The sequence below is a fragment of the Mesorhizobium sp. M0037 genome, assembly GCF_040323635.1.
Lineage (GTDB): Bacteria > Pseudomonadota > Alphaproteobacteria > Rhizobiales > Rhizobiaceae > Mesorhizobium.
On sequence record NZ_JAMYVB010000010.1, the window covers coordinates 111198 to 168044 of the forward strand.

General features: G+C 61.8%; 49 protein-coding genes and 2 tRNA genes (1 of these 51 cut by a window edge). 21 read left to right on the top strand and 30 right to left on the bottom strand.

The genetic code is table 11. The features are described 5' to 3' along the window. The 7 genes from NKJ78_RS16900 to NKJ78_RS16930 form a co-directional block, all read right to left on the bottom strand. Positions 1-18: the 5' portion of an MBL fold metallo-hydrolase gene (locus tag NKJ78_RS16900; RefSeq protein ID WP_023738864.1), read on the bottom strand. The gene continues 792 nt to the left of window position 1, outside the view; 18 of the gene's 810 nt are visible here — the first part of the coding sequence; it begins with the start codon at positions 16-18; its stop codon lies beyond the left edge, outside the window. A 3-nt stretch (positions 19-21) separates the two neighbouring features. Then, positions 22-810: a TatD family hydrolase gene (locus NKJ78_RS16905; protein WP_023728031.1), complete on the bottom strand. Its 789-nt coding sequence runs from the start codon at positions 808-810 to the stop codon at positions 22-24. Then, positions 810-2360, bottom strand: a complete 1551-nt coding sequence (gene metG / locus NKJ78_RS16910; RefSeq protein ID WP_023738863.1) for a methionine--tRNA ligase — start codon at positions 2358-2360, stop codon at positions 810-812. The genes NKJ78_RS16905 and metG overlap by 1 nt, the downstream gene beginning before the upstream one ends. 90 nt (positions 2361-2450) lie before the next feature. Further along, positions 2451-3506 (bottom strand): DNA polymerase III subunit delta', encoded by a 1056-nt coding sequence (locus tag NKJ78_RS16915; protein ID WP_023730621.1) that lies wholly within the window; start codon positions 3504-3506, stop codon positions 2451-2453. Continuing rightward, positions 3503-4177 carry a dTMP kinase gene (gene tmk / locus NKJ78_RS16920; RefSeq protein ID WP_023668949.1) on the bottom strand — a complete coding sequence of 225 codons (675 nt, stop codon included), beginning with the start codon at positions 4175-4177 and terminating at the stop codon, positions 3503-3505. Before tmk ends, NKJ78_RS16915 begins: the two co-directional genes overlap by 4 nt. Positions 4178-4249: 72 nt before the next feature. Further along, positions 4250-5416, bottom strand: coding sequence for a D-alanyl-D-alanine carboxypeptidase family protein (locus tag NKJ78_RS16925; RefSeq protein ID WP_023738862.1), 1167 nt, complete (start codon positions 5414-5416; stop codon positions 4250-4252). A 102-nt stretch (positions 5417-5518) separates the two neighbouring features. After that, entirely contained in the window at positions 5519-6727 is a 1209-nt protein-coding gene (locus NKJ78_RS16930; RefSeq protein WP_352459010.1) for a septal ring lytic transglycosylase RlpA family protein, read from the bottom strand. 228 nt (positions 6728-6955) lie between these two features. Here NKJ78_RS16930 and NKJ78_RS16935 point away from each other — a divergent pair, with 228 nt between their 5' ends. Further along, the gene (locus NKJ78_RS16935; protein WP_444849039.1) at positions 6956-7501 is read left to right on the top strand and encodes an MgtC/SapB family protein; all 546 of its coding nucleotides are present in this window, start codon (positions 6956-6958) and stop codon (positions 7499-7501) included. Between the two features lie 212 nt (positions 7502-7713). Continuing rightward, a tRNA-Ser gene (locus NKJ78_RS16940) sits at positions 7714-7803 on the top strand. Positions 7804-7949: 146 nt separating this feature from the next. On the opposite strand, the gene NKJ78_RS16945 is transcribed toward NKJ78_RS16940, so the two are convergent. After that, positions 7950-8111: a hypothetical protein gene (locus NKJ78_RS16945; RefSeq protein WP_023738859.1), complete on the bottom strand. Its 162-nt coding sequence runs from the start codon at positions 8109-8111 to the stop codon at positions 7950-7952. A gap of 185 nt (positions 8112-8296) precedes the next feature. On the opposite strand from NKJ78_RS16945, the gene NKJ78_RS16950 reads away from it, so the two are divergent. After that, positions 8297-8488 carry a DUF3606 domain-containing protein gene (locus NKJ78_RS16950; protein WP_023738858.1) on the top strand — a complete coding sequence of 64 codons (192 nt, stop codon included), beginning with the start codon at positions 8297-8299 and terminating at the stop codon, positions 8486-8488. Between the two features lie 345 nt (positions 8489-8833). On the opposite strand, the gene NKJ78_RS16955 is transcribed toward NKJ78_RS16950, so the two are convergent. Further along, entirely contained in the window at positions 8834-9550 is a 717-nt protein-coding gene (locus NKJ78_RS16955; RefSeq protein WP_023738857.1) for a hypothetical protein, read from the bottom strand. 431 nt (positions 9551-9981) lie between these two features. Here NKJ78_RS16955 and NKJ78_RS16960 point away from each other — a divergent pair, with 431 nt between their 5' ends. From NKJ78_RS16960 to rimO, 6 genes are all read left to right on the top strand, one after another. Further along, positions 9982-10371: a sugar 3,4-ketoisomerase gene (locus NKJ78_RS16960; RefSeq protein ID WP_023696117.1), complete on the top strand. Its 390-nt coding sequence runs from the start codon at positions 9982-9984 to the stop codon at positions 10369-10371. A gap of 43 nt (positions 10372-10414) precedes the next feature. Further along, positions 10415-11632 (top strand): FAD-dependent oxidoreductase, encoded by a 1218-nt coding sequence (locus NKJ78_RS16965; RefSeq protein ID WP_352562509.1) that lies wholly within the window; start codon positions 10415-10417, stop codon positions 11630-11632. Then, positions 11633-12559 carry a glycosyltransferase family 2 protein gene (locus NKJ78_RS16970; protein ID WP_023738855.1) on the top strand — a complete coding sequence of 309 codons (927 nt, stop codon included), beginning with the start codon at positions 11633-11635 and terminating at the stop codon, positions 12557-12559. Between the two features lie 119 nt (positions 12560-12678). Further along, on the top strand, positions 12679-13086 hold the full coding sequence (locus NKJ78_RS16975) for a DUF930 domain-containing protein (protein ID WP_032904882.1): 408 nt from the start codon (positions 12679-12681) through the stop codon (positions 13084-13086). A 262-nt stretch (positions 13087-13348) separates the two neighbouring features. Then, complete coding sequence (locus NKJ78_RS16980) at positions 13349-14008, top strand: TerC family protein (protein WP_023668959.1); 660 nt, start codon at positions 13349-13351, stop codon at positions 14006-14008. Positions 14009-14149: 141 nt separating this feature from the next. After that, positions 14150-15463: a 30S ribosomal protein S12 methylthiotransferase RimO gene (rimO, locus tag NKJ78_RS16985; RefSeq protein WP_023682528.1), complete on the top strand. Its 1314-nt coding sequence runs from the start codon at positions 14150-14152 to the stop codon at positions 15461-15463. 139 nt (positions 15464-15602) lie between these two features. On the opposite strand, the gene NKJ78_RS16990 is transcribed toward rimO, so the two are convergent. The 8 genes from NKJ78_RS16990 to NKJ78_RS17025 all read right to left on the bottom strand — a co-directional run bounded on the left by NKJ78_RS16990 (position 15603) and on the right by NKJ78_RS17025 (position 23889). Continuing rightward, complete coding sequence (locus NKJ78_RS16990) at positions 15603-16670, bottom strand: BMP family ABC transporter substrate-binding protein (RefSeq protein ID WP_023668961.1); 1068 nt, start codon at positions 16668-16670, stop codon at positions 15603-15605. Between the two features lie 50 nt (positions 16671-16720). Next, positions 16721-17641 carry an ABC transporter permease gene (locus tag NKJ78_RS16995; protein WP_023738854.1) on the bottom strand — a complete coding sequence of 307 codons (921 nt, stop codon included), beginning with the start codon at positions 17639-17641 and terminating at the stop codon, positions 16721-16723. Next, positions 17641-18765 carry an ABC transporter permease gene (locus tag NKJ78_RS17000; protein ID WP_031193354.1) on the bottom strand — a complete coding sequence of 375 codons (1125 nt, stop codon included), beginning with the start codon at positions 18763-18765 and terminating at the stop codon, positions 17641-17643. The genes NKJ78_RS16995 and NKJ78_RS17000 overlap by 1 nt, the downstream gene beginning before the upstream one ends. Beyond that, entirely contained in the window at positions 18762-20339 is a 1578-nt protein-coding gene (locus NKJ78_RS17005; protein ID WP_023682524.1) for an ABC transporter ATP-binding protein, read from the bottom strand. Before NKJ78_RS17005 ends, NKJ78_RS17000 begins: the two co-directional genes overlap by 4 nt. 210 nt (positions 20340-20549) lie before the next feature. Continuing rightward, positions 20550-21527, bottom strand: coding sequence for a quinone oxidoreductase family protein (locus tag NKJ78_RS17010; RefSeq protein WP_023738853.1), 978 nt, complete (start codon positions 21525-21527; stop codon positions 20550-20552). A gap of 18 nt (positions 21528-21545) precedes the next feature. Continuing rightward, entirely contained in the window at positions 21546-22376 is an 831-nt protein-coding gene (gene pcsA, locus NKJ78_RS17015) for a phosphatidylcholine synthase (RefSeq protein WP_023668966.1), read from the bottom strand. Then, on the bottom strand, positions 22373-22987 hold the full coding sequence (locus NKJ78_RS17020) for a DUF1326 domain-containing protein (protein WP_023706821.1): 615 nt from the start codon (positions 22985-22987) through the stop codon (positions 22373-22375). The genes pcsA and NKJ78_RS17020 overlap by 4 nt, the downstream gene beginning before the upstream one ends. Positions 22988-23001: 14 nt before the next feature. After that, positions 23002-23889 carry a DUF2182 domain-containing protein gene (locus tag NKJ78_RS17025; RefSeq protein ID WP_352459009.1) on the bottom strand — a complete coding sequence of 296 codons (888 nt, stop codon included), beginning with the start codon at positions 23887-23889 and terminating at the stop codon, positions 23002-23004. A gap of 95 nt (positions 23890-23984) precedes the next feature. Between NKJ78_RS17025 and NKJ78_RS17030 the strand changes: the two genes are divergently transcribed. Continuing rightward, a complete protein-coding gene (locus NKJ78_RS17030; protein ID WP_023750694.1) occupies positions 23985-25196 on the top strand; it encodes a UbiH/UbiF family hydroxylase in 1212 nt (403 codons plus the stop codon). Here NKJ78_RS17030 and NKJ78_RS17035 read toward each other — a convergent pair. Beyond that, positions 25173-26135 (bottom strand): AEC family transporter, encoded by a 963-nt coding sequence (locus NKJ78_RS17035; protein WP_023741221.1) that lies wholly within the window; start codon positions 26133-26135, stop codon positions 25173-25175. The two genes, NKJ78_RS17030 and NKJ78_RS17035, sit on opposite strands and share 24 nt — an antisense overlap. A 224-nt stretch (positions 26136-26359) precedes the next feature. On the opposite strand from NKJ78_RS17035, the gene hspQ reads away from it, so the two are divergent. Then, positions 26360-26683 carry a heat shock protein HspQ gene (gene hspQ, locus NKJ78_RS17040; protein WP_023668971.1) on the top strand — a complete coding sequence of 108 codons (324 nt, stop codon included), beginning with the start codon at positions 26360-26362 and terminating at the stop codon, positions 26681-26683. Positions 26684-26764: 81 nt separating this feature from the next. Here the strand turns inward: hspQ and NKJ78_RS17045 are convergent, their stop codons facing one another. Next, complete coding sequence (locus NKJ78_RS17045) at positions 26765-27388, bottom strand: invasion associated locus B family protein (protein WP_023668972.1); 624 nt, start codon at positions 27386-27388, stop codon at positions 26765-26767. Between the two features lie 260 nt (positions 27389-27648). Here NKJ78_RS17045 and NKJ78_RS17050 point away from each other — a divergent pair, with 260 nt between their 5' ends. Together NKJ78_RS17050 and NKJ78_RS17055 are read left to right on the top strand one after the other, a co-directional pair. Then, positions 27649-29469 (top strand): extracellular solute-binding protein, encoded by a 1821-nt coding sequence (locus NKJ78_RS17050; RefSeq protein ID WP_023750695.1) that lies wholly within the window; start codon positions 27649-27651, stop codon positions 29467-29469. Between the two features lie 49 nt (positions 29470-29518). Beyond that, positions 29519-30199: a DsbA family oxidoreductase gene (locus NKJ78_RS17055; RefSeq protein ID WP_023688489.1), complete on the top strand. Its 681-nt coding sequence runs from the start codon at positions 29519-29521 to the stop codon at positions 30197-30199. A gap of 6 nt (positions 30200-30205) precedes the next feature. Here the strand turns inward: NKJ78_RS17055 and NKJ78_RS17060 are convergent, their stop codons facing one another. Beyond that, positions 30206-30640 carry a hypothetical protein gene (locus tag NKJ78_RS17060; RefSeq protein WP_023682515.1) on the bottom strand — a complete coding sequence of 145 codons (435 nt, stop codon included), beginning with the start codon at positions 30638-30640 and terminating at the stop codon, positions 30206-30208. Positions 30641-31244: 604 nt separating this feature from the next. Here NKJ78_RS17060 and NKJ78_RS17065 point away from each other — a divergent pair. Together NKJ78_RS17065 and mgtE are read left to right on the top strand one after the other, a co-directional pair. After that, positions 31245-33131 (top strand): ABC transporter ATP-binding protein/permease, encoded by a 1887-nt coding sequence (locus NKJ78_RS17065; RefSeq protein WP_352459008.1) that lies wholly within the window; start codon positions 31245-31247, stop codon positions 33129-33131. Positions 33132-33420: 289 nt separating this feature from the next. Continuing rightward, complete coding sequence (gene mgtE, locus NKJ78_RS17070; protein WP_023818901.1) at positions 33421-34788, top strand: magnesium transporter; 1368 nt, start codon at positions 33421-33423, stop codon at positions 34786-34788. A 73-nt stretch (positions 34789-34861) separates the two neighbouring features. On the opposite strand, the gene gor is transcribed toward mgtE, so the two are convergent. From gor to rpiA, 3 genes are all read right to left on the bottom strand, one after another. Continuing rightward, positions 34862-36253 (bottom strand): glutathione-disulfide reductase, encoded by a 1392-nt coding sequence (gene gor, locus NKJ78_RS17075; protein ID WP_352459007.1) that lies wholly within the window; start codon positions 36251-36253, stop codon positions 34862-34864. 124 nt (positions 36254-36377) lie between these two features. Continuing rightward, on the bottom strand, positions 36378-36995 hold the full coding sequence (locus tag NKJ78_RS17080; protein ID WP_023668979.1) for a DUF2059 domain-containing protein: 618 nt from the start codon (positions 36993-36995) through the stop codon (positions 36378-36380). Then, positions 36982-37713: a ribose-5-phosphate isomerase RpiA gene (gene rpiA / locus NKJ78_RS17085; RefSeq protein ID WP_352459006.1), complete on the bottom strand. Its 732-nt coding sequence runs from the start codon at positions 37711-37713 to the stop codon at positions 36982-36984. Before rpiA ends, NKJ78_RS17080 begins: the two co-directional genes overlap by 14 nt. Before the next feature lie 155 nt (positions 37714-37868). Here rpiA and NKJ78_RS17090 point away from each other — a divergent pair, with 155 nt between their 5' ends. From NKJ78_RS17090 to NKJ78_RS17110, 5 genes are all read left to right on the top strand, one after another. Continuing rightward, on the top strand, positions 37869-38552 hold the full coding sequence (locus tag NKJ78_RS17090) for a phosphoglycolate phosphatase (RefSeq protein WP_352459005.1): 684 nt from the start codon (positions 37869-37871) through the stop codon (positions 38550-38552). 128 nt (positions 38553-38680) lie between these two features. After that, positions 38681-38755 (top strand) — tRNA-Val (locus NKJ78_RS17095). 449 nt (positions 38756-39204) lie between these two features. After that, a complete protein-coding gene (locus NKJ78_RS17100; protein WP_023738842.1) occupies positions 39205-40137 on the top strand; it encodes a ParB N-terminal domain-containing protein in 933 nt (310 codons plus the stop codon). Beyond that, on the top strand, positions 40134-40541 hold the full coding sequence (locus tag NKJ78_RS17105) for a hypothetical protein (RefSeq protein WP_023738841.1): 408 nt from the start codon (positions 40134-40136) through the stop codon (positions 40539-40541). Before NKJ78_RS17100 ends, NKJ78_RS17105 begins: the two co-directional genes overlap by 4 nt. Further along, positions 40538-41458 (top strand): DNA adenine methylase, encoded by a 921-nt coding sequence (locus tag NKJ78_RS17110; protein ID WP_023738840.1) that lies wholly within the window; start codon positions 40538-40540, stop codon positions 41456-41458. The genes NKJ78_RS17105 and NKJ78_RS17110 overlap by 4 nt, the downstream gene beginning before the upstream one ends. 86 nt (positions 41459-41544) lie before the next feature. On the opposite strand, the gene NKJ78_RS17115 is transcribed toward NKJ78_RS17110, so the two are convergent. The 5 genes from NKJ78_RS17115 to NKJ78_RS17135 all read right to left on the bottom strand — a co-directional run bounded on the left by NKJ78_RS17115 (position 41545) and on the right by NKJ78_RS17135 (position 49367). Next, complete coding sequence (locus tag NKJ78_RS17115) at positions 41545-41817, bottom strand: hypothetical protein (protein WP_023749317.1); 273 nt, start codon at positions 41815-41817, stop codon at positions 41545-41547. A gap of 193 nt (positions 41818-42010) precedes the next feature. Beyond that, complete coding sequence (locus NKJ78_RS17120) at positions 42011-44581, bottom strand: DNA/RNA non-specific endonuclease (protein ID WP_352459004.1); 2571 nt, start codon at positions 44579-44581, stop codon at positions 42011-42013. Positions 44582-44667: 86 nt separating this feature from the next. Next, positions 44668-45798, bottom strand: a complete 1131-nt coding sequence (locus NKJ78_RS17125; RefSeq protein ID WP_156929790.1) for a hypothetical protein — start codon at positions 45796-45798, stop codon at positions 44668-44670. 304 nt (positions 45799-46102) lie between these two features. Next, positions 46103-47086, bottom strand: a complete 984-nt coding sequence (locus tag NKJ78_RS17130; protein WP_023696135.1) for a trypsin-like peptidase domain-containing protein — start codon at positions 47084-47086, stop codon at positions 46103-46105. A 16-nt stretch (positions 47087-47102) separates the two neighbouring features. After that, positions 47103-49367 carry a DNA/RNA non-specific endonuclease gene (locus tag NKJ78_RS17135; protein ID WP_352562510.1) on the bottom strand — a complete coding sequence of 755 codons (2265 nt, stop codon included), beginning with the start codon at positions 49365-49367 and terminating at the stop codon, positions 47103-47105. Between the two features lie 508 nt (positions 49368-49875). On the opposite strand from NKJ78_RS17135, the gene NKJ78_RS17140 reads away from it, so the two are divergent. After that, on the top strand, positions 49876-50562 hold the full coding sequence (locus NKJ78_RS17140; RefSeq protein ID WP_023668987.1) for a Crp/Fnr family transcriptional regulator: 687 nt from the start codon (positions 49876-49878) through the stop codon (positions 50560-50562). A gap of 30 nt (positions 50563-50592) precedes the next feature. On the opposite strand, the gene NKJ78_RS17145 is transcribed toward NKJ78_RS17140, so the two are convergent. Then, a complete protein-coding gene (locus NKJ78_RS17145) occupies positions 50593-54915 on the bottom strand; it encodes a cytochrome P450 (protein WP_352562511.1) in 4323 nt (1440 codons plus the stop codon). Between the two features lie 129 nt (positions 54916-55044). Then, entirely contained in the window at positions 55045-56817 is a 1773-nt protein-coding gene (locus NKJ78_RS17150; RefSeq protein ID WP_023738832.1) for an adenylate/guanylate cyclase domain-containing protein, read from the bottom strand. Positions 56818-56847: the final 30 nt, after the last annotated feature.

Below are 56847 nucleotides of genomic sequence, written 5' to 3' on the forward strand. Positions count from 1 at the left end.
GCGCAGCCGGTCGCTCATGCGTCAGAGCCCGGCGGGCCGCGGCATCTTGCCGAACAGCCGGAAGAAGTTCGCCGTCGTCAGCGTCGCGATCTCGGCTTCGCCAACGCCGACCGTCTCCGCCAGCACCTTGGCTGTATGCGCGACATAGGCCGGCTCGTTGCGTTTGCCGCGGAACGGCACCGGCGCCAGATACGGCGCGTCGGTCTCGACCAGCAGCCGGTCATGCGGCACATCGGCTGCGATGGCGCGTAAATCGGCGGAGTTCTTGAAGGTCAGTATGCCCGAGAAGGACACATAGCCGCCAAGCGCCACGCCGACCTCTGCCAGCCGTCGCCCCGACGAAAAACAATGCAGGATGAAGGGGAAGGCGCCCTTCCCTGTTTCGTCTTCGAGGATGGCAGCCATATCGTCGTCGGCATCGCGCGAATGGATCACCAGCGGCAGCCCGGACTCGCGCGCGGCCGATATGTGAGTGCGAAAGCCCTGCGCCTGCGCGTGGCGTGGCGCCTTGTCGTAGAAATAATCCAGCCCGGCCTCACCGATCGCCACCACCTTCGGGTGCGCGGACAGGCGCACAAGGTCCTCAGCCGTCACATCCAGCTCTTCGCCGGCATTGTGAGGATGGGTGCCGACCGAGCAATAGATTTCGTCGAAACTCTCGGCAATCTCAAGCACTTGCGCAAACCGCTTCACGCGTGTCGAGATGGTCACCATGCGACCTATACCGGCAGCCTTTGCGCGGGCGACGATGGCCGCCCGCTCCTCGGCGAAATCCGGAAAGTCGAGATGACAATGGCTGTCGACGAGCATCAGGCGCTCGCCTCAGGGTTTTCGACATAACGCGGAAACACGCCCTCCGGCGCGGGCAGCGCCGTGCCGGGCACCAGCGCATAGTCGGCATGGACATGCGCGAAGTCACGCTTGTCCGCCGGCACCGCCAGCAGGTCCAGCAGCTTGCCGGCCGACCCCGGAATGTAGGGCTGGCACAGCAATGCCACGCGCCGCACCAGTTCGGCGGTCGTCCACAGCACCGTTTCCATACGCGCCGGATCGGTCTTCTTCAGCGCCCAGGGCGCCTGCGAGGCGAAGTAGCGATCCGCTTCCGCCACAACGCCGAAGATCGCCGCCAACGCGAGATGGATGCCCTGTTCCGCCATCGCCTGGCGCGCGGTACCCAGCGCTTCCACCGCCTGGTCGAGGATCGCGCTGTCGGCTTCGGTCAGCTCGCCGCGATGCGGCACCACGCCGCCGCAGTTCTTGGCGATCATCGACAGCGAGCGCTGCGCCAGATTGCCGAGACCGTTGGCGAGATCGGCATTTGTGCGGTTGACGATCGCGTCATGGCTGTAGCTGCCGTCCTGGCCGAATGGCACCTCACGCAAGAAGAAATAGCGCACCTGGTCGAGGCCGTAATGCTCGACCATGGTGAAGGGGTCTACGACATTGCCGACCGACTTCGACATTTTCTCGCCGCGGTTGAACAGGAAGCCATGCGCGAAGACGCGCTTCGGCAGTTCGATGCCGGCCGACATCAGGAAAGCCGGCCAGTAGACGGCATGGAAGCGGACGATGTCCTTGCCGATAATGTGCGTGGCCGGCCAGTAGCGCCATTGCTCGGCCTTGGTGTCGGGATAGCCGGCAGCGGTGATGTAGTTGGTCAAGGCATCGACCCAGACATACATCACATGCTTGTCGTCGCCGGGCACCGGCACGCCCCAATTGAAGGTCGTGCGCGAGACCGAGATATCCTTGAGGCCGGATCTGACGAAGCTCATCACCTCATTTCGGCGCTCGGCCGGACCGACGAAATCGGGCTGGCTTTCGTACAGCGCAAGCAATTTGTCCTGATAGGCGGAAAGCCTGAAGAAGTAGCTTTCCTCCTCATTCCATTCGACCGGCGAGCCAAGCGGCTCGCGGCGCACGCCGTCGTCGCCGAGCGTGGTTTCGCTCTCTTCGAAATAGCCTTCCTGGCGGACCGAATACCAGCCACTGTAGCGGTCGAGATAGATGTCGCCATTGGCCGCCATCGCCTTCCAGATCGCCTGGCACGACTCGTAGTGGCGTGGTTCCGTCGTGCGGATGTAATCATCATTCGAGCCGCCCAGGACCTCTGTCATCGAACGGAAGATCGCCGAGTTGCGGTCGGCAAGCGCGAGTGGCGTTATGCCTTCCTTCTCGGCCGTCTGCTGCATCTTGAGGCCGTGTTCGTCAGTGCCGGTGAGGAAGAGCACGTCCTTGCCGTCCAGGCGCTGGAAGCGGGCCAGCGCGTCGGTCGCGATGACCGTATAGGCGTGGCCGATATGCGGCTTGCCGTTCGGATAGAAAATTGGTGTCGTGATGTAGAATGTGTCGCGTGACATGAATTAACCGTCATGAATGGCCGAATGAATGTGAGCGGTGGATATCGCATCGAGACGGCGATTGCCATCCCGCCGCAATGCCGAAACCGGTCACATTCGCATTGCGGAATTCAGGCGGTCGATCATGGTCAAGGCGTGCTGCTTCTTGTCAAGATTGTAGGTATCGGTCTCAGATATGGCGTTCAGCGCCTCGTGCCAAGTGTCGGACAGCGTTTTCGCCCGCGCGAGATCCCCAGCCAGCGCGGCTTCACTGGCGCCGGTGGAGAGCAGATCGAGCGCGCGGCGGTTGAAGATGTCGAACTGGATCGCCTGGTCGCGGCCGGCGACGGCCTCGGCAAGGCGATAGGCGCCGGCGATGTCGCTCTTGCCCGACGTGACCAGGGCGTCGAGCGTGCCGGCAATCTCCAGCCCGCCATATTGGGTCAGAAGGATCGCATTGCGGGCGCTGCCCCCTGCCCGTTCCGCCAATGCCGCGCGCGCGGCAGGATCGGAAGGTGGCGGCGGCTCGACGGTTTCCAGAACGCTCATCAGGCTGCCGGCATCGAGCGGCGTCAGCCGCACCATCTGGCAGCGCGAGCGGATGGTCGGCAAAAGGCTGCCCGGCGCATGCACGATGAGGATGAACAGCGTGCGGCTCGGCGGCTCCTCAAGGTTCTTCAGCAAGGCATTGGCGGCGTTGGTGTTCATGTCGTCGGCCGGATCGACGATCACCACCCGGTAGCTGCCGTCATGCGAGGTCAGCGACAGGAAGCGGTTGACCTTGCGGATCTCGTCGACGGTGACGACCGTCTTGAAGCTCTTGGTCTTGTCGTTCAGCGGCCTGGTCAGATGCAGCACGCCGGGATGCGCCCCTGTGGCGATCTGGCGAAACAGCGGTGAGGCCGGATCGGGAACGGCAAACACATCCGGCGCCTGGTCGAAGGCCGGATGCTTCAACAGATGGTGCGCCAGGTGAAAGGCAAGCGTCGCCTTGCCGATGCCGACCGGCCCGGCAAAGATCAACGCATGCGGCAGTTTTCCCGAGCGATAGGCGGCAGCGAGCATCGCGGCCGCCTGCTCATGGCCGACCAGGCGCAGCGTCTCGGACGGCTCCGGTACACCGTCCAGTGTGTCGTGCTGCTCGGGAGCGATGCGTTCGAAGATCATGCGGGCGCCGCCTGTCGGTTGCGCGCGGGCGCCCTCGCCTCAAGTGCGGCGAACACCACCGCGGTGATGACATCCTCCACCGCAGCGGGAGGCGCCGACGCGTCGATCACGATGCAGCGGTCCGGCTCGGCGGCTGCGATCGCCAGGAAGGCGTCACGGCGGCGCTGGTGGATGTCCAGCGTCTCCTTTTCGAAGCGGTCCGGACCGTCCTCGGCGCCACGCCGCGCGGCGGCGCGCCGCAAGCCCTCGGCGGGGTCAATGTCAAGGATCAGCGTCATGTCCGGCATCATGCCGTTGATGGCGACCTCCTCCAGAGCTTCCATGAAAGCCGGATCGAGGCCGCCGGTGACGCCCTGATAGACGCGCGACGAATCCAGGAAACGGTCGCAAAGCACGATGGAGCCGCGCTCCACCGCCGGCCGGATGACCTGCTCGACATGGTCGGAGCGTGCGGCGGCAAACAGCAGCGCCTCCATCTTCGGCCCGAAAGGCTCGGCGGCGCCGGACAGGAGCACGTGCCTGACCGCCTCGGCGCCGGGTGACCCCCCGGGTTCGCGGGTGAGGAGGACATCGTATTTCTTGGCGCGCATCTTCTGGGCCAGCCGCTCGATCTGCGTCGACTTGCCGGCGCCCTCGCCGCCTTCGAAGGTGATGAAAAATCCGCTTGCCAATCGAAAGGCCTTTGTCCTGCTTTGCGCTGGTGTCTTAGTCCGCGCCCGAGAAAAGGTCCACGCCGCGGGAACTCAACGCAGCCAGCCTACGGCCAGTTCCCTGGCGGCATCAAACGCGCGTTGCGGCAGTGTGCCGACGCCGACCGATTCGGCGGCGAAAAGCGGCGTTTCCTGGCTCAGCGTATCGCCGATCCAGACGCGCAGCGCGCCGACGGGTTGCCCCTCCTCCACCGGCGCCGATACCGGCCCCTGATAGACGATCCTGGCGGTCAGCTTGTCGCGGTTGGCGATCGGCAGCAGGACGTCGATCGGCGCCTTTGCCTTCAGCGCTACGCTGGATTTGGCGCCGCCGAACACCTGGGCCTCGCCGACCACTTCGTTGCTGGCGAAAATCTCGGTCTTCTCGAAGGAGCGGACGCCCCATTCGAGCAGCTTGCGCGCTTCCTCGGCGCGCTCGCGATCGTTGGCCAATCCGCTCATCGCCGCGAACACCCTGGTCCCGTCATGGCTGACCGAGCCGACGATGCCGAAACCGCCCGCCTCACTCGACCCGACCGCCAGCCCATCGGCACCGATGCCCATGGCCAGCAACGGGTTGCGGTTCTTTTGCGAGATCTTGTTCCAGGTGAAATCGGCCCGGCCGTAATAGAGATAGAGATCCGGATATTCGCGCCATATATGCAGGCCAAGCTGCGCCAGTTCGCGCACCGTCGTCTGCTGGCCGTCGGCCGGCAGGCCAGTCGAATTGACGAATGTCGATTTCGCGAGCCCGATCTGGCGGGCGCGATCGTTCATCTGCGCCGCGAAATTCTCTTCCGAACCGGCCATGCCTTCGGCCAGCACCATGCAGCCGTCATTGGCGGCCTGTATGGTGACCCCCTGGATCAGATCCTCGACCCGGATCGCCGATTTGAGCTTGGCAAACATGGTCGACGTTCCCGAAGGCGCACCGCCCTTGCGCCAGGCATTTTCCGAAACCACGAAGGTGTCGTCGAGGCTCATGCGCTTCGACTTGATGGCGTTGAAGACCATCTCCATCGTCATCAGCTTGGCCATCGAGGCCGGCGGGATCGGTTGGTCGGCATCCTTGGAAAACAGCACCGTGCCGGTTTCGGCATCGATCATGAAAGCCTGCGTCGCCTTGGTTTCGAAAAGCTGCGCGTTGGCCGGAACCAGCGCGGCAAGCAAGAAGCCAAGGCCAAAAAGCCCGGCAAAAGGGTGGAAAAGGCGAAATCGCATGAAGAGGCTCGACTGTTAGCCGGCAGAAACTTGCCGCAACGCTATCAGGCTTCTTCCCGGCGGATCAACCGCGCAATGACAAAACCGGCGTGCCTTTGTTGGTCAGTTGCGCACAGCCAGCGCGTCCGGCGCGCCATGCGACCATGCCGCGCGCAAGAGGTCGTCGACATTGCCATGGCCATCCGGATAGAGATTGACCGCGTACCACTCATTGCCGTCGAGTTCGGTGCTCTGGATTTCGGTCCTGCCGAACGGTTCGAGAGCCGCAGCCACCCGCTTTGCCTCGGCAGCATCGTCGAAGGATCCGGCGGCGACATAGTCGGAAACGGCAGGCGATGCCTGCGGGTTGGATTTCTTCCACGATTGCAGGATGTCGGCTGGCGACATGCCCCGGTCGTCAAGCGCTGCAAAGACGTCGGCGCGCTGTGCGCGCTCATCCGCATAGGAGAGCGAAGCCACGGCAAAGGGCGATTCCGGGCGCTGAGGCACGATCGGCCCGAATTCAGGCAGCGTCACATCGCTTGAGGCCGGTGCCTGCATCGACATCACTGGCTGTGTGTCGGAATTCGTCAACTGACCAGGAAACGGCACTACGGCAGGGGGTGCGCCAACAGATAGGCTCGGCGAAGGTCCGTTCATCGCCACCATGACCCCGGTCGGCAAGCCGTCGGACGGATCCGGACGATTGTTGCCCGGGTGGTAGGAGGCCACCAGATACTGGTCATCATTGCCGTCGAGCGGCGCGCGACCGATATATTCCACCTTGACCTTGGCCGTGCCGACCTTGGCATAGTCGAGCATTTGCGCGGCGCGTTCCGAGACATCGATGATGCGTCCCTGGTGATAGGGGCCGCGGTCGTTGACGCGCACGATGACCGAGCTTCCGGTCTCGGTGTTGGTGACACGGGCGTAGCTTGGCAGCGGCATGGTCGGATGCGCCGCCGTCAGATGGGTCATGTCGTAGACTTCGCCATTGGCTGTGAGACGACCGTGGAAGGCATCGCCATACCAGGAGGCGAGACCGACCTTGGCGTAGCGCTTGTCTTCCTTGGGGTAATACCACTTGCCGCGCACCTGATAGGGCTTGCCCAACTGGTCGCGGCCGCCGCCGCGCCGCATGTACTGCACGCGCGGGCTGGCCTTCACGCCGTACTCGGTCTCGGCAAAATATTCCTTAGAGCGAGGCTTCTTGTAGACCATGGCTTTCGGCTCGGACTGCGGCGACGCGCACGCGGCCAGCAACGCAGCCGAAAGAGCGCACAACACCAAAGCAGGAGCGCGACGAAGACGCCGATGCGTCGTGGTCTGCATGTTTCCGATGTCCCCTACCGTCTCGACACAGGCGCCGCTTCTAGAATTTCGGCGGAGCCAGATGAGCAATGCCTGCGACGCGCCAATCCCCATCCCTTGTGCGCAGGAATTGTTTATCAGCGTATTAATCGATTGTGTCCGGAACCGGGCAGGAATGTGGCGGAGTTCTTGGGTCGGTCGGGACTGTGGAGCAGCATCCGAGACCTAGCCCAGGCCCTTGGAGTCTGAATGTTAATCTATGGCACGAAGCGCGGCTGCCTGGAACCGACCGACCCGAGATACGTTCTGCCCGTCATGGATGAATTCATTGAACGTTTTGGGCAACAGACGTGGCTGCCCTTTTCCGTAATTTCAGCCAGGCTTTTGCTCGCGGCCGTCCTTGGCTCCATCGTTGGCATCGAACGCGAATGGCGCAACCGGCCGGCCGGATTGAGGACACACATCCTGGTCTGTGTTGCGACGGCTCTAATTGCCATCCTCACGATCGAGATTACTCACCTTCACGTCTTCGATGGTCAGGAAATCGCCATTGATCCTATCCGCTTGATCGAAGCCACGACTGCCGGCGTGGCATTTCTGGCCGCCGGCCTGATCTTCTTCTCCAAGGGCGAGGTTCAAGGGCTTACCACCGGGGCGGGCATGTGGCTGGCGGGCGCCATAGGCCTGGCGGTTGGGCTCGGGTTCTGGCAGATCGCGGCTTTGGCAACTGTGCTCGCACTTGTCGTGCTGGGCCTTCTGCAACTGGTGCAGGTCGGCAGCAAGGATCGCAATTAGAGCCCTTGCGCTCGAAAAAAACGGGCTCGCAGCTCCGTTCGGGCACCGAACGCCACCCCCTGTTATCCATGGCAGCGCCGATGGTTGACTTGGCGCTGAGCAACGCTCTAGAGAAATGAACCGCAAGCTGGTCCGGAAGCATAGGTATCATTCGATACCAACTGTCGTTCACTGGGTCGGTTGATGTTCCTGAATGATTGAAAAATCACGACGGAGGGATGGCCGAGCGGTTTAAGGCACCGGTCTTGAAAACCGGCGTGGGTGCAAGCCCACCGTGGGTTCGAATCCCACTCCCTCCGCCAGATATTTGGCTACCGTGCTGAATTGCCTCTGTATTTTCAAAGAGGGCCAAATCTTTCCTAAGTTATTCCTAACTTCCTAAAACGAAGAAGCCTGCCACCGTGAGGCAGCGGGCCAGCGTAGCGCAAACGTTGCGCCAGCCTGAGGATCAACGTTCGTCCTGGCTATAGAGCCGTTTGGTCGCGCGGTCGCTTTCCATGCGTTCTGCAGGACCACGGTAGCGTCGGGTAATAAGAACGTATGCCATCAGTACGGCCAGCAACAGTGGCCCACCAGCAACGACGATCAACCACATCACACTTTCAAACATGAGACATCTCCTTCACGTCACAACCGTCAAGGAGAAAAACCGTTCCGTTCAAAGTTACAGCAACACCAGCACCTCCTGCTATGAGGGTCGTTTTCCCATGTGACCGTTTCGGAAATCCGGACTCCGCTGCAACAAAAGGCTGCGGCTGCACGTTGCGGTTGATCATTCAACCAGGAGCAAAGCAAATGGCCGCCGACAAAACGAAGACGGACTTCCGCGATCGGGACCGCGTCTCTGCCGATGAGGATTATGAAGTCGAGTATTTCGCCACCAAGGCCGGCATCACCCCGCAGCAGGTCGAGGAATTGATCGCGAAGCACGGCAACCGACGCGAGACGCTGGAGCGGGAAGCGAAGGCTCTGGGGAGCGGTAGGTAGCCGGCATGCCAGAGTACCAGGTGGAAGAGTGGCATGGAGAGGAGTGTGTCTCAACTCAGGCCACGAGCGCCGATGATCCGTTATCTGCGGTAGAGAAGGTCACGGGCCAAAGGGTGTCGCCTAGAGCGCTTCAGGAGCATTGGTTTCGTGTGGTCGATGAAGATGCGCGAAGCACGCATGAATTCAGCCTTGAGGACGGCGGCGCGGCTGGAGATTTCGCAAAATAGCCATGACCAGAATCTCGGACCTGCATTGGGACCAACGCTGCAGATAGGCGAGAAAGGTGCAGCCGCCGGGCGGACCCGACGGCTTATCGTCGATTGGATCGCTGCCGCCGCATGGGCCTTAAGGCGCGGCCGGCGCCAGCTTGGCGGCTACTTGGTCGATCTTGTCGGCAAGTACGCTATTGGCCCAATCTGTCACCTCAGGGTCAACGGGCTTGTTGGCCATTTGGGCAAGGGCTGCATCGATCGATGGGACGTTGGCAGCGGCAGCTGTGGCGGCGGTCTGAGCAGCGGCCGCATCCTGGGTGGCGTCATCGAGCGCTGCCTGTGCTGCATCGAGGTCGGCCTGCGTCGGGACATCTTCGGGCGGGGTATTCGGGTCAGCCGCTTTCGCATTCAGCGCGTCGAGCGCCGCTTTGGCGTCGGCAACCGCCTGATTAGCGGCATCGAGCGCCGATTGAGCGTTCTTGGCTATTGCCGACTGTGTCACAAAGGCCTGCACGCCAGCGAAGTTCTTGCTCTTGGAGTGCATAAAGGCGTTGGCGTTGCGCTGCAGTGAGTTCAACCGGCCCAGCTTGGCATGGATATTCTTTTGCTTGGACACTGAACCGGTAGCGGCCTTGGCGACCTGGCCCTTGGCGGATGCCGACTTGCCGAGCGAACCGCCGCCTCCGCCATTGCCGCCAGCATTACCGTTTCCTCCGCTATTGCCATTGCCATTGCCGTTACCGTTACCATGGCCGTTACCATGGCCGTTGCCACCAGCAGCAGCCAGGGCCGGCGACACCAGAAGCGAGAACACCGCAAATGCAGCAAAAAGGGTCTTTCGGGATGTCATAACTACCTCCGAGATTGCCACCGCCACTAACCGCTATAGCGGGCAACATGAGGAATCGCTAACACAAAGGGTAAACTTGGATATAGCTGTGCTTTCATTGCGAGAACGAAGCGGCCGGCCGGCGAAACGCCAACCAGCATAACTCTTTGAAATTGCTGAAGTAGATCACCCTCGTTGGGACCGGCCGGCCTTCCGAACTCAAAGGTCCTAGACCGCTCGGACCAAGGTCTTAAACCGTGGTTTCGGCCGCGACTCAGAAGTCGTGACGGCGCGGCGACCTTCGGTAGTCGGCACCGTATCGGCCTGAGGCCGAGCTCGACATCGATCCGCTGCTGTGTCCCAAAACACCGCCTAAGTGGTTGTATTCTCTGTCTTTTGATATAAGCGCTAGTCTGAGGTAAATTTCGACCGGCATCTGGCGGGCTTACGTTATGCAGCATCGAACGTTCTTTGGCGGCAAGGTCACCGAGATCCCTACTTCGTTACATTGCGATCCCAGGGGAATGCTGACCGCTATCGAGTTCAGCGGTTACAATTTCCAAGCCGTGCGGGCGTTCGTCGTCACCGCGCCGCGCGGCACGTCGCGGGGCGGACATGCACACGGCTCGGGCCGGCAATTGATGATGCAGCTGTCGGGCGAGATCGGCATCGAATTTCGCTATCAGGAACAGATCGAACGGCTGACGCTCACCGCATCGAACCGCGCGGTGCTGGTCGATGCCCCGGTGTGGGCGCTGCAGACCTATGAAGGCGAGAACCCGTCTTTGCTGGTTTTCTGCGATACCGAATACGACCCTGAAAACTACGTATCGAACCCCTGATGACACTCATCGGGAAAGGAGAGGCCGCGATGCGCGCCAGGACATGACAGCGCCTCGCGGCAGAATGGCTATTCTCGGCGCCGGCATCATGGGCGCCAGCCTCGCTCTCATGATGGCCCGCAGAGGCTACGCGGTGTCCCTCTTCGACAAGGAGAGCGAGCCGATGGCCTGCGCCAGCCGTTGGAACGAGGGCAAGATTCATCTCGGCTATCTCTACGGGAACGATCCCTCGCTGCTGACCGCCCGGCATCTGCTTTCGGGAGGACTGTGTTTCGGCAGGCTTGTTTCCGAGCTGATCGGAAGCAATCTGGAAGCGCACACGACCTTTTCGGAAGACCTTTATCTGGTCCATCGCAACTCGATCGTCGCTGCCGAGGCGCTGGGGGCGATCTTTGAACGTGTGGATGTATTGGTGCGCAGCCACGCTGACGCCACCAGCTACCTTGCCGACGTATCGGCGGCGCGATCGAATCGGCTTTCCAAAACTGAATTGGCCGATGTCACCAACTCGGACCAGATCGTCGGGGGCTTCCAGGTGCCGGAGCGATCCGTCAACACGCGATGGGTTGCCGACCGGCTTTGCGCGGCGCTTCGGGGTGAACCCAATATCAGCTTGCGGATGGCGTCCAAAGTCCTGTCGGCACAGCCGGTGGACGGAATTGACGGGAAATGGCGCGTGGCGGTCGCAAGCGAAAAAAGGGCGTTCGACATCGTCGTCAATTGCCTTTGGGAGGGGCGGCTGGCTGTCGACCGCACGGCCGGCATCGAGCCGGTTCCCGGATGGTCGCACCGCTACAGGCTTTGCCTGTTCGGCCGCACCAGCCAGCCTGTCGATTTGCCGTGCGCGGTCGTCGCCCTTGGCCCGTTCGGCGACATAAAAAACTATGACGGGCGCAACTTCTATCTCTCCTGGTACCCGAGCGGGTTGCTTGCGGAGAGTGGCGAATTGTCGATCGAAACGCCACAAGCGCTCGATGCCGACGCACGACAGCGGTTCATCGGCGACGTTCGCGCCACGCTCACTCGGTTGGTGCCCGTTGTTTCCAGCATGTTCGACGATGCCGAGGAGCTTGAGGTACGCGGCGGCTTCGTGTTTGCGCAAGGGCGTGGTTCGCTCAGCGACCCGAAAGCCACGATCCATCGCCGCGACCAATTCGGGGTCAACCGCCTGGGCAACTACATCTCGGTCGACACAGGTAAATATTCGACGGCGCCGTGGCTTGCCGACAGGCTGGCGCGGCAAATCTGCGGGATCGACTGAATGGGTGAGACAGAACAGGGCGGCGCGAAGCAGGTAGCGCAGAAACAAGTCGAGCTTCGATCCGGCTGGCGGCCGAAGGTCACGGCGCTGGTGCCATGCTACAATTCGGCGGCATTCATTTCGCGTACGCTGGACAGCCTCGCCGCGCAGACCTGGGACAATATCGAGATCCTGGTCGGCGAGGACAATTCGACCGACGCGACATTCGAGATCGTTTCGGCCTTCGCCGGCGGCCGCGACGATGTCCGCATCCTGCGTCGGGACAAAAACCTGGGATGGCTGAAGAATTCCAACGATCTGATGGCCAATGCCAGCGGCGAATTGATGTTCTTTGCCTTCCATGACGACGTCATCGATCCAAACTATATCGAGGCGCTGGTGCGGGCGCTCGATGCCAATCCCGAGGCCGTACTGTCGTTCAGCGATGTCGAAGTGGTCGAAGTCAGAGGCGAAAGTGCCACGTGGAAGTTCGACCTGCTGGAGGGCTTGCAGGACGGTTTTGCGCGTGGCCGGGTGATGGCGCGCCAGCCGCATGGATGGTGGGTCCCCAACCGTGGGGTATTCAGGGCCTGGGCGTTCCACCGCAGCGGCGGGATCAAGCCCAACAGCCAAGGCGAATTCAGCGCCGACTGGACCTGGCTTCTGCATCTGTCGCTGCTCGGCGGCTTTGTCCGCGTGCCGCAAGTGCTCTGCCACAAATACTATCGGGCGGGCAGCATCAGCCGGCGCTGGGAACGCAACAGCACCCAACGAAGGGCATTGAGGGCGGCGGGGATAAGGGAGGTCTGGCACAGCGAGGCCGGCCTTGCACAGAGAACCTTCCTCGCTGCCTATATCGCCTTGCGGCCGTGGCGGTGGCTGCCGCGATCGCGAGAAGCGGAAAGACGGCGAAACAGGCAATCGGTGCATGGCAGCCCGGACAATTAAGAATGGCGCCGGCGACGTGTCAAAGCGGCTGCGTCAAGACACCCTGCCCGGCCAACGACGATTTCCGCGCATATCCGGCTGCCCCAAAATGGCACTCCGGTTGATTTTTCACGCGAGTTATGGTCGTTCTCCCGCCCATGAAAAAACTATTCCTTGCGGCGCTGGCCTCGGTGACGCTGGCCTGGCCCGCCCACGCGATGGACGCCGCCCTGCGCGCCGGCCTGCTGAAACTCGACCCGGAGACCCGGCTGGAGCAGAGATGCGACGCCGAAGTGCTCGACCGCATCAGCCATGACGACCACAAGTACAAGGCAGACCGCGTCGTCGCCTACGCCTTCGCGACGCCGGAAATGAAAGCCGATGTCATCCGCAGCCCGGGTGCTGCCTTCCGCAGCAAGGGACAGTGGTACCGGCTAAAGTTCAAATGCGAGACGGCGCCGGACCATATGGAGGTCCTGCAGTTCCGTTACCGCATCGGCGACGAGATTCCGGAAGCCGACTGGGCGAAGTACAATCTCTACGACTGAATTCGCTGCGACCAGAATTCTCTCTGGCAGAACGACCTTCCCTATTCCCGTGGCTTTCAGCGTCGGCCGTTAGAGCGTTTCAGCTTTTTATGGAGCAGCTGACCCACTCTAACTCTTTGTTTTTGCATAATTCCGGACGGAAAACCGCTACGCACTTTTCCTGGAATTGCGCCGGCAGTCTCTTGACGCGCGGGAACCATACACGTTAGGGCGTCGGCATATCCGACGACGAACACGCCGATACAGCAAGGGGCTCCGGTCGATGGACATTTTCAGCGCTGCAAGCATGACGGCCCTCCTCCAGGTCATCGCCATCGATCTGGTGCTTGCCGGCGACAATGCCATCGTCATCGGCCTTGCCGCCGCCGGCCTGCCGGTCGAGCAGCGCAAGAAAGCCATCCTGATCGGCGTGTTGGCAGCGACGGTGCTGCGCATCCTGTTTGCCGCCGTCACCGTCAAGCTTCTTGCCATTGTCGGCCTGCTGCTGGCCGGCGGCATCCTTTTGTTGTGGGTGTGCTGGAAGATGTGGCGCGAGCTGCGGACGTCGCATGCCGACGAGTTCGAGGCGACCGAGGCGCTGTCCGATTCCGACCTCAACAGCGACAGAACGGTGGGTGGCAAGGCGCCGCGCAAGACGCTCGGCCAGGCGGCCCTGCAGATCGTCGTCGCCGATGTTTCGATGTCGCTGGACAATGTGCTGGCGGTCGCCGGTGCGGCGCGCGATCATTTTCCTGTGCTTGTCATAGGCCTGGTGCTGTCGATCGCCTTGATGGGCTTGGCCGCGAGCTTCATTGCCAAGCTGCTGCATCGCCACCGCTGGATCGCCTATGTCGGCTTGCTGATCATTCTCTACGTCGCGATCGATATGGTCTATCGCGGCGTTGTCGAGGTCTGGCCGCATGTCAGTCCTGTGGTGAGCTGACGCTGCCGGTCCCACAGCTTCTGTAGCAGCATGGGTATCTGCCGGAGGCAGTGGTCGCGTTCGCCGCAGCCGCTGCCCATACCAATGCCGCAATAAGTGTGGTACTGGCCGCCGATCCCGAAAAACCCGGAATGTTTTCTCATGTCTGCGCCTCGCGTCAGTTTCGTCAGCCTTGGATGCCCGAAGGCGCTTGTGGATTCCGAGCGCATCATCACGCGCCTGCGCGCCGAAGGCTATGAGATCGCGCGCAAGCATGACGGCGCGGACCTGGTCGTCGTCAACACCTGCGGCTTTCTCGATTCGGCCCGCGACGAATCGCTCAACGCCATTGGTTCGGCGCTTTCGGAAAACGGCCGGGTGATCGTCACCGGCTGCCTCGGCGCCGAGCCGGACGTCATACGAGAGAAGCACCCCAACGTCCTCGCCATCACCGGCCCGCAGGCCTATGAGAGCGTGATGGCCGCGGTGCATGAGGCGGCGCCGCCCAGCCACGATCCGTATATCGACCTTCTGCCGCCGCAAGGCGTCAAGCTGACGCCGCGCCACTACGCCTATCTCAAGATTTCCGAAGGCTGCAACAACCGCTGCACCTTCTGCATCATTCCGGCGCTGCGCGGCGACCTCGTCTCGCGCCCGGCGGCCGATGTGCTGCGCGAGGCCGAGAAGCTGGCCAAGGCCGGCGTCAAGGAACTGCTGGTCATCTCGCAGGACACCAGCGCCTACGGCATCGACATCAAGTACCAGACGTCGATGTTCGGCGACCGCGAAGTGCGGGCGAAATTCCTCGACCTGTCGGAGGAGCTCGGCAAGCTCGGCATCTGGGTACGCATGCACTATGTCTACCCCTACCCGCATGTCGCCGATGTCATCCCGCTAATGGCGGATGGAAAAATCCTTCCCTATCTGGACATCCCCTTCCAGCACGCCTCGCCGCAGGTGCTGAAGAACATGCGTCGGCCCGCGCATGGCGAAAAGACGCTGGAGCGCATTCGCGGCTGGCGCGAGGTGTGCCCGGATCTGGCGATACGCTCGACCTTCATCGTCGGTTTCCCCGGCGAGACCGACGAGGATTTCGAGATGCTGCTCGACTGGCTGGACGAGGCCAGGATCGATCGCGCCGGCTGCTTTAAATACGAGCCGGTCCGCGGCGCCCGCTCCAACGATCTCGGCCTCGAACAGGTGCCGCAGGAGATCAAGGAAGCGCGCTGGCATCGCTTCATGCAGCGCCAGCAGAAGATCTCGGCGACGCAGCTGGCCAAGAAGGTCGGCAAGCGCCTGCCGGTGCTGATCGACGAGGCGCATGGCACGTCTGCCAAGGGCCGGACAAAATACGACGCGCCCGAGATCGACGGTTCGGTGCATATCCAGTCGCGCCGCCCGCTGCGCCAAGGCGACATCGTCACGGTCAAGATCGACCGCGCCGACGTCTACGACCTTTACGGCTCGGCGGTTTAGAAAAATACCAAAAAGGGCGCCTCCCGGCGCCCTCGGATTTTTGGCACAGCCCTCGGCGCGGTTTCGCAGTCGAAGCGTGCAGCCCGCGAAGTGAAAAAGGGCGCCGGGCGGCGCCCCTTCTCTTTTGCGTTTCCGATACTTACTGCGGCAACTTGTCGTCGACGCCCTTCACATAGAAGTTCATGCCGAGCAGCGTGCCGTCGTCGGCTACTTCGCCGTCCTTGAGCCACGGCGTGCCGTCCTGCTTGGCGACCGGTCCGGTGAAGGGGTTCCAGCCATCTGCGATTTTCTTGGCGGTTGCCTCGGCCATCGCCTTCACATCGTCCGGCATGTTGGTGAAGGGCGCCAGCTTGACGGCGCCGTCCTTGATGCCGAGCCAGACATTGTCAGGCTTCCAGGTGCCGTCGAGCGCCGCCTGAACGCGGCTGATGTAATACGGCCCCCATTCGTCTGTCAGCGAGGTCAGCTGCGCGTTCGGCGCGAACTTGATCATGTCGGAGGACTGGCCGAAGCCGTGCAGCTTGCGCTCTTCCGCCACCTGCAGTGCCGCAGTGGAATCGGTGTGCTGGACGATGATGTCGGCGCCCTGGTCGAACAGCGCCTTGGCCGCGTCGGCTTCCTTGCCCGGATCGAACCAGGAGTTCACCCAGACGATCTTGGCCTTGAAGTTCGGGTTGACCGACTGCGCGCCGAGCATGAAGGAGTTGATGCCCATCACCACTTCGGGGATCGGGAAGGAAACGATATAGCCGGCGACCCCTGCCTTCGATTCCTTGGCGGCGATCTGGCCGAGCACGTAGCGGCCTTCATAGAAGCGCGCATTGTAGATGCCGAGATTGTCAGCGGTCTTGTAGCCGGTGGCGTGCTCGAACATCACTTTGGGGAACTTCTTGGCGACCTTCACTTCCGGGTCCATGAAGCCGAAAGAGGTGCCGAAGATGATCTTGCAGCCTTCGCGCGCCAGACGCTCGAAAGCGCGATCGGCATCGGGACCTTCCGAGACGTTCTCGAGATAGGCGGTTTCGACCTTGTCGCCGAGCGCCTTCTCCACCTCGAGGCGGCCTTGGTCGTGCTGGTAGGAATAGCCGAAATCGCCGATCGGGCCGGTGTAGACCCAGCATGCCTTCAACTTGTCGGCGGCCTGCGCCGACGCCGCCAGTGACATGGCGGCGGTCGTGGTCATCAACGCGATAAACAGTTTTTTCATTGTGTTACCTCTCTGAGTTTAGCCTTGGAGCTTCCCGTTTGTTTTTGTTGTCAACGATCCGGAACGAATGGCTGCCCCAAGGAAGCCGGCGTGTTCATCATCGTCAGACGCTTGTTGCGCGAGATTAGAACGAGAACCACGACGGTTGCCAGATAGGGCAGAGAAGAAAGCAGCTGCGAAGGCACCGGAATGCCAAATGCCTGTGCATGAAGCTGGCCGATCCACACCGCGCCGAAGATGTAGGCGCCGGCCAGCACGCGCCACGGCCGCCAAGAGGCGAAGACGACCAGCGCCAGCGCGATCCAGCCGCGGCCCGCGCTCATGTTCTCCACCCATTGCGGCGTGTAGACCAGCGACAGGTGGCCGCCGGCAAGGCCGGCGCAGGCGCCGCCGAAGATGACCGCGAGATAGCGGTAGCGGATGACCTTGATGCCGAGTGCATGCGCCGATGTGTGGCTGTCGCCGATCGAGCGCAGGGTGAGGCCGGTGCGGGTCTTGAACATGAACCACATGACGGCCGCCGTCAGCGCGATCGAGATGTAGAAGATCGGGTCCTGGCCGAACAGCAACCTGCCGACCACGGGAATGTCGGTGAGCACCGGAACGTAGAGATTTGGCAGCCTCTCGCCGGGCTGGCCGACGAAGCTGGTTCCCATCATGCCGGACAGGCCGAGGCCGAGCAGCGTCAACGACAGGCCGGTCGCCACCTGATTGGTGGCGAGCGACAGCGTCATCACCGCAAACAGCAGCGAGAACACCGCGCCCATGGCAATTGCCGCCAACAGGCCCATCCAGGGCGATCCCGTGAGATAGCCGGCTCCGAAGCCGCCGACGGCGCCCATGATCATCATGCCTTCGACGCCGAGGTTGAGCACGCCGGAGCGCTCGACCACCAGTTCGCCGATGGCCGCTATTAAAAGCGGCGTCGCCGCCGTGGCGATGGTCAAAAGGATGTTGACGGCGATGTCCATCAGCGGGCTTCCTTCAACTTCGGCGCGGCTTCAAGCTTCGCCGCGCTTTTCGTCAGCGCCATGCCGACCAGACGGATGCGATAGTGGATGAGCGTGTCGCAGCCGAGCACGAAGAACAAAAGCATGCCCTGGAACACACGTGCCACTTTGTCGGAAATGCCGAGCGCGCTCTGCACCGCCTCGCCGCCGAGATAGGTCAACGCCAGCACCAGGCCGGCGGCGACGATGCCGAGCGGATTGAGCCGGCCGAGGAACGCGACAATAATGGCGGTGAAGCCGTAGCCGGGCGAGATCACCGGCTGGAGCTGGCCGATGGCGCCGGAGACTTCCGAAATGCCGGCAAGCCCAGCCAGCGCGCCTGACAGCAGGAAGGCGAAGAACACCATGCGGTTGAGGCCGAAACCGGCGAAGCGCCCTGCCCTCGGGCTGGAGCCGAGCACGCGGACCTCAAAACCCTTGAGCAGGCGGCTCATCAGCACCCAGATCAGCACGGCTGCAACAAGCGCGAAGACAAAACCCCAATTGGCGCGGCCGGCATCCGGCATCAGTTCCGGCAGGACCGCCGAGTCATTGAACTGGATCGTCTGCGGGAAACCGTGGCCCTGTGGATCGCGCCAGGGGCCGCGCACCAGCCAGTCGAGGAAAAGCTGGGCGACATAGACCAGCATCAGGCTGGTCAGGATTTCGTTGGTGCCGAAGCGCGTCTTCAAGAGAGCCGGGATTGCTGCATAGGCGGCACCGCCGACCATGCCGAACAACAGCATCAGCGGCAGCACCAGCGGGCCTTCAAACCCGGGAAACAGCACCGGAATGGCCGAGCCGAAAATGCCGCCGAGGATGAACTGTCCCTCAGCGCCGATGTTCCAGATGTTGGCCTTGTAACAGACCGACAGGCCGACCGCGATCAGGATCAACGGCGCGGCCTTGATCGCCAGCTCATGCAGCTGCCAGACCTGGCTGATCGGCTCGATGAAATAGATCTCAAATGCGCTCAGCGGGTTGACGCCGAGCAGCGCGAACAGAACCGCGCCGGCGATGATCGTCAGGGCGAAGGCGATGAAGGGCGACAGCGCCGAAAAGAGCATAGAGCGCTGCGGGCGTTTGACGAGTTCGAGGCGCATCATGCCGTCTCCAGACCATGTTCGGCGTGGCCAGGCTCGGCGCCGCCCATCAACAGACCGACCTTTTCGAAAGTTGCCTCGGCGATCGGCAGCGGTTTGGACAATTCGCCATTGTGCATGACCGCGATCGCGTCCGAAATCTCGAACAGCTCATCGAGGTCCTGGCTGATGACCAGAACTGCCGAGCCGCTGCGCGCCAGTTCGATCAGCGCCTGGCGGATGTGGGCGGCGGCACCGGCGTCGACGCCCCAGGTCGGCTGGTTGACGACCATGACGGCAGGGCTGCGGTCGAGTTCGCGACCGACGATGAATTTCTGCAAATTGCCGCCCGAAAGGGCCGCGGCTTCCGGATCGGGCGCGCTCTTGCGCACATCCATGGCCACGATGATGCGCTGGGCGGCGGCATAGACCGCACCGCTTTTGACCGCGCCGCCGGCGCCGACAAAAACCTTGCCGTCGGTGGCGTGCCGCGACAGAAGCAGATTTTCCGAAAGCTTCATGCGTGGCGCGGCGCCATGGCCGAGGCGTTCTTCCGGCACGAAGGCAGCGCCCATCAGCCGCCGGCCTGTGATCGAGAGCGAGCCGGCATCCTTGCCGCGGATGCGCACGGATGCGGCGTCCTGCTGCAGCACCTCGCCGGAGACGGATTCGAAGAACTCGCCCTGGCCGTTGCCGGCGACACCGGCAATGCCGATCACCTCGCCGGCGCGCACAGTGAGGTTGATATTCTTCAGCGGAATCGAAAACGGCGTTGCCGGCTTGCGGCTGAGGGCGCGGATTTCGAGCAGCGGCTGCGCGGTCTCGATGCCTTCGGCCGGCGCACGCACCACGGCCTTCACCTCGTTACCGACCATCATGCGGGCCAGCGACGAAGCCGTTTCCTCGCGCGGATTGCAATGGCCGACGACCTTGCCGTGACGCAGCACGGTGGCGCGGTCGCAAATGCGTTTGACCTCTTCCAGCCGGTGCGAAATGTAGAGGATGGATTTGCCCTCGGAGCGCAGGCGCTCCAGCGTCTCGAACAGCTTGTCGGCTTCCTGCGGCGTCAGCACCGAGGTCGGCTCGTCGAGGATGATGAGCTGCGGCGTCTGCAACAGGCAGCGGATGATCTCGATGCGCTGGCGTTCGCCGACCGAGAGATCGCCGACCAGCGAGTCCGGATCGAGCGGCAGGCCATAGCTGAAGGAAAGCGCCCTCGCCTTGGCCGCGATCGAGCTGATCGGTGAGCCGTCATCCAGAGACAGAGCGATATTCTCGGCCGCGGTCAGCGCCTCGAACAGCGAAAAGTGCTGAAACACCATGCCGATGCCGAGCTTCTTCGCCATGCCCGGACTGGTGATCCGCACCGCTTCGCCGTTCCAGAATATCTCGCCGGAATTGGGCTCCAGCGAGCCGAACAGCATCTTGACCAGCGTCGACTTGCCGGCGCCGTTTTCGCCAAGCAGCGCGTGGATCTCGCCCTTGGCGATGTTGAGGTCGATATGATCGCACGCCGTCAGCGTGCCGAATATCTTGGTCAGGCCACGAACCTCAAGCAGGTTCGCTCCATCATGATCTGCACTCACAGTGCCTCCCATCCGGTTCCCGGACATGTTCTGTGTTCCCGCCAGCATGGTATGCGCTGGCCGCTCTCGTGCGAAAGCAGCACCCACCTTGAAAGAGCTTCAAGAATTTCAGCGGAAACTCAAGGGGTAAAGACCGACCTGCTTCGTACAACAGACCGATCGCCCGGTTTTTCGGGTAAACAGTGCCTAGCGTCGCGGCAAAACACTGAACAGCAAGGCAGATCAGGGGATCAGTATGGTCGTGCCCGTGGTCTTGCGCCGTTCGAGATCGGCTTGCGCCTTGCCCGCGTCCTTCAGCGCATAACGCTGGTTGATCTTGATCTCGACCGCACCGCTCAACACCACGTCGAACAATGCCGCGGCGGAGACTTCGAGGTCTTCACGCTTGGCGTTGTAGACGAACAAAGTCGGCCTGGTAGCGAACAGCGAGCCCTTCTGCGCCAGCAGCGACATCGAAAATGGCGGGATCGGTCCAGAGGACTGACCGAAAGAGACGAACATGCCGAGCGGCTTCAGACAGTCGAGCGAGGCCGGGAATGTGTCGTTGCCGACCGAATCGTAGACGACGTCACATTTCTTGCCGCCGGTGATGGCGGCGACGCCGGCGACGAAATCCTGCTCCTTGTAGTTGATGACATGGCCGAAGCCATGCGCCTTGGCGAGCTCGATCTTATCGGTTGAGCTTGCCGTGCCGATCACGGTGGCGCCGAGATGTTTTGCCCATTGTCCCAGGATCAGCCCGACGCCGCCGGCGGCGGCATGAAATAGGATGGTGTCGCCTGCCTTCACCTTGAAGGTTCGGCGCAACAGATACTCCGCCGTCATGCCTTTAAGCATCATGCCGGCGGCCTGTTCGTCGCTGATGCGGTCCGGCACCTTGACGACGCGGTCGGCGGCGACGACGCGCTGCTCGGCATAGGCGCCGACACTGACGGCATAGGCGATGCGGTCGCCCGGCTTCAGCCAGTCGATGCCTGCGCCGACCTCGAGAACCACACCTGCCGCCTCGCCGCCGGGGATCAGCGGGAAGCCGCCGGGTGGCGGATAGAGGCCGATGCGGTGATAGACATCGATGAAATTGAGGCCGATCGCGGTGTGCCTGACCAGGATCTGCCCGGCGCCGGGTTGTCCCGGATCGGCGTCTTCATAGGTCAGGACTTCCGGACCCCCATGGGCGTGGATACGGATTGCTTTGGACATTTGTGGGCTTTCCTGCGGTCAGGCTTTCTTAGTGTCCGGCTTGGCGCCGAGTTTGGGGAAGAACTGCATGATACCGCCGATGCAGGCGAGGTAAAGTCCGGTGATGGTGATGCCGACCTTGGTAAAGACGCTGACCTGTTCGCCCAAAACGCCGATCTGGTCGTAGAAGGCGGCAAGGGCCGCCTGCGCCAGCGCCAGCGCACCGAAAGCGCACCAGAGCAGCGTCATGCCAAGATTGATTGGCCGCAGCCGCACCACCCGCACGGGATGGATGAAGTTGATCGGCACGAAGGTCAGGATGCCGGCCGCCACGACGACGCCGAAGGACACCCACTGTCCGGGCTCGATGACGAACAGCGTGAACACGACCATGTTCCAGACGACCGGAAAGCCTTTGAAGAAGTTCTCCTTCGTCTTCATTCCGGTGTCGGCATAATAGATGGCGCTGGACACCACGATGATGGCCGCCGACAGGAACGACAGCCCTTCGCCCATGAAGCCGCGCTGGTAGAGTGCGAAGGCCGGGATCAGCACGTAGGTGACATAGTCGATGATGTTGTCGAGGAGCTCGCCCGACCAGGTCGGCAAAATCTCCTTGACCTCGAGCTTGCGCGCGATCGGCCCGTCTATGCCGTCGACGAACAGCGCCAACCCCAGCCACCAGAACATCGCCGTCCAGCGTTGCTCGCTTGCCGCCACCAGCGACAGGAAGGCCAGGAACGAGCCAGACGCGGTCAACAGATGCACCGAGAATGCCCGCGCCTGCGGCCAGGTGACCTTTTTCTTCGGCCTGGGTATCCGGTCGGTGATCTTTTTGGCGGCGTTTCTGGCCGTTGTGTTCTTGCTCACGGGCCCCGCCAATCCAGTTTGCAGATTTCGGCCGAGCGGCCGGCAAAGTTCCAGTTGCGGCCGAAAGCCCGCATCTTGCTCTTATCGGACCTGGCCACGATGATCTCCGGCGCGATCCAGTATTCCGAGTTGCCGATCACGGTATCCTTCTCGCGATCCTTGCCGGGAATCGGTGTGACCGCCCCGTCGATGATCTTCGGTATCTGGAAAATACGGGTCTTGTCACGCGTCTCGTAGGTGATCGGCACCTGCTCGACGCCGAGGAACTTGCCGACAAGGATCGACAACAGCGCGGTGGTTCCGCCGGCCTTCCCGGTGAAGATCCTGGTCAGCGCTTTCACCGCATAGACGGAGGCTTGCTTGTCGATGAACAGGCCTGCGGTCCAGTTGCCGCGGCTCATGTAGCCTGGGATTTCCATGACCAGACCGAGATTGAGGCCGGACAGGTCGACCTCGCCGAAATGGCCTGCGTCGATGCGGAAGCCCGCCCAGGTCTGGCAATAACCCTCCGTCGGCGGATGGCTGCCAAGCGACAGTACGCAAGGACAAAAAACCGTGCAATTGCAGGAGAGTACGAGCTCTCCTTTCATTGCCCAGCCTTGCTCTGCCATGGAATTATCCCCCGTCATGCCGAGACTACTAGCAGGGCGACTGCCCAGACAAGCAGTATCGCACCGGCCACTCGGGTTGGAAGGCTGCCGGTGGTCTGTTTTTCGATCAAGGTGAACAGGCCGATCAGCGCCATCCAGAACACGTTCATCGCGCCGACGGCAAACATCACCAGCATCAGCGCCCAGCAGCAGCCGAGGCACCACAGGCCCTGCTTCAGCCCTAGCCGGAAGATGCCACCCGGCTCCGCGCTCCAGTTGGAAAACAGTGTCGAGAACGGGTTCCGGCATTTTGTCAGGCAGGCCTGCTTGAGGCTGCTGAACTGGTAGAGGCCGGCAACCAGCAGCGCGGCCGCCGCGGCAAGGCCGCTCACCGGATCGAGCAATCGAGCGGAGGACGCAAATGCGTGGACGAGCAACGTCAGCACCGCGAAGCCGATAGAGGCGACAAGCCATGTCGAGAGGTAGCCGGCAACCAGGACCAGCGGGTGGGCCACCGGCTCGCCCTTGATGCGGGCGGTGTCGGCGATTTCACAATAGGTACGGATCATCGGCGCCGCCGACGGCAGCATCGTCGCCACGGCCATCAAAAACCACATCACGATCAGCGCCAGAACCGGTGCGCCGCCGGCATCAAGTGGTGCGGGCGTCAGGCACATGCCGAAGAAGCGGTCGAGGACATCCGGCAGCGGCAGTTGCGGCAGATATCGCAGGACCACATCGCCTGGTACGCCGGGGAGCCGGCCTTCGGCGCCGCGGATCGCCATGGCGCCGAGAATGAACCAGGCGAGCAGAATGCCGCCGGCGATGGCGATGTTGACCGTCAGGCGGGGGCTGCGGGCCAGGCTTGCCGTGGCGCGGCCGGCGCGGTCGAGATGGCTGAAATCGTCCTGCTGGCCGGTCATGACAACCGAATGAGCCTAATCGCCGCGTTGATCAAGCCGCATGGTCTGACCTATATCCATGGGTAGACACCTGCATCGCAAACTGGAAGTCCAATTTGGATCATCGCGAGACAGCACGGATACTGGTAGCCGGCAGCGGCCCTGCCGGACTGATCGCGGCGCTCGGTTTCGCCGAGGCGGGCTTTCCGGTAACCCTGGTCGGACCCGAAGCAGGCGGGCCCGATGGCCGGACCACGGCGCTGATGAACCCTGCTCTCAAGGTTCTCGATCGGCTGGGCGTGCTGGCCGAACTTGCGCCGAAGGCCGCGCCGCTGAAGGTCATGCGCATCGTCGATGCGACCAGCCGGCTGATCCGCAGCCCGGTGGTGACTTTTCGCGCCATAGAGATCGGCGAGGAGCAGTTCGGGCTCAACCTGCCCAATAGTGCGCTGAACCCGACGCTGGCCAAGTCCGTCGCGGCGCATCCCGGCATCGAATGGCTGACGTCGATGGTCGAGAGTTGGCGTCTGGACGCCGATCAGGCGCATGCCGTCTTGACTGATGGTCGCGAAGTCTCGGCCGCGCTTGCGGTCGCTGCCGATGGGCGCCTGTCGCCGGCGCGCGAGGCGGCAGGCATAGTGGCCTCGGTGCGATCCTACCGCCAAGCGGCGCTGGTGCTGAATTTTGGCCATCGCAGCGAACACGGCTTCACCTCGACCGAGTTCCACACAGAGACCGGGCCGTTCACCCAGGTGCCGTTGCCCTGCAACCGCTCCAGCCTCGTCTGGGTGGTGAAACCGGAGACGGCGAAGGACCTCGCCGCACTCGATGACGCGACGCTTTCCGAGCGTGTTGAGCAGCAGATGCAGTCGATGCTGGGCCGGGTGTCGGTCGAGCCCGGCCGACAAATTTACCCGCTTTCTGCGGCATCACCGGGGCGCTTCGCGCAAAACCGGGTGGCGCTGGTCGGCGAGGCTGCACATGTATTCCCGCCGATCGGAGCCCAAGGTCTCAACCTCGGCATCAGGGACATCGAGGATCTGATTGGAATCGCTGGTGAAAATCGCGACGACCCCGGCGCCGCGAAGGCCCTGGCCGCCTATGATTCCAGGCGCCGTCCCGACATTCTGGCGCGTTCCGGCGCGGTCAATCTGCTCAACATGTCGCTGCTTTCGGACATGCTGCCGGCGCAGATGGCACGCAGCGCCGGCCTCAATGTGCTCGGCAGTTTCGCGCCGCTGCGCGCCTTTTTCATGCGCGAAGGCTTGAGGCCGGGCAGCGGCTTTGCGGCGCTTACCGGCGGTTCAGGGAAACAGGTCCGGCGGTAAGATGCCGTGGCGGATCATGTAGAGCAGCCCGGTCACCGTCAGCACCGAGAGGCAGGTGGTGATCAGCACGCTGGCCGAGGCGCGTTGCACCCAGACGCCATATTGCTGGGCGATGACGAAGACGTTGGTTGCGGTCGGTAATGCCGCCAAAAGCACGGCTGAAAAAACCCAGATTTCGGAAAAGTTCCCGATCCAGCTCAGCACGACGTAGCAGAGCGATGGATGCAGGATCAGCTTCAGCGCCGCGATCGACGCCAGCTCATGCGGCACGCGGTTGAGCGGCCGGAGCGCAAGCGTCACGCCCATGGCAAACAGGGCGCAAGGGGCGGCTGCCCGCGAAAGATATTCAAGCAGGCGATCGACCGGCTGCGGTGGGTGAAAGCCGAGATAGGCCGCGCCGACGCCAAGCGCGGTCGCGATGATGAACGGGTGCAGGACGATTTTCCTGACTACGCCGAGGATGAGCCGCCACGGCGATGTCTTGTCGTCGCCCGACAGCGCCATCATCATCGGCGCGATGGCGAAATGCATGATATTTTCGAAGCAGAAGATCAGCGCGACGGGAACCGCCGCTTGTTCGCCGAAGGCGAGCAGCGCCAGCCCCGGCCCCATATAGCCGATATTGCCGTAGGCCGCGGCCAGCGCCTTGATCGTCGACTGGGCGATCTCGCCGCGCGACGCCGTCACCGACCATACGAACATGATCGAGAAGATCGTGTAGGTGGAAAATACCGAGCCGAAGATGAAGCGCCATTCGGTCAACTGTTCGAACGGCGTGCGGGCCAGCAATTGGAAGAACAGGGCAGGAAGCGCGACATAGACGATGAAGGTGTTCATCCAGCCAAGCGCTTCCAGCGGCTGCCTGGTCATGCGCGCGACCAGAAAGCCGATGAAAATCAGCCCGAAGAACGGAAGAACAAGACCGACAATGTCAGACATTTTTGCCCTGGCCCGAAACCCCGGGACCGGGCTAGCCCGTAGCTTCATCGGGCGTCAAGCGCTTCGGCATTGAACTGACACGCCATCTGCGCCAAATAAAGCCTGATCCCAGACCTAAGTCGGGCTCGATTTTTGGCCACGGTGTGTGTAAATTCAAAGCCTTAGAGCGCTCTTCGCACATTCGAGGGGAGGCCGGGCGCTCTAGAGGCTTAGTGGTGAGTATGATGAAAACGGCCAAATTTTCGATCGGACAGGTGGTTCGTCATCGGCTGTTTCCGTTCCGCGGCATCATTTTCGATGTCGATCCGCAATTCGCCAACACCGACGAATGGTACGAAGCCATCCCGGCCGACGTGCGGCCGCGCAAGGACCAGCCGTTCTACCATCTGCTCGCCGAGAATTCGGAAACCGAATACATCGCCTATGTCTCCGAGCAGAACCTGCTCGAGGACCAATCAGGTGAGCCGGTCCGTCATCCGCAGATCGGCGAGATGTTCGACAAGCGGCCGGATGGACGCTACGAGCCGAAACGCCAGTCGAGACACTGACATCACCTTGCATCGACGTGACGACAACAAAAAAGCGGGGCATGACCCCGCTTTTTGTCGCTCCGGTATCTGTCCCGGCGATTAGTTGGCGGCTTTGGCCTTGGCCTGCTCGTCCTTGAGCTTCTTGGCGAAGTCCTGGTTGTTCTTGACGACGAAATCCTGAAGTTTTTTCTGCCGATCCTCGATGTCCGACTGCTGCAGCGGCGCGCCGTCAAAGGCGCCGCTGAAGCCGGTCAAGGCAACCTTGATGGGATTTGGCTGACTTTGGAAGTTGATCGAGGTCAGCGTGATCGCCTGTCCCTTCTTGAAGGACGCGACGAGCGCGTCGGTCAGCGGCACTTCGGCAACGCAACGGTCGGCGAAGCAAATGACATAATCCAGCTTCGTCGCCTTGCCGGCGTCTATCTGCAGGGCGATGCCGGGGGGCACCAGGCGACCTGGGGGAACCGTGACCTGGAAGACCTTGCGGTTTACCTTGCCCTTCAACTCGATCAGGCTGACGCCGGTGACGAACTGGCCGTTGCCGGCAGTGATGATGTTCTGGACATTGCAGATGTCGACATCTTCCTGCTTGGTGCAGGCCTTGAACCAACCCTGCGGAATCTGTTGCTGTGCCGAAGCGGTGGGAAGTCCGGCGCCCAGAAAGCCGACCACGCCCGCGGCCAGGACCGAAAGGCGGTATGCGTTGCTGTTCAGGCTCGTCATGTCGTGCATTTCCTCTCAAATGATCCCGGGACCGGCTTCTTCGCGCCGTGTGGTCCTGCTACCTGTTGCCGAATTGAGGCAACAGAATGACTTCGGAGCGCGTGTTACACTGCATGAGCAGCCGAATCCAGCCCGCCGCCTGCAATTCTTGGCCTCGCAATTTGGGTCGTGCGATTTGGGTTGATGTATCTGGCCGGAGCGCCGCGGCGCCATGTTAGGGTGCACTCCGAATCATCAAGCCGCCCAGTAAGGAGACGGTCATGGGCCGCATTCTTGTTTGGCTGATCGCCGCAATTTCGTTCTTCGCCTTTGCACCCGGCGTGGCGATGTCGGAACCGAAACATGCCATCGCCATGCAGGGCGAGCCGGCGCTGCCAGCCGACTACCAGCATTTCGACTACGTCAATCCCGATGCGCCGAAGGGCGGCAACATCACTTACTGCGTCGTCGGCAGCTTCGACAATCTGAACCCGTTCATCCTGAAGAGCCTGCGCACCACGGCGCGCGGCATGCAGGACCTCATTTTCGGCAATCTCGTCTTCGAGCCGTTGATGATGCGCAACTACGACGAGGCCTTCAGCCTCTATGGCCTGCTCGCAGACACAGCCGATATGGATCCCGAGCGCAAGTGGATCGAGTTCCATCTCAACCCAAATGCAAAGTGGTCCGATGGCGACCCGGTGACGCCGGATGACGTGCTGTTCACCTACGATGTCTTCACCGACAAGGGCCGCCCGCCCTACAGGGATCGCATGAGCCTGATCGCCAAGCTCGAAAAGACCGGCGATCACAGCGTGCGCTTCACCTTCAACGACAAGGCCAATCGCGAGACCCCCTTGATCATCGCGCTGACGCCGATCATCCCAAAGCACGCCTTCAACAAGGATACCTTCGACAAGACGACGTTGAAGCCGGTGATCGGCAGCGGTCCCTACATCATCGACAAGGTGCAGCCGGGACAGCGCATCGTGTTCAAGCGCAACCCGAATTACTGGGGCAAGGACATCCCTTCCAAGCGCGGCTTCGACAATTACGACCAGATCACCATCGAGTACTTCCTCAACGCCAATGCCAAGACGGAAGCGTTCAAGAAAGGCATCTGCGCCATTTACGATGAGGGCGATCCGGTCAAGCGCGAGCGCGATATCGATTTTCCCGCCTTTCATCGCGGCGAGGTGATCGCCGAGACCTTCGACACCGGCATACCGCCCGTGGTGACCGGCTTCCTGTTCAACACGCGGCTGGAGAAGTTTTCCAATCCGGAGGTGCGGCGCGCGCTCGGCATGCTCTACGACTTCGAATGGGCCAACAAGAACCTGTTCGGCGGTAAGTACACGCGCACGATGAGCTACTGGCAGAATTCCGAACTTTCCGCGCTCGGCCATCCCGCCAGCGACAGGGAAAAGGCGCTGCTGGCGCCCTACCCCGGCCGCGTGCCGGCCGATGTCATGGACGGCAGCTGGCGCCCGCCGGTGAATGACGGCACCGGCCAGGACCGCAAGGTGATGAAGGTGGCGTTCGACCTGCTGAAGAGCCAGGGCTACGCCGTTAGGGATGGTGTCCTGCTGGACCCAAAGGGAACTCCCTTCGGTTTCGAGATCCTGACGGCCTCGCAGGACGAGGAACGCTTTGCCGCCATTTATCAGCGCTCGCTGGAAAAGATCGGCATCGCGGTGACCATCCGCAGCCTCGAGGCCGACCAGATCCAGTCGCGCAAGCAGCGTTTCGACTTTGAGGTTCTTGTCGGGTCGAGCGGGTTCAGCAACTCGCTGTCTCCCGGTATGGAGCAGAACCTTCGCTGGGGTTCTTCAGAGGCCAAAAGAGAAGGTTCATTCAATCTGGCCGGCGTCGCCGATCCGGCGGTCGACGCGGCGATCGACGCGATGCTGAGAGCACGGACCAAGGAAGACTATGTCGCCGCCGTGCGCGTGCTCGACCGATTGCTGATCTCCGGCAATTACATGGTGCCGATGCAGTACAACGCGCAGCAATGGCTCGCTTACTGGAATTACCTGGACCATCCCAAAAAGACGCCCATATTCGGTTATCAATGGCCGACCTGGTGGCGCAAGCCGAACTGAGCGTGGCCGAGATCGGTCTCGCTGAAACGTTCGGCTGCAGGAGATCAAGATGAGCGATGACAATTCCATTACCGTCGACGTGGTTTCCGACGTCGTCTGCCCCTGGTGCTTCGTCGGCCAGAAGCGGCTGGATAAAGCGATTGCCGCTGCCGGCGACGTTGAGGTTCATGTGCGCTGGCGGCCGTTCCAGCTCGACCCGACCATCCCGCCCGAGGGCAAGGACCGGCGCGAATACATGCTGGCCAAATTCGGCAGCGACGAGCGCATCCGTCAGATGCATGCCCGCGTAGAGCCGCTCGGCGAAGCCGAAGGCATCGATTTCGCTTTCGACGCCATCAAGGTCGCCGCCAACACGCTGGACGCGCATCGTGTCATCCGCTGGGCCGGTGCCGCCGGTGAAGCCGTGCAGAACCGGCTCGTGCGCCGGCTGTTCCAACTGTATTTCGAGAAAGGCGGCAATATTGGCGACCACGCCGTGCTGATCGATGCCGCCCGCGAGGCCGGCATGGACGCTGCCGTGGTCGAAACGCTCCTGCCGACCGATGCCGACGTCGAGGAGGTGCGCACAGAAATCGCCACGGCATCGCGGATGGGGATCACTGGCGTGCCGTGCTTCCTGCTCGAAGGCAAATACGCCGTCATGGGCGCGCAGGACGCCGACACGCTGACTGATGCCATCCGCCAAGTCGCGGCCGCAAAGGCCAAGGGCGAGCTGGAAAAGGCCGGCTGACCGAAGTTATTTCACCGTCACCTTGGCTTTGCTGAGGAAGAAGCCATGCCCGTTGCTGCCCGTGCAGGTCAGTCCCTTGGTTGACGACTGGCAGGTAAACGGCCCTTTGCTCCAGCTGTTGCCATAGGCCAGCTTCGCGACATCGCTGCAGCAGCCCTGCTCTCCCGGATTCTTGATCAATGTCGCCGGGCCGTTCGGCCCAAGGATCACGGTGACGTAGCTGGGCTCGACGCGCGAACAGCTCAGTTCCGGACCGCCATCCTGTGGTTCGTAGGTGCTGGTGCCGCCCTTCGGCGTGTAGATGCAGCCGATGTTGCCGGACGGAGCATTGAACTCGATTTGCCCTTCGGCGCTTGCCGGAATGGTCTGGCTGACGGCATGCGCAAGAGGCAGCCAGGCAAAGAGCGTCACCATTGCGGGAACGGCTGCGCGTGCAAGCATTGGGGAGCTTCCTTGTTGGGGACCGGACATGCATCGGTGCCGACATTGCCCGGCAAGGTTCATTCCAGTGCGCTTGATTGTCAAACGGTGTTGAGCTGCAGCTAAAAAGCGCGTGCCCCCTCATGAACAGTCGCTTTACAGGAGCGACGATCTTGCGTGCCCAACCGTGATGGCCGGTGAAATGATTCGGGCGACCTGGGGCGATCACGGACGGCAATTTTTCGGGCGATCCGGTTAGCGCGCGGTGGGAAAACCGGCCGACGGGCAGGCCTTTTGGTCACAAAGCCGTGTATGAGCCTTCCCTCAGGGAATATTTTTGCACATCTGAGCGTTCTCGCAACACATTGAAACAAAGGACAAATTCGGCCCAAAGACGGCGGTCTCGCAGCACCAACTGTTGCCTCATGGCAACGGGGGTGGGCTGCCTCACATTCGCCGGCATAAAATTCATAGAAAATGATCAATTGGTGTTACTATCCGTAACAAAACTAAAAAAGGTTTGGGCGGGATTGTGATTCGGGTCGACAGACCGCGACGTTCAATATCGGCACTTTGGAACCGCGACGCCCCCGCCGGGCCGTCGCCCCTGACGCCAGTATCATCGATGCGGACCTTCTGGGGACTGATGCGGGCCTACTGGTTCTCGGACCGGTGGAGAGAGGCCTGGGCTCTTACCGTCGTCCTCGCACTCATCATAGCCCTGTCGAGCAAGGCCGACGTCTGGTTTACCGTGTTGGCGGGCGAACTGGCAGCCTCAATCGGTTTTTTTCACGACGCCGCGAATACCACGCCCCTTGAATCGGTGCTTACCAATGCCGGCCTGCTTGTGCTGCTGGTCGTGTTCAAGGACATGGGAATCATAGGCGCCTGCAAATTTGTATCGGCGACATTGCATCGCAAATGGCGCGCCTGGTTGAACGCGCGTTTCAATGCGGCGCTGCTCGATACCAACCATACGCACTACCACGCTCAGAATGGCTCGCCAGATGCGCCAGCGCCCGACAACATCGATCAGCGCTTGCAGGAATCGATCAAAGACATGGCGGGCGGCGCCATCGGGCTTGCCCAAGGTGTCTTCGGCGTCTTCACCTCACTTTATTTTGTCGGCGGCGCTTTGCTGGCGAATTCCGTGGAGGTAAAAGGCCTGGATGCCCTCGGCAGCTATGGCAGCGCCGTCCTCGCTCTGCTGGCAGTTGCCATCTATGTGCCCGTCAATACCTGGATCGCGATCAAACTCGGCGGAATGCTGGAGTGGCTCAATGTCAGGATGCAGAAGGCCGAAGGCACCTATCGCAGCGAGCTGATCACCTTGTTGCGCCGCAGTTTCCATGTGTCGGCGTCGCAAGGCGAAGACGTGCAAAAGACGATACATGGACGGCTCTATCTGGATATCGATACCACCTGGTCGAAGCTCAACATCGTCAACACCCTCTATGCGGGATTCGAATCGGTCTATAATTTCGTCGGGGCCAAAGTTGTCGCCTACGGACCTGGTCTGGTGCCGTTCATCCACAACGGCGTCGACCTCAAGGGCTACATAACCGGTTCCGAGCAGGTCAACGCGCTGATCAGCAAATGTTCCTGGTTCATCCATGTCATGCCGAGTCTCGCCACCTTGCGGGCCAACAGCCAGCGCGTCATTGAATTGGCGCACGCCATTGAAAACGTCCAACAGCCGCAGGAATTCTACAGCCAGACCGGCCGTTCCGATTTCCACTATGCCAGCCAGAACCCGGTCTTCGGCCTGACCATCCAGAAGCTTGAACTGGCGCATCAGGGTGAAGACGCCACGCCGTTCCTGAGCGCAGCCAATCTGCGCTTTCGGCGCGGCGAGTGGGCATTCCTCAAGGGCGAATCCGGCTGCGGCAAGACTTCGCTGATCAAGGCGATCAACGGCTTGTGGCCTTATGGCCGCGGCACCATCGTCTTCCCTGACGGTGTGAGGAGCTTCTATGCCGCCCAGGAGGTCAAGCTGCAGCAGGTGTCGCTGAAGCAGCTGGTGTGCCTGCCCGGCTCCGAGGACGACTATGGCGATGCGCAGGTCGCGGCAGCCCTGCACAAGGCCGGCCTTGGCGATTTCATCGAACACATGGCCGATGAAAGCCGCGAGGGAAAGATCTGGGACCAGCTGCTGTCCGGCGGCCAGAAGCAGAAGCTGGTGGTGGCCCGCATCGTGCTGCAGCAACCGGGACTGCTGTTCCTCGACGAAGCGACCGGCGCGCTCGATCCGGATGGCAAGATCGCCTTCCACCAGGCCATCAAGGACAACTGTCCCGATGTCACGGTGATCAGCATCATGCATGAGGCGGTGGCGCCACGCTCGGCCTCGGGCGAGGAATTCTACCACAGCGTGGTCGCGATCGCCGACGGCGTCGCCACCAAGAGGCCGCTTGTTCCGAACCTTCCGCGCGAGCTCACCACCATCCTTACGCAGCCGCGGCCGGTCGAGGACAAATGGATGCGTTTTTCACGCCGGCTGAAGCAGAAATAGCAGCCACGCCGAAGCGCGTTCCGCCACTGGCGGCGGGGCACTCGCTCCCTCCCCCTTCAATAATCATCACAGTCTCGCGATTGGGCGGCTCCCGGCTGTTTTCCGCCACCCCCGCGATTGACTCGCCAAGATGCGCTCCTATGTTGCGCCCGCTCGCTGAATTCCAACTCGAACCCGCGAGCAGAAAGGTCACCGCGCCATGCCTGGCGACAGTAGTCGAACGCAACCGCCGTCCGCCTCGATGTGACCTCTAACGGCTCACGTCCCGCCGGACGGCAAGGAGTGAGCCATGAACGAATTTACCCCCGTCGTAGCAAGCGACGATGCCGTCGCTATCGCGCGTATCCTTGCCAATGATCACGTCGCCGATGTCGTCGAGGCCCTGAACCGGGAATCTCGCGATACCGCGATAGAACTGCTTTGCGAAATGCCGTTCGAGCGGCTGGTCGAGATCTTCGACCAGCCTGAACTCGACGGCGCCTCCGATCTGGCCGAGGCGCTGCCGCGCGCCAAAGCGTGCAAGCTCCTGACCGCCATGTCGGTCGACCGCGCCGCCGATATCCTGCGCGAACTGGACGAACCGGCGAGCTCCGAGCTGCTCGGCGGGTTGGTCCCGCCGCTGCGGGCAACGCTGCTTTCCATTCTCGGCTATCCCGAAGGCAGCGCCGCCTCGATCATGACGACCGAATTCGTCAGCGTGCCGTCGGACTGGTCCGTCGGGCGCACGCTCGACTACATCCGCAAGGTGGAGCGGACGCGGGAGACCGTCTACGCCATCTACATCGTCGATCCAGACACGCATGTGCTGGTGCGCTCGACCGGCCTGCGCCGGCTGATCACCGGCGAGCCGGACGATCCGATCCTGTCGGTGGCGCCGGATCGCGCCCCGGTGACGGTGACGCCGCTGACCGATCGCGAGACACTGGCGCAGACGATCTCCAAATATGACCTGCTCGCGGTTCCCGTCGTCGACCACGGCAAGATCCTCGGCATCGTCACCATCGACGACATCATCGACATCATGATCGAGGAGACGACCGAGGACGCGCACCGTTTCGGCGGCATGGAGGCGCTCGACGAGCCCTACATGAAGATGAGCTTTCTCGCGATGATCAAGAAGCGCGGCGGCTGGCTGTGCGCGCTGTTCATCTCGGAGATGCTGACCGCCAACGCCATGCAAAGCTATGAAGGCGAACTGGAGAAGGCGATCGTGCTCACTCTGTTCATTCCGCTGATCATGAGCTCGGGCGGCAATTCCGGTTCGCAGGCGACCTCGCTCGTCATTCGCGCGCTGGCGCTGCGCGAGATCGGCCTTCGTGACTGGTGGCGGGTGGCGTTGCGCGAATTGCCAACCGGCCTGGTACTCGGCGCCATGCTTGGCGTGGTCGGCATCTGCCGCATCGCGCTCTGGCAGTATATGGGCTTCTACGATTATGGGCCGCATTGGCCGCTGATCGCGGCGACCGTGGGGGCAGCCCTTGTCGGTATCGTCACCTTCGGCTCGCTGTCGGGGTCGATGCTGCCGTTCGCGCTGAAACGGATCGGCTTCGATCCGGCGAGCGCCTCGGCGCCGTTCGTCGCCACGCTGGTCGATGTCACCGGCCTGGTGATCTATTTCTCGGTGGCGCTGGTCATCCTGCGCGGCACTTTGTTGTAATAAGCTTCAGGCCTCCCATCGCGGTGGCACAGCGGCTGCCATGGGGGGTTCTTCAAGATCGAGCGCGCGGGCGTCAATCGACCCGCACGCCGTTCTTCACGCGGTAGGTGGGCTTGTACATGGTGACCAGTTCCTCCGCTGCCGTCGGGTGGACGGCCATGGTGCGGTCGAAATCATCCTTGGTGACGCCGGCCTTCAGCGGAATGCCGAGCAACTGCGCCATCTCGCCGGCGTCCGGCCCGAGGATGTGCGCGCCGAGCACTTTTCGCGTGGCGCCATCGACCACCAGCTTCGTCAGCATCCTTTCGTCGCGGCCCGACAGCGTGTGCCGCATCGGCCGGAATGTGGCGCGGTAGATTTCGATATCGGCGTAGCGCTTGACGGCATCGTCCTCGGACAGCCCGACGGTGCCGATCTCCGGCTGTGAGAAGACGGCGGTCGGAATGGTGTCGTGGTCGGGCGCGGTCGGATTGCCCTTGAATGCGGTCTCGATGAAACACATGGCCTCGTGGATCGCCACCGGCGTCAACTGCACGCGGTTGGTGACGTCGCCGATCGCCCAGATGTTGTCGATGTTGGTGCGGGAATATTCGTCGACAACGATGGCGCCGGTTATGCCGAGCTCGATACCGACGCCTTCCAGGCCCATATTCTCGGTGTTTGGGAGGCGGCCGATGGCGAGCATGACCTGGTCGACTGTCAGCACCTTGCCGCCGGTGACCAACGCATCCAGCCTGCCGTCCGGCCGTTTGCGGACCCATTCCGACACGGCGTGGCAGAGGATCTTGATCCCCTTCTTTTCCATGGTTTCGTGCAGCATGTGCCGCAGGTCCATGTCGAAGCGTGACAGTATCTCCTTGCCGCGATAGACCAGCGTGGTGTCGACGCCCAAGCCATGGAAGATATTGGCGAATTCGACGGCGATGTAGCCTCCGCCCTCGATCATGATCGCCTTCGGCAGTTGCTTGAGGTCGAAAACCTCATTGGAAAAGATGCAATGCTCGTGACCGGGCAGCGCCGGGTGCGGCGCCGGCCGGCCGCCGGTGGCGATCAGGATCTGGTCGGCGGTGACGGTGCGGTCATCGCCCAGGAGATGCACGACATGCGGGTCGACCAGCATGGCGCGCGAGTGGAACGTCTCGCCGCCGGCGCCTTTCACGTTCTTTTCGTAGATCGCTTCCAGACGGGCAATCTCGCGGTCCTTGTTGGCGACCAGCGTCGGCCAGTCGAAGCTCGCCTCCGGCACCGTCCAGCCATAGCCGGCGGCGTCGGCAAAATGCTCGGGAAATTGCGAGGCATAGACATAGAGTTTTTTCGGCACGCAGCCACGGATGACGCAGGTGCCGCCATAGCGGTATTCCTCCGCGATGCCGACACGCTTGCCGAGCGCTGCCGCCACGCGCGCCGCTCTCACCCCGCCGGAGCCGCCGCCGATGACGAAGAGATCGTAGTCGTAACCGGCCATGCTGCTGTTCCTTGCCTCAGGAAATGTTTGCGACAGGTAGGCCGCATGAAGCCAAAAGAAAAGCCCGGTTTCCACCGAGCTTTCTGGTCCAGCGGCAAGGATGCCGGTGGCGAAATCAGACGTCTTAGTTCTTCGGCGCTTCCGGCTGGTCACCGTCTGCGGGCGCATCGCCGTCGGCAGGTGCAGCGCCATCGGCGGGGGCAGTTGCGTTATCCGGCGCAGGCGCGGCCGGAGCAGCGGCCTTCGCGGCTGCTGCCAGCGTTTCGCCGACCTGCTGGGCGAGATCGCGCGCCAGGCCGTTCTGCCAGATGTCGGCGGCCTTGACCAGTTCGCGCGTCACGTTGGGGCCGTTGTCGAGCAGCTTCTTGCCGGCATCGGAATTGTAGAAGGCGGCGATGTCGGTGAGATCCTTCTCGGAGAACACCTTGGCATAGGCGAGCGCTGCTTCCTTCTCCAGATCGGCACGGCGCGAGGCCAGCGCCAGTGCCTTTTCGCTGACGGTCTTGCCGATCAGCTCCTGCATATCAGGGTTCTTCTGGATAAGCTGCTGCTCGAGCGAGGCCGCTGCTTGCGGCAGGATGTTGTCGAACGAGTCGGTCGCGTGGATTGCCGTGACCGCCGCCCGTGCCGCCTTCAGATGCGATTCCGTGATCTCCTGCGAGAACGCCGGGGAAGAGAAGGCGAAAACGGCCGAAGCCGCCAGAACGGCGCAAAGATTGCGAACCCGGTTATGCAACATCATGATCGGTAGAACTCCCTGGTTTTCGGGCGGCATGGACGGTTTGGATGCCGTCGTCGCCGGCGATGATGGCCGCTGACGCCAGCCCGATGAAAAGACCATGCTCGACCACACCAGGAATGGCATGGAGAGCATTCGAAAGCGCTCTTGTATCCGGAATGCGGCCAAAAGATGCATCGAGGATAAAATGGCCGCCGTCTGTAACAAAAGGCTGGCCCCCCGTCATCCTCAATGTAACCGGGCCGGAAAGGCCGAGACTTTTGGCCGCTGCCGCGACCGCGATTTCGGTCGCGCGCAGGCCGAACCGGTTGACTTCGATCGGCAAGGGAAACCGGCCAAGGGTGTCGACCATCTTCGAGCGATCGGCAATGACGATCATGCGCTGAGATGCCGCCGCGACGATCTTCTCGCGCAGCAGCGCGCCGCCGCCGCCCTTGATCAGCGTCAGCGCCGCGTCGATCTCGTCGGCGCCGTCGACGGTGAGGTCGAGCTCGGGCGTTTCGTCAAGCGTCGACAGCGGCACGCCAAGTTCGCGGCAAAGGGCTGCAGTGCGCTCCGACGTCGGCACGCCGATGACGGACAAGCCAATGGCGATCTTTTCGGCCAGCAGCCGCACGAATTCGTCGGCCGTCGTCCCGGTGCCGATGCCGATGCGCATGCCGTCGCTGACATGGGCAAGGGCAGCCCGCGCAGCCTCGACCTTCAACTGCCTCGCATCCATGCTCGCCCCGGGGGTTTGGCTTGGTTCTGATTTTTCTGGATGCGCGCTCCTAGCACTTTTGCCCGCAGGGTCAAAGACTTTGGCTCGCACCGGCTTGCCTGAAAGAAGCGCAGCCGCTATCGCCTGCCTGCAATGCATCAGCCACAGGACAGGCCATGACCCAACCGATCATCGTGTTCGACCTCGACGGGACGCTGATCGACACGGCGCCGGACCTGCTCGACAGCCTCAACCACAGCCTTGCCGCCAGCGAGCTTGCGGCTGTCGACGAAGCCGGCTTCCGGCGTTTTGTCGGCCAGGGCGGACGGGTGATGATCGAGCGCGCCCATACCGCGCAGCAGAAGTCGCTGGCGGTGGAGGAGCATGACCGGCTGCTGAAGCTGTTCCTCGACCATTACACACTCAACATCCCCGGCAAGTCGCGCCCCTACCCCGGCGTGGTCGAGGCGATCGCCCGCTTCGAGAAGGCAGGCTACCTGCTCGCCATCTGCACCAACAAATACGAGGCGAATTCGAAAGCGCTGATCGAGGCGCTCGGCCTGACAGAGCATTTCGCCGCGATTGCCGGCCAGGACACGTTCGCCTTCCGCAAGCCCGACCCGCGCCATCTCACCGAAACCATCCGGCTCGCCGGCGGCGAGCCGCACCATGCGCTGATGGTCGGTGATTCGCAGACCGACATCGACACGGCCAAGGCCGCCGGCATTCCGGTGGTCGCCGTCGATTTCGGCTACACCGACCGCCATGTCAGGGAATTCGAGCCATCGGCGGTGATTTCGCATTTCGATGCGCTGACGCTCGACCTGGCGGAACGGCTGATTGCAGCGGCGGCCGGCTGAGCGAAACAGGTGATTGCGCGGCAGCGCCTGTCCTCGGCTATTTCAGGCACAGAAGGCCGGCGCATCGCCTTGACTTCACAACCCTGCCTCCCTTATATCGCGGCTCGCTTGGCCTTCGGGCAACGAGCGGGCGATTAGCTCAGCGGGAGAGCACACCCTTCACACGGGTGGGGTCGCAGGTTCAATCCCTGCATCGCCCACCATTTTTTCAAGCACTTAGGCATGTTGATTTTCCTCCGCGTACGGAAACCGTACAGAAACAATCGCATCCTTCAGACATTTCCGGCGATCTGCTTTTTGTTGGACAGTGAAGGCATGCCAAATCTTGATGAGATCCTGCCCGATTTAGAACCGCCACTCGCACTCGAACTCACGTTCCTCGGGCCATACCGGGTTGACGTATTCCGCAGGTGAGAGAACGACGATGTCTGGCAGCTCACGTGGATGCTCCCTAACGCGACGCCGATTTCACGAGTCGAAGATCGGGATAACGGCACCGGGCCCAAAAACAATACTGCCCTCAAGTAAGCGAGTGTCGCCCAGAATAGTATCCAGATCACCGCCGGGAATATTTCGCAACAACTCTGCATTGGATAGCTTGAATTTTTTTCACGCCCAGGCTTAATCCCACGCCAGGTATGGGAGGGGACTAATGCCGAAACCTATTGGGCTGAAAATTTCTGAGCTTCGCTTGGATCACGAAAATCCGCGCATCTCGACGGAAGACGGTCAAATCAACATCCGTCAGGCACTTCTCGATGATCAGGGGACCAAGATAGCGGAGCTTGCCGCCGATATCGCGAAATTTGGGCTAAACCCCATGGACCGGATGATGGTTCTAAAGCCCGACTCGAAGAAAAACGAATATGTCGCTCTTGAGGGTAACCGACGAACAGCGGCCTTGCAGATTCTCGCCAATCCGTCGTTGCTGGAAGATATGAAGATTCCAGACTCGCTTCGAACTAAGCTGACCGACCTTGCGGACGATTTTGACACGAAAACGGTCGAGCCCATCTCTGGCGTGGTCATGCCCGACCGAGACACTGCCCGACGTTGGATAGAGCTCCGGCACACCGGACAGAACAGCGGCCGGGGAATAGTTGATTGGAATGGTGTTCAGACGGCCCGTTTTCGCGGAGATCGCACACTTGATCTATTGGAATTCGTGCGTCAGAAGGGAAATCTGACACCGGCCGAGCAGGCTGCCATTGCGAGCAATTTCCCGATTACCACGCTCGACCGTATCATTTCCAATCCAGCAGTCCGCCAGAAAATAGGCATACAGATCGTCGATGGAGAGTATTATTTCGCTTACCCGACCAGCGAACAGATCAAGATCATCAAGAAAATTGTTCTTGACCTGGCTAGTAAGACGATCAAGGTCGATGCGGTCAAAACCAAGGAACAGCAGATCACCTACGTCGACGGCATTCCCAAATCGGCGATGCCATCTGGACCGAAGCTCAAGGCGGCCGAGTCCGTGAAGGCTGTAGTAAAGGCCCAGCCTTCACCCCCACCCCTCCCCCGCCCCCCTTTCCAAGCCCATTGCGCCGAAAGACACTTGTCCCAAAGACCTTTGGGTTGACGATATCGAACACGAAAGCAGCTCAGCTCTTTTATGAGCTGCGAAACCTGAACATCGACAAATTCACGATTGCCGGCGCTATTTCTTTGCGAAGTTTTGTCGAAGCGGTCGTCGAGATATATTGCTCTTCCCATTCGATCTTAACGAAACACACGTCGGGGAAGAACGCGGGGAAGACATTCAGCCTAGGAGAGAAAGTGGAGGCCGTGCTGCAGCATCTCAGTTCGGCTCTGACGAAACAGGAGTTGACCGCAGCAAGGGCTTCGCTCACCGGTAAGGATAGCGTGATATCCGTCGCCCGGTTACACGAGTACGTGCATAACCCGGCCATGTTTCCATCAAAAAACGATCTTATTGGCGCCTGGTCTGGCGTGGAGGCGTTTTTCAAAGCGGCCTGCAAATGACGCCGAAGAGCGCCCGCGCCTCTCACCATGCGTCTCCGCTACGCTATCCAGGGGGAAAGGCCAAGCTCGCCCCGTACTTTAAAGCACTTGTTCGAAAGAATAGGCTCCTAGACGGAACCTATGTCGAACCGTTCGCAGGCGGTGGCGGTGTGGGGCTATGTTTGCTTCTGCATGGCTACGTCGAGCACATCATACTCAACGACCTGAGCGCCCCGATCTACGCATTCTGGAGAGCTCTGTTGGATGAACCCGACCGGTTTCAGCAGAAGATTCTCGACATTGAGCTAACGACCGAAGAGTGGTTAAACCAGCGACAAGTGTTTCAAGAAGCTGAGGGGCGGATCTCCTTCGAAATTGGGTTTGCCACGTTCTTCCTCAACCGAACGAACCATTCTGGCGTCCTCAACGCCGGCATGATCGGAGGGCACAGTCAAAGGTCCGCCTATGGTCTCGATGCCCGTTTCAATCGTCAAGAACTCGCCGCTCGGGTCATGAGAATCGCGAAAAATCGTTCGAAGATCACGGTGATGAATCTGGATGCGGCGGAGCTTATCCGGAATGTGACGGAAATTGCCGGCGATGATCGCCCGCTGATCTATATCGATCCTCCATACTATCGGAAGGGGCGCGACCTTTACTACGACTTCTACCGTCAAGAGGATCATGGCAAGCTTCGCGATGTGATCGTTCAACTCAATTCCGCAATCCCTTGGGTAGTCTCTTACGATAACGAGCCGGCGATCCGCGAGTTGTATGATGCCCACCAGATGCTTGAGTACAACTTGAGCTATTCGGTCCGAAACGGAAGGCAGGGCAAAGAGGTTATGTTCATGTCTGACTGTCTCAAACCGGCTTCACTTGCTGAAGGAGGGCTGCAGGCGCCCCTGCCACAAGCGGAGTTCAACCTGGCCAGTTGATCGATTCGGGCGCACGGTCTTTCGGAGATTTCGTGTCTAGCGCCCGGCTTCACTTCGCAGAGTATCGGTTGGCAGCGGACGTTAGACTAGCAACTACAGCTCGCCCCCTCACCCCCAAAATTCTTCTGCGCGAAATTCAACGCGCTTGAGTAGCTGGTGTAGCTCTGGAACTGGCAGACATCGGAGCCGTTGCGCACCTTCATCTGCTCGAGATCCCAGAACGAGACCTCGATGTGGTCGTTGGCGCAATAGACCGTGTATTTTTCAGGCTCCAGCGCGCTGGCTTTCTGCAGCGGCATGGAGACGGCAGGAATGGAAAGTACGGAAAGTGCAAGCATGACGGCGTGACGCGTGCGCATGGTAAACCCCTTAAGTGAAACCGGCCCGTATTATCGCCGCTATTTTGAAACGTTGCATCACGGCTTTTTGGCGAACGACTTCTTTCCCCACGGCCCGGCTCGCAGCCGGCTACTCCCTGTTTGACGCAATTCCCAAGGGAAAGCGCTTCGCGCTTTTCCCGGGAAAACCGTTTCACACTTTTCCTGGAATTGCTCAGATGCTGATCCAGATCTCCAGTGTGTTGGCGCCGATAATCGGTACCGCTCGGGCGATTACCGCCTGGCCGGCAGCAGTGAGGTCGGCGGCGAGAAGTTCGGCGGCGTAGCGGTCGGCGTCGGCGTCCGGATTATAGCGCACCTCGTTCTTGCCGGCAGCGGAGTCCACCTGTTCCTCGCCGGGTGTCGGGATGCCCCAGCCCAAGGCGCGCATTTTGGCGGAGAGCGCCTGGGCGCCATCGCGCGTCATCCCGTCGAACTGAACGTAAACCGTCTGCGGGTGCTGCTGGATACGCAGCCGATCCTTCAATGTGTTGAGCGCCTCGCGGTCCTGGTCGCCGATGATCGCCTGACCGCCGGCTGCGGATATGTCGAGATCTGCGACAGCGCGGCGCGCGGCGGCGAACACAGGCAGCCAGTCCGGGCGGTTCCACAGGTCAGGCGGAACACTGAGCAAGGTCTCGAGCACGTTGCTGCGCCGGGCAGGCGTCAGCCCTGTCATGCTTTGCAGGCCGGCCATCTCGACAAGAGCTGCGACGATCTTGCGCCGTTCGGGCACCGCGAGATCCGCATTGCCGAGTGCGGCAATCAATTCACCGCGCAGCGCATCGGTGGCGCCGTCGGCGCTGTCGAGCAGTTTGACACGCCCCGCCAGATCGTCGGCTGCGGTTCCATTCGGGCCGGGGTTCTTCACCGAATCCGTCCATTCGATGAGCGTGCCAAAATTCAGGCTCGTGCGTCTCTCAAGCTCGGCAACCGGGAGCCGATACTGTTCGACGTTGAACTCGCCCGTGGCGTCGCCCGGAATGAGGAACGCATCGACGACGAAGTCAGGCTCCCTCGCCTCGTCCTTCACGGCAGCCGGCACGGAAGAGACGGCGAGCTTCCAATAGGCGTTGGGGACCGGCACGCCATCGATCGGGTGGCTGGTGGGGTTGAAGATCGTACCGCTGAAGATGGTCACCTTATTGGCCAGCGGATTGTGCTGCGTGCGCACCCAGTTTTCGAGCGGCGCCCACTTCGTCTCGTAAAAAGCGCTGGACTGCGGCATCGTGTTGGGCAGGACATAGGTATACTGGGCCAGTTTGAGCGCCGCCGTTGCCGCATCGACCGTGAATTCGGGACCCCAGGCGATGTCGCTTGCGTTCGCCAATCGTGCTGGCAGCCAGCGCCGGTCCGGCCGGAGGTACCAGGCACGATCCGGCTGCAAATCATCCAGCAGTCGATTATCATACCTCAATCCGCTGCCGGTGACCTGCAAAGTCATCCTTTGCGACCGATCCAGATTGACCGCCGAGTAGATGGCCATGCGGTGACTTCGGCCCATCACCAGCGAGTAGTTGATATAGTCCAGCGGCGTCCTCGAGGTATCGCTCGCCAAATCGCCGGTTAACCTGGGCAGGGCGATGTTGGCCTGGATAAAATCGACCTTATAGCCCGTAAGGACATTGGGCCGCTTGTCAGTAACTTTGCCGAGCAGCGGTTCAAGCGCGCTTTGCAGCGGCGCCGGCAACTCGCTGAGACTGATCTCACTGCTTTTGATCCGGCCTGCCAGTTCAACAAGCACCGCCTGCTTCAAATCGGGCGTCAGTTTTTCGAGGGATATATTGCCGTCTTTGAGCTGGTCGATCACAAGCCCGATGGCAGACCGCAAGGTGGCCTGCGTGTCTTGCTGCTCACGCAGTCTTTTGGCAGCGTCCTCGGCATTCTTCAAGGCAACGTCACGCGCGGCTTCTGCCTGTACGCGTGCGTTTTTTGCCTCCGCGAGAGCGGCGCTTAGGTGCTTATTGAGTTCCGCGACCTCGTTCGCCGCGGTCTCGGCCTTGGATTGTGCCTGCTCGGCATTGGAACGGGCAACAACAGCATCATTCCTCTGGTTAAATGCGAAGTAGGTGGTTCCAGCGAGGATTGCGGTTAGGGTGGCGAACACGGCGATCAGCAGGTTCTTGCTGCGATCGCGCTGCTTCTGGCTGTCCGTCTCCGCCTTGGCGCTCGCCTCAACGAACTCGGCAATGTCGGCACCTTGCGGCAGCTCCGCCGCCTCCTTCAGCGCTTCGCCGCGCAGGAGATAACCGGCATAGCCGGTGTTCTTCCATTGCCTGGCCTGAGCGGCCACACGGATGCGAAAGCGCTCGGTCAGTTCGTCCGAACTCAGTTCGTCGTCGGATGCGGATTGCTCGTTGGACCCAGAGGCCGTGGGGCCGGCTTTGGCCGGCCCGACAATGGCATCCGTTGCAACCGACCCCGGATCGTCCGCCGCGACAGCGACCGTTTCAAGGCCGCCGCCACCTGCGAAAGACGCGAGCCGCGCCGGGCTGACGTCGGCTGAGGTGATGCCCGGCCGCGTGACCAGTTCGGCGGACCAATAATCGAGTATGCGCTGCGCCGCGCGCCGGTCGGATTCCCGCGCGATGGAGCTGCCGGCGCGCCGTGCCTTGGCCAGGAAGTCGCGGATGGCCTGCGCATCGGGGGCCGTGTTGTCGATGCTGGCTTCCGTCGTCTCGGCGCCGGCCTTGTCGCTGCGGCTCATCGATGGGTCGACGGCTTCATTGCTGCTGGCGATGCGCATCAGCTCGAGATGTGCGATCCGGATGTCGCTCAGCGAAATAAAATCGGCCGGAGTTTCGGTCTCCGTGCCTGTCGCAAGTTCATCGCTCATGGCCCCAGGTCCTCAATGATCTTGTGCAAAGGCGTGCTGACGCGGACGATCGAGGCGCATTCCGTTTTCAGCGCCAGATCGACCTGGACGAAGCGTTGCTGGGCCTCGTCCCGATAGGCTTCGAAGGCAAGGATGAAGGCGGCATCGACGGTCTCGCGCGATAGCTGGTCGTTGACGTCGGTGGAGTAGTCGACGAGCGTCGCCCGCCACGCTCCAGTGGGGTCGAGGTCGGCAAGAACCTTGACCTTCACTTCCAGGTTTCGCCACAGCGGCGAAAACTGGAACGGCAGCGACCTGTCCGCCGCAGCGCCCCCTTCTATCGGCTCGATCATGTCGGTAAGGCTGGCCAGCTTGTTGTCGATGTCCTGCCATAGCTTGTGCTCGACGACGCGCGCATAGATGGTCGAGGACAGCACCATGATCGCGTCATGCGCGGCCTTGATCAAGGGCACGGACGGCTCTTCTGCAGGAAGTTTGCCGGCTATCGTATCTAGACCGGTGGCCAAAAGTCCGAAGGGCAGGTTCTTTGCCGTGACGAAAATCTGCTGGTTGAGCCGCGACGGCACGACGCGCAGCACGGTGCGCACGTCAAACAGCGCGTCGTAGGCGTCCGGAGACTTGTTATCGATGGCAGCCTGCAACTTGATCGCAGCCGCCTTGAGGTCGTCGAGCCAGGCCTGCTCGATATCGTGAAGCGCCGGCCCCGCCGGCAGCTCCATGACCGACTCTCCGATAGAGACACAGAAGAGCTTCAATATTTTGAGGAAATTGCGCATGACGCGGACCTGCTCTAGGTCGGCCCCCATGTCGCGGGCGGCGACCAGCAGGTTCTGGAAGCTGCCGATGCCGTATTGAAAACTCTGCAGATGGTCATGCAGGTCCTTGTAGGTCTTGAGGACATCGATCTGGCTGGTGACATTGGTGAGGCCGTTGTCGGCGGCAAGCGTGGCCTGAATGTCCTTGGACTGCTGGTTGACGGCGTTGAAGCCTGCGAGCGCGGTGTTGACCCGATCGTCGGTCGTCAGGCCGGGCAACTCGGCCGTCGGTTTCTGGCCCGCGGCGAGTTCGTCCAGATAGGCCTTGAACCGGGCCGCGCACTGCGGATTTTGCGCCACGACGGCAGTCATAAGCGCCTGCGACAGTTTATTGGTCAACGCATAGTCAAGGATGTTGAACCAGACTGTAAGCGCCGCCCCCTGGAGGTTGATGGCGCCAGCGACGATCCCAGCGTCCTTGGTTACCTGCAACCAATCGGGAGGCAATGGGTAGAGATCAGCCAGTTGAAGCCTGAGGTCGAAATAGGCGCTGATCTCTGAACTCCCTGGTGTTTGGTGTGTGGCGTTATAAACCGTCACATCCGAAAAAATTTACATGCCGTAGTCCCAAATCGCCGCGCATCGAGCTGCGCCATCGGTCTGCATAGCTCACCATCTACACAGGCTTTGCCGCGAGGTCTTGGATGATGGTGTCGATCGCGATGCCTTCATTGCGATAATATGTGCTTTTGGCAGGCGCGTTGGGCTCGGTGAGCCAGCCTCCGCTGTGATGCAGCGCAATCAGGTTCCAGTCGGTGTCGAAGACCGGCGAGCCCGACGAACCCGGCAGTGTGTCGGTCAGATACTGGACGCGGCCGCCGCCGACGAAGGCCACGACATTGGCGACGAACGAAATCTGTTTCTGCGCACCGCCGGGATGCTGGATGATGTTGACATGATCGCCGGCCTTGACGGTCATGGGTTTCAATTCCAACTCGCCCCATTTGGAGGCATCGCCCTTGATGCGGACGGCGGACCAATCATTGTCCTTGGAGGTACGAAGAGGCACGGCGGTGTCGATGTCGAACTGGTCGAGCGGCGCGTCGAGCCCGGCAACGGTGCGCTGATAGTTGAACTGGACCACCGTGCCCGCCAATGAAGCGCCGTCAGGCAAGACATGGTTGTTGGTGATCAGTATCCCGCCGGTGGTCATGAAGCCGGTGCCGGAGCTGCCATCCGCACGCTTGATGCGCACCACCGATCTTGCCCTGACAAGGCCGAGTTCGAGATAGCTGATCGGCACCAGCGTGCTCTTGTCGCCAAGGATTTTTTCGAGCTGGGCCGGCGCCGTCGCGCCGCTCCAATTGGCGGTCGCGGGGCCTTCGACCGGCGGCGGCGGGGCGTGCTGCTTTGCCTGCAGCAGTGCCTGGTCGCCGGGATTCTCATCGAGTGCAAAGGCGACGAGGTCGTCGGCCCTGGTCTCCTGCTTTGCGCGCTGGACAATCGCAAACCAGTTGTTGATCGCCTTGTTGTCAAAGGCGATCTGGGCCGTCGAAAGACCGACACCTTTGGCAACACGCACGCCGTCGCCGATCATCGGGTAAAGGTTGGCGAGGATGCGGTTGAGACTGTTCAGTTCGGATTGCGTCCATTCGGTCATGGGATTCCCTCCGACCCTAAGCCTTCTTCTTCCGCTTGCGTGATCCCGCCCGCATGGCAATTTCGGTGCCGCGAACCGTTTCGTACTGGTCGGCATCGACCAGCGACTGGTCGAAGGTGACGCCGGTCATTTCGGAGATTTCGGTCAGCGGGTACATGGCGCCGATGAATTCTTCGGAGACCGTGAACTCCAGTTCCGTGTCCGACAGATCCTGTTCGAGCACGAAGCCGTAGCTGGCGATGCCGTCACTGACGCGGGCGACCACCACCTTCCAGAAGCGGCGCGGCACCGGCGCGCGGAGACTGGTGCCTTTGGGACCCTTGCCGGCAAAGGTCCGGTCGTCTTCGGCGAGGACCGGGCCGGCGAAGACGCAAAGCCGCTCGCTGGCCGCCTCCGACAGGACGTGATTCTCAAGATCGCCCCAGTTCTTCTCGCCGCTGTCGGAGCGGTTGTAGCCTTCGACCTGGGGCGAGCAGTTGGTGACATGGAAGGAGCAGACATTGCCCCTGAGCAGAAGCTCGAAGGTGCTGCCCCAGGCCACGTCATCGCGCCTGACGATATGGCCCTTGTCGAAGGCGCCCTGATCCTGGGTGTAGAAGACGTCGGGGATCTGGTACTTGTCGTCGAGCCGCAGATCCGGGAACCAGCGCTCGCTGAACAGGCCGCCGCGCGAATAGTTGCGGCCCTTTTCCGGCTCGCGCAGATTGCTCTCGTCGGTGACGTTGGAGGCGGTGAACAGCGCCAGCCGCCGCTTGGCGTGCATCTTGAGCGAAAAATTCTGGTAGTCGAGTTGCGTGCCGCCGGCCTTGAGCGGCGCCAGCACTGAGAGGTCGGTGGCCTCAGGCATCGGCACAACGACCGGCGCGAGTTTAGTGCCGCCAGAGAGAAATTTCTCGTCGTAGCCCTTATAGCCGGCATAGTCCGCGACCGTTTTGGGAACGAATGCGCCGCCTGGAGGGGTCGGCTTGGCCGCTTCCAGTTCGACCGATTCCGTGACCGCTTCATGGCCAGGCGTTGCGCCGAGCGAGACGGTGATGCGCAACGGCACTTCGAAGGTGACGCTGCCGCCCGGCGAAACGACGACGCCTCCGGATGGAGGCGTCTGGGTGGCGACGCCCGGGATCTGCTGGGCGCCGCCGACTTCAACCAGGTTTACGCCCTCGGCCGGCGACCCACTGTCCGCCTTGTTCCACCATGCGCCCCAATCGTTGGGGCCACCGCTGGCGGCGCCGGCGAAATTGAGGCCGAGGTCGACGACACGCTGGTCCTTGGCGAGCGCGCCGGTGGGCACGGCGTAGTTGCGCTCGAGATAGCGGCCGGCAAAATGCAGCGCCACGACCTCGCCGGTGGCGAGGTTGATCATGGCGGTGCCGGAGTTGCCGCCAGTGGTCGAGCAATCATGTGTCGCCGCGCGGACGATCTTGCCGAAACTCTCCGTATCGAAGCCGCCCTGCAGCATGCCCGGTTGCAGGCGCTTGACCTGGAAACGATCGCGCATGAGCTCGTTCTGGACATCGACCGCGTTGCGATTGTCGAACGCCGGATAGCCGATGGCGACGACTTCCTGGCGCAGCATATCGCGCGCGTCGGCGACCGCGAGCGACAGCGGCGTGATGTTGTCGGGCAGGCCTTCGACTTCGAGAATCGCCATGTCCCAATAGGGATGGATCATCCGGACATTGCGGATCTTGAAGACGTTTCCTGCCGCCGAATCGCGCTTGAAGTCGATGCCGGCGGCGCGGCCGTTGATGAATTGCACATTGCGGTCGCCAAGGCCGTCCGCAAATATCTGCGCCACATGACGGTTGGTCATCAACAGGTTGCGGCCGACGACGAAGCCCGTGCCGCCGTAAGGGATATTGGTGTCCCACAACAGTTCGATACGCCCGATCGCCGGCAGGGCGGCTTCGATGCGCTGCTTCAATGCGGCCTCGCTGGTAAGCTTCGTCCACAGCGAATGGCCAGGTGTCGGAGCGCCGTCGAAAGTCAGCGTCGTAAAGGTGCCATCCTTGATGTCATAGACCGGCCGCAACTCCGGGATGATTATGGCTTCCAGATCGGAAAGCTGCTCGGGCGCGACTTCGGCGCCCCGCGCGAGGCTCTCCAGGCCAGCGCGCGCCGATTCAAACGCCGCCTCCGTCTTGCCGGCTTCCGCAGGCGCAAGGGATTCCAGGCCGCCGCCTGCCATCGTCTCCATGTTGCCGAGGACCGATTCAGTCCCCTCGCCCCCGGTGACGAGATCGAGATATTGACGGATTCGCTGCTCTCTGCTGACCGGCATAGTCGCCCTCAAAGGTTCTGTCGAAGTAAAGAACTGTATTGCCCCATTTTAGACTGGTGCAATTCTGATTGGCAGGCAAGGAAACAAATCAACTCGCGTCGAAGATGACCGGAGTGCAACGTCGGCATGTCTCTTTGCCGCAGTCGCTCGCGCGATGTATGACGCTCGCATTATTTCAGCGATGCCGTATGTGATCTCCGTCACAGACGCTCACGCTGTTTGCGCCCACCTATCGCAACGGGTGGAAGGGCCATTGCGGCCGCTCGGTTTTACAGAAATTTTATCACCTATCCATTTTTATCAGTTGGCGCCTGCACGCGCGGCGCCTGTCGCCGCGCGTGCAGGCGGCTTTCCGCCCGGCACGAGCCAGGCACTGGGCGCGACCACTGCGCCAAGCCTTTAGAAGGCGTAATCGCAAGGGATGAACGCCGGCCTTTGACGCGGTGCACTCTTGCCTTAGACTTCGGCCCTTAAACTTCGCCGATTGCGGCAATTGGGAATTTGGAACATGGCTTTTGGCGGCCCAAACGACAGAAACGATCTGCCGCGCCTGGCACGCATCGATCCAAAGCTGTTCGATATCCTGTTCAGCGGCTGCAAGGTCGAGCGCTACGCCGCCGGCCAGCATCTGTTCGTCCAGGAAGATGCCGCCGACCGGATCTACGGGGTGATGAGCGGCACGGTGGAAATCTCGATCTATTCGCCTGGCGGGCAGAAGCTGGTGGCCAATATCGAGCTGTCGCGCAGCCTCGTCGGCGAGATCGGCGCGCTTGACGGGCGGCCACGCACCGCCACCGCCATCTGCCTGACCGCTTGCGAGCTGGTTTCGCTCAGCAGGACACAACTCTTTGATCGCATTGAGAGAAATCCACCGCTGGCACGCGCGATGATCGAACTTCTGTGCGCCCGGCTGCGCTGGGTCAGCGGCGAACTCGGCGACCAGGCCTTCTTCGGCATCGAGGCGAGGCTCGCCAAACGCCTGGTCTTCCTGGCCAAGGTGATGGCCGACAGCGCCGGCTGGATTCCGATCTCGCAATCGGAACTCGGAGAGTTCCTCGGCGCCACGCGCGAGTCCGTCAACAAGACGCTCAACGACTGGCGCAACCGCTCGTTCATTGCCATCAAACGCGGCGGCCTGCGCATCACCGACACCGGGGCGCTGCGCCATATCGCCGAATCGCAGGACGACGACTGACGCCGATCCCGAATCAGCCCCGGCTAAGACTCAGAGCCGCGAAATCAGGTAGCGCAGCGCCGAGCGGCTGGGCATGAAGAAGTATCCACCACCCTTGGTGGTGACGAATTGCGGCATGTCACGGAGCGTCGTGACCTTTTCCCATGACGGAATGGTGAACCTGCCATCACCGCCGCGCGAACCAATCGTCGGGTCCTTTTCAGCGACGAGGCCCTGGAACGTGGCCGACGAAACCCAGGTCTGCTGAATGAATTCGTACTGGCGCTCTATGTCGGCGTTGAGGCACATGAACAGCAGCCCTTTTTCGACCTTGCCATTCTTGCCGTCCTGCTTCTCATAGGTACGGCCGACCCGCAGGATACGATGGCGCTTGCCGATATTGATCTGCGTATCGCGGTCCTCACCCAGCGTGTCGCGTGGGTTGGAACGGCGAATGTGGGCACCAAGCGGGCAGCGATGGCCTTGCGGATCCTCGGCGCCAGCGGCGAAGTTGTTGTCGATGACGCGTCCCGGATGATCGGGGTTGCGCACCAGCGAGCTACCGTTCTGCCAGCGGCCGAGCATCTTGGCGGCAATCCAGTCTTGCGTGATGGCTTGGTTGCCGAGTTGGCTCGCGACCAAGGCTGCAGCCTTTTTGCAGTAGTTGTTGAAGACGTCGACGTGCTGCTCGAACTGGCGAATAACCAGGAATGAACCGTTGCGCCCGAAATCGCGCGGCGGTGGCGGCAGGCCCGGAATCAGCCGGCTACGGCGCACCTGCGAAAGGATTCCGGTCCGATCGCGTGATGCGCTTACCGAGGGCGAGGCTGGATAGAACCCATGCTCATCACGATAGCCGAACAGGAACTCGCCGGGCGCGACCAGATGCATGGGCGCGGCGCCCCTGCTGGCGCGGGTCGTGCCCCGGACAATCGGCTGCGAAATCCCGTCCGCGAAACCGAAATGCTCGTAGGCTGGCCCACGTTCCGACCGATCGTCACGCTTTGCCCCGTCGGACGATTTCGTCTTCGTGTCGGTCGGACCCCGGTTTACGGCGAGCGGCAGTTCGGCGACGACCTTCATGCCTGCACCGGTCGTCTTTCGTCTCACGGTGGCAATCTCGGTCTTCAACCGTCCCAGGTCTTCAGCATAGCAGACGATGACCAGGTCCACAGGGTTCTCCAACGACCCCCACTCCCATTCGTCCGGGCCGTCGCGGCCTCGGTCGTCCAGTATGCGCCCACGCTCGGGATTGCCCATGCCATGGCGAAAGGCGATCGGAAATGTTTCCAGTGGATCGCCCTCCACACCCTCGTCGAGCCCAAACTGCCGCAGGCCACCGGGACCAAAGGCGACTATCATAGCTCGCCCGGCGGGCCTGCCTTCGCCGAAACTCGTCTGCTCGACAACGAAATCGAGCCAGGCTCTGCGCTTGGGCGCCGGCAACTTGTCCGGCACCCGGATCGCAAGCATATGCGAATAAGCGAGCGGGCCGAGCGGGCCGAAGAAGATGGACTGGATCTCGCCGGTTTCCAGCTGCTGTTCGAGAGGCGCCGGAAAGGCAGAGCTGATATTGGCCAGCAGCGAAGTGGTCTTTTGAACGGTGGTCGTTTCGCTCGCCGGGCGCCGTAGCGAACCGAACAAGCTCAGCCAGTCGCGCGCCTCGTTGCCGACGGCGGAAGCAATGCCGCGCCTGACCCGGGAATTGATCCGGATGCGCTCTGTGTTGATTTGGGGATAGGCGGAGTACCAGAACAGGGTCGGCACCTGCTGGCGCCGCGCCCAGCGCTTGAAACGATCGCCGTCGCGCGCGCCGTCCAGGAACAGCCATCGTGTGCGTGGATAGCCCACGGTGTTGCTCCACACGCCGGTCAGGCCAGCGGACGCCTTGGCGATGAAGTCCTCAAGATAGCTTTCCCAGCTGCCGCCGTAGTTGGAGAAGAACATCAATCGGTTGGAGCCGGGCAGCAGTATCCAGCGGGCGAAATGGATCGTGTTGATGGTGTTGAGGAAGCCTGGCTTGAACACCTTCTGGGCAGCTATCGAGATCAGGTAGAAAGAAAACCTGAGCGCCAGCCGCCGCAGGATGCCGGCCTTCATCGTCGAAATCGCAGTCAGATGGTTCTGTGCCGCGTGGCCCTCCTTGACGAGTATCGCGTTCAATTCAGATATGCCGATCGATGTGCTTTCCGGCCGATCCCTGTCCTCGCGGCGTCGCAGCGCCAGCAAGCACGAAAACGCCAGCAGCGCCGCTGCCACCAACACTCCAAGTCCCGACAACAGAAGTGAGGTGATTGCTACGGCTATGGCGGTGAAGGAGATTTCCTGGGAACTGATGTCGATAGATCTGCCGAACACCACACTGTAGGTCATGTACCAGCAAGCAGCCCAGATGATCGCCACCGTGACGAAGACCGGTGGTACCAGCAACGTCGTCATCAGGGCACGGCCCCAATGACCCGGCGGCTTTTCCAGCAGGCTCTCGGCCGGCTCGAACGCCCAGGCAAACGTCCCTAATGACTGGACATGCTGGCGAACTTCAGCGAGCACGGCAGGAGCGTTGCCGGCGCCTTTGCGTGGCCGCTCGACGATGTCGCGGACGGCTTCGAAAAGCTGCTGCTCGGCCTTGATACGCTGGACCGAGTGCCCCGGCGTGCCCGAAAACACCAGTCCGGCATTGCTGCCGAAGGACGGCGATATGTCGACATTGTGCTTGCGCAGGAAATCGTTCAATGCGCCGCCGTCGCGCAGATCGCAGACATCCTTGAAGATCGGCCGCAGCCGGTGCCCGATGGCGTGCGTGACCGCATCGATGACATCGTCGATGCTGCCGTCACCGGAAATCTCGAGAACCAGAGCTCCTTTTTCCTGACCGGAATCAGCGCCGATCTCGCCGGTGCCGACCACGGTCAGGCTGGTGAAGTGGACGGTGCCGGCAATATCGAGCGCGGTGCGGATATCTTCGACGGCCGGGTTGCCGAGGCTGGCAACCTTGTCGCGGACAGCATCCAGCGACGCGGATCGGGTGACCGGGCAGACCACCGTCACCATGGACTGCGTTACGGTGCGGCAGAGTTCTGCCCGTTCGAAATCGACCTTGAGGGTTTCGGGATAGGCGCCGATGCGGGTCATCCGCCCGGCCTTGCCGGGCATGCGGCGCACGCCCTGCTTCTGGAACAGGGCGCGCAGGCTTTCGCCGATCTGGATCCTGGCAATCTCGGCGCCGATGCACTGATGAATGCCGTGGCCGAACACCATGTAGTCGCGATACGGGCGCGATGTGTCGAACTGGTCCGGGTTCTGCACGGCTTCGGCATCGAACATCGCCGACAGCGTCGCCGGCATCACCACCGTGCCGGCTTTCACCAGGCGCTCGCGGCGCGTACCCTTGCCGATGATCGCGTCGCGGGCCGTGTAGCGCCAGGGGCCGACCCAGATCGGCTTGAAGCGCATGGCTTCAAGGACGGCCCTGTCGAGCTTGGCGGTATCGTTTTCGGCCAATGCGGCATCGATAGCCTGCCGTGCGTCGGGCCGCGACAGGATCACGTCGAGGCAATTGCCGGCGGCCAGCACATTGGTCGGGACGAAGCCGGCGATCATGCCCAGCATGATCGAATTGAGGTCGTCCCGCGACAGGCGGCCCTGATCCATCTGGACAACCAGCCTCGCCAGCGGTTGCTCGGCCTTCAAGCCCCGGTCCCTGGCCGACTGGATGGAGCGATCGATGACTTTGAGAAGACGGTCGCCCGCCACCACCGCGAGTTCGCGCATGACGGGGCTCGCCGTCGGGTCCGAAAAGAACAGCGCACTCAGCGCGATCGCCCAGTCGGCGAATTCGGATTCATCGTCGATCTCGACGCCGAAATAATCTCGACAGATGTGCACCGGGACGATCTTCATCAACCTGGAGATCGCATCGAAGCCGGGGCTGGCGCGCGTCATGATCTCTTGCGAATGACGCGCCGCGATCGGCCTGACGGCGGCTTCGACCTCGGCCGGCGGGAATGCACTCAGCACCGACGATTTCATGCGCCGGTAGTCGGCGCCGTCCTGCATGCCGAGGATGAAGTTGGATCCCCGGGCAAGCTCGGTCATTTCCGGGCCGTATGGGGTCTGGAATTCGTCGCCGCGCTCCAATATGTCGCGGACATCGGCGTTCTTGGTGACCACGAGAACGCCGAAAAGTTTGCCGGTCGGCCGGAAACGCCGCAACAAGGAAAGCGCCCAGCGGGGGTCTTCGGCCAGAGACCCGACGACGCGCGCAATCAGCCCTGTCTTGCGGATCCGGCCGAGATCGAACGGCGGCATTTCCGACAGCGGGCGCTGGTTTCTCTGGGCCGCGCTAATAGCGTCGAAATACTTCAGTTTGGTCATGCGCGTTCAAGCCCCCCGGCTATCCACGTCATTGCGATGCCGGCCGTTCAACGCCTAGGTTTGCATCGGCTGCACGTATGTGAATCTTTTCACAGTTGGTCCATGTTCCAGCCAGCACTGACGCCATGTTCATTTGGCCAGTTGGAAATTGGCGACGAGGAACTCGTTCGCGGCCTTGTCGGTGAACGGTATCCAGCGCACACGCTGTTCTGAAAAATCGGGATGCCGGGTGGCGAAAATGGCCATCTCGCGCCGCGCCTGTTCCGGCCGGCCGCTTCGCATCAGCGCGCCGATCTTCAGGAACCTGGAATAAAAATAGCCGGGAGACAGGTTGAGCGAGCGGTCAGCGGCAGCGATCGCCGCCGGCCAGTTCTCGACCAAACAATAGGCCGCCGTCAGTTCCCCCAGATTGTGGAAGCGGTAGAGGTCGAACGGGCTCAATCGCTCGGTATCGAGAAAGAACGGTATCGCTGACGCGGCATTGCCGAGCAGCAGCTGGGCGCTGCCCATGGCCGAGCGCGCGAAGGCAAAGCTCGGATTGATGTGGATCGCTTCCTCGAGATGGTCGACGGCCGACCGCGGTTCGCCGCGCATGATGTCGACGGCGCCGAGATGGGCGTGCGGGCGCGCATCCAGGCTGTCCACCAGCAACGCCTTGCGGGCAAACTGCTCGACCTTGTTCAAATCGTCGCTGTCGCCGAAACGCAGCCATGCCCGCCAGAAATACCACCACGCCAGTTCGTTGAGCACGGCGCTCGAGTTGGCGTCCTCGCGGTAGGCCTTCTGGAAGAACTCGAGTGCGGTTTCGGTGTCGCCGCGGGTGCGCCGGTTCATGTGCCAGCGGCCCCGTCGCACCAGTTGCCAGGTCTCCAGGCTTTCCCAGGGAACCTGGAAGGTGCGTGCCTGTTCCGCCCGGTCGACCTCCTTGTCCAGGATCGAAACGATCTCAGCGCCGATCTGGTCGCGCAGGTTGAAGATGTCGACCAGATCGCGATCGAAGCGCTGCGACCACACCAGCCGCCCGTTGGACGCGTCGGCCAGCGCGGTGTTGAGGCGGATCTGGCCACCATTGCGCATCAGCGTGCCGCTGACGATGTAGCGCGCGCCGAGCGCGTTGCCGATCACCCGCGTGCCCAGCGTGTCGTCGCGGAACTGGAAGCTGGAGCCCTTGGCGATGACCGAGAGCCATCTGGTGTTGGAAAGACCATAGATGATGTCCTCGGCGATGCCGTCGGCCATGTAGCCGATGTCATGCTCGCCGCCATCGGCGTGGAAGGGCAGGACGGCGATCGCCGGCGGCCCCTTGGACGACAGCTTCTGCTGCGCATTGGCCTGGGGAATGGCGGCGAACGACGCAGCCGGCGAGGATCCGTTGCCACTGCGGCCGGCGATCAGAACGCGCACCGGCAAGGCGATGTTCTTCAGCATGAATTCGCCGAGATCGGTGAATTCGGCCGCCGTCTTGTCCTTCACATGGTGCCAGGTCGTCTCCGAAACGGCGAGACCGTCGCCCGGCGCGAATTCCTGGATTCTCGCGGCGATGTTGACGTCGTCGCCGTAGAGGCGTCCACCACGCACGATGACGTCGCCGGTGTTGATGCCGGCCCGAAACGGCATGCGCATGTCGTCGGCAACCTCGGCGTTGAGGGCGACGATGCGGCCCTGGAAATCAAAGGCCGCGCGCAACGCCTCGATCGGATTGCCGAACTCGGCCATGATGCTGTCGCCGGCGTCGCCGAACGTGCGGCCGCCAAATGTGCCACAGCTGTCGGCGATGATGTCGCGCCGTTCCTCGAATGCCGCGACAGCAGACTCGTCGTCGATGCCCATCAGCCGGGAGAACCCGACGGCATCGATAGAAATGATTGTCGCCAGCTGACGGGTGTAGTTCCGTACAGCCATGTTCGAGCCCCCGCTCCCTTTCTGGTTCTG

Coding starts and splice junctions, on each gene's coding strand:
- NKJ78_RS17000 (WP_031193354.1), bottom strand. CDS start 18,765: ATGATGCGCCTCGAACTCGTCAAACGCCCGCAGCGCTCTATGCTCTTT.
- NKJ78_RS17005 (WP_023682524.1), bottom strand. CDS start 20,339: ATGGGAGGCACTGTGAGTGCAGATCATGATGGAGCGAACCTGCTTGAG.
- NKJ78_RS16980 (WP_023668959.1), top strand. CDS start 13,349: ATGGACATTTTCAGCGCTGCAAGCATGACGGCCCTCCTCCAGGTCATC.
- NKJ78_RS17145 (WP_352562511.1), bottom strand. CDS start 54,915: ATGACCAAACTGAAGTATTTCGACGCTATTAGCGCGGCCCAGAGAAAC.
- NKJ78_RS17080 (WP_023668979.1), bottom strand. CDS start 36,995: ATGATGTTGCATAACCGGGTTCGCAATCTTTGCGCCGTTCTGGCGGCT.
- NKJ78_RS16950 (WP_023738858.1), top strand. CDS start 8,297: ATGGCCGCCGACAAAACGAAGACGGACTTCCGCGATCGGGACCGCGTC.
- NKJ78_RS17120 (WP_352459004.1), bottom strand. CDS start 44,581: ATGCGCATCGCCAGCAGCAATGAAGCCGTCGACCCATCGATGAGCCGC.
- metG (WP_023738863.1), bottom strand. CDS start 2,360: ATGTCACGCGACACATTCTACATCACGACACCAATTTTCTATCCGAAC.
- NKJ78_RS16930 (WP_352459010.1), bottom strand. CDS start 6,727: ATGCAGACCACGACGCATCGGCGTCTTCGTCGCGCTCCTGCTTTGGTG.
- NKJ78_RS17100 (WP_023738842.1), top strand. CDS start 39,205: ATGCCGAAACCTATTGGGCTGAAAATTTCTGAGCTTCGCTTGGATCAC.
- NKJ78_RS17010 (WP_023738853.1), bottom strand. CDS start 21,527: ATGTCCAAAGCAATCCGTATCCACGCCCATGGGGGTCCGGAAGTCCTG.
- NKJ78_RS16945 (WP_023738859.1), bottom strand. CDS start 8,111: ATGTTTGAAAGTGTGATGTGGTTGATCGTCGTTGCTGGTGGGCCACTG.
- hspQ (WP_023668971.1), top strand. CDS start 26,360: ATGAAAACGGCCAAATTTTCGATCGGACAGGTGGTTCGTCATCGGCTG.
- NKJ78_RS17110 (WP_023738840.1), top strand. CDS start 40,538: ATGACGCCGAAGAGCGCCCGCGCCTCTCACCATGCGTCTCCGCTACGC.
- NKJ78_RS16990 (WP_023668961.1), bottom strand. CDS start 16,670: ATGAAAAAACTGTTTATCGCGTTGATGACCACGACCGCCGCCATGTCA.
- NKJ78_RS17115 (WP_023749317.1), bottom strand. CDS start 41,817: ATGCGCACGCGTCACGCCGTCATGCTTGCACTTTCCGTACTTTCCATT.
- NKJ78_RS17135 (WP_352562510.1), bottom strand. CDS start 49,367: ATGCCGGTCAGCAGAGAGCAGCGAATCCGTCAATATCTCGATCTCGTC.
- NKJ78_RS16975 (WP_032904882.1), top strand. CDS start 12,679: ATGGTCGTTCTCCCGCCCATGAAAAAACTATTCCTTGCGGCGCTGGCC.
- NKJ78_RS17020 (WP_023706821.1), bottom strand. CDS start 22,987: ATGGCAGAGCAAGGCTGGGCAATGAAAGGAGAGCTCGTACTCTCCTGC.
- gor (WP_352459007.1), bottom strand. CDS start 36,253: ATGGCCGGTTACGACTACGATCTCTTCGTCATCGGCGGCGGCTCCGGC.
- NKJ78_RS16960 (WP_023696117.1), top strand. CDS start 9,982: ATGCAGCATCGAACGTTCTTTGGCGGCAAGGTCACCGAGATCCCTACT.
- NKJ78_RS16925 (WP_023738862.1), bottom strand. CDS start 5,416: ATGCGATTTCGCCTTTTCCACCCTTTTGCCGGGCTTTTTGGCCTTGGC.
- NKJ78_RS16965 (WP_352562509.1), top strand. CDS start 10,415: ATGACAGCGCCTCGCGGCAGAATGGCTATTCTCGGCGCCGGCATCATG.
- NKJ78_RS17140 (WP_023668987.1), top strand. CDS start 49,876: ATGGCTTTTGGCGGCCCAAACGACAGAAACGATCTGCCGCGCCTGGCA.
- NKJ78_RS17035 (WP_023741221.1), bottom strand. CDS start 26,135: ATGTCTGACATTGTCGGTCTTGTTCTTCCGTTCTTCGGGCTGATTTTC.
- NKJ78_RS16915 (WP_023730621.1), bottom strand. CDS start 3,506: ATGATCTTCGAACGCATCGCTCCCGAGCAGCACGACACACTGGACGGT.
- NKJ78_RS16995 (WP_023738854.1), bottom strand. CDS start 17,641: ATGGACATCGCCGTCAACATCCTTTTGACCATCGCCACGGCGGCGACG.
- NKJ78_RS17125 (WP_156929790.1), bottom strand. CDS start 45,798: ATGACTGCCGTCGTGGCGCAAAATCCGCAGTGCGCGGCCCGGTTCAAG.
- NKJ78_RS16905 (WP_023728031.1), bottom strand. CDS start 810: ATGCTCGTCGACAGCCATTGTCATCTCGACTTTCCGGATTTCGCCGAG.
- NKJ78_RS17065 (WP_352459008.1), top strand. CDS start 31,245: ATGCGGACCTTCTGGGGACTGATGCGGGCCTACTGGTTCTCGGACCGG.
- rpiA (WP_352459006.1), bottom strand. CDS start 37,713: ATGGATGCGAGGCAGTTGAAGGTCGAGGCTGCGCGGGCTGCCCTTGCC.
- NKJ78_RS17090 (WP_352459005.1), top strand. CDS start 37,869: ATGACCCAACCGATCATCGTGTTCGACCTCGACGGGACGCTGATCGAC.
- NKJ78_RS17150 (WP_023738832.1), bottom strand. CDS start 56,817: ATGGCTGTACGGAACTACACCCGTCAGCTGGCGACAATCATTTCTATC.
- rimO (WP_023682528.1), top strand. CDS start 14,150: ATGTCTGCGCCTCGCGTCAGTTTCGTCAGCCTTGGATGCCCGAAGGCG.
- NKJ78_RS16970 (WP_023738855.1), top strand. CDS start 11,633: ATGGGTGAGACAGAACAGGGCGGCGCGAAGCAGGTAGCGCAGAAACAA.
- NKJ78_RS16935 (WP_444849039.1), top strand. CDS start 6,956: ATGTTAATCTATGGCACGAAGCGCGGCTGCCTGGAACCGACCGACCCG.
- NKJ78_RS17130 (WP_023696135.1), bottom strand. CDS start 47,086: ATGACCGAATGGACGCAATCCGAACTGAACAGTCTCAACCGCATCCTC.
- NKJ78_RS17050 (WP_023750695.1), top strand. CDS start 27,649: ATGGGCCGCATTCTTGTTTGGCTGATCGCCGCAATTTCGTTCTTCGCC.
- NKJ78_RS17055 (WP_023688489.1), top strand. CDS start 29,519: ATGAGCGATGACAATTCCATTACCGTCGACGTGGTTTCCGACGTCGTC.
- NKJ78_RS17060 (WP_023682515.1), bottom strand. CDS start 30,640: ATGCTTGCACGCGCAGCCGTTCCCGCAATGGTGACGCTCTTTGCCTGG.
- NKJ78_RS16955 (WP_023738857.1), bottom strand. CDS start 9,550: ATGACATCCCGAAAGACCCTTTTTGCTGCATTTGCGGTGTTCTCGCTT.
- NKJ78_RS17045 (WP_023668972.1), bottom strand. CDS start 27,388: ATGACGAGCCTGAACAGCAACGCATACCGCCTTTCGGTCCTGGCCGCG.
- NKJ78_RS17025 (WP_352459009.1), bottom strand. CDS start 23,889: ATGACCGGCCAGCAGGACGATTTCAGCCATCTCGACCGCGCCGGCCGC.
- mgtE (WP_023818901.1), top strand. CDS start 33,421: ATGAACGAATTTACCCCCGTCGTAGCAAGCGACGATGCCGTCGCTATC.